Source organism: Caldicellulosiruptor sp. F32 (assembly GCF_000404025.1).
Taxonomy (GTDB): domain Bacteria; phylum Bacillota; class Thermoanaerobacteria; order Caldicellulosiruptorales; family Caldicellulosiruptoraceae; genus Caldicellulosiruptor; species Caldicellulosiruptor saccharolyticus.
In genome coordinates this window covers 1-44,636 of record NZ_APGP01000113.1, presented here as the reverse complement: position 1 = coordinate 44,636, position 44,636 = coordinate 1, and the positions used below count along the sequence as shown (strand labels likewise).

Below are 44,636 nucleotides of genomic sequence, written 5' to 3'. Positions count from 1 at the left end.
AGGTTTATAAACCAAAGAATTACTGTGAGATTTGGTGAAGATATCATTGAGGTTGACAAGCATGAGGTAGACCTTGTTGATATATCGCCAAAACAGATTGTTTCAGTTTCTACGTCATTGATACCATTTTTAGAGAACGACGATGCAAACCGTGCGCTTATGGGTTCTAATATGCAACGTCAGGCGGTACCACTTTTGACTACAGAAGCTCCAATTATTGGAACAGGTGTTGAGTACAGAGCTGCAGTAGACTCTGGTGTTTGTGTACTTGCCAAAAAAGATGGTATTGTTGAAAAAGTATCTGCTGATGAAATTGTCATCCAGAATCATGATGGTACAAAGGACGTATACCATCTTTTGAAATTTAAGAGGACAAACCAAGGCACATGTTTCAACCAGCGACCAATTGTAAGAAAAGGTCAAGAAGTAAAAACAGGAGAGGTTATAGCAGACGGTCCATCAACCGACCATGGCGAGCTTGCACTTGGTAAAAATGTCCTTGTTGCGTTCATGCCATGGGAAGGTTATAACTATGAAGATGCTATATTGATTTCTGAAAGACTTGTAAAAGAGGATGTATACACATCCATTCATATAGAGGAATACGAGTGTGAAGCAAGAGACACAAAGCTGGGACCAGAAGAGATTACAAGGGATATACCAAATATTGGTGAGGATGCAATAAAAGACTTAGATGAAAGAGGAATTATCAGAATTGGTGCAGAAGTGAAAAGTGGAGACATTCTTGTAGGTAAGGTCACACCAAAAGGTGAGACAGAACTCACTGCTGAGGAAAGACTTCTTCGTGCTATCTTTGGTGAAAAGGCAAGAGAGACAAGAGATACATCCTTGAGAGTACCTCACGGTGAGGGTGGAATAGTTGTTGATGTAAAAGTATTCTCACGTGACAAAGGCGACGAGCTGCCGCCTGGTGTAAACCAGCTTGTAAGAGTATATGTTGCACAGAAGAGAAAGATTTCAGTTGGCGACAAGATGGCAGGAAGACACGGAAACAAAGGGGTTATTTCAAGGATTTTACCTGTTGAAGATATGCCATTTTTACCAGATGGTACTCCGGTTGATATAGTGTTAAACCCATTAGGTGTGCCGTCACGTATGAACATTGGTCAGATTTTGGAGACACACTTGGGATATGCAGCAAAGGCGCTTGGCTGGAAAGTTGCAACACCTGTATTTGACGGTGCAAAAGAGGAAGACATTGAAGAAGCATTGAATCTTGCAGGACTTTCACCAAATGGAAAGACTATCCTATATGATGGCAGAACAGGCGAACCATTTGATAATGAAGTCACTGTAGGATACATGTATATGTTAAAGCTTGTTCATCTTGTTGATGATAAGATTCACGCACGCTCAACCGGACCATATTCGCTTGTTACACAACAGCCGCTTGGTGGTAAAGCTCAGTTTGGTGGCCAGAGATTTGGTGAGATGGAGGTTTGGGCACTTGAGGCATATGGTGCTGCGTATACGCTGCAAGAGCTTTTGACTGTTAAATCTGACGATGTGACAGGTAGAGTAAAGACTTATGAGGCAATTGTAAAAGGAGAGAATATTCCAGAACCGGGTATTCCTGAATCATTCAAGGTTTTGGTGAAAGAGCTTCAGAGCTTGTGCCTTGATGTAAAACTCCTGTCAGAAGATAATAAAGAGATTGAACTTAAAGAGTCTATAGATGAAGACGAACAGCCACAAGGTCTTGGTGCATTTGAGCGAGGACTTGAGGAAGTTGAGAATGGCGAAGAAGATGATGATAAAGAGAAATTCTATGAAGATTTAATGGATGCAAGCCAAGAACAAGATGAGAGTGCAGATGACGATATCGATGAGTAAAACCTCAAAAAGGTGGGTGTAAGGCAGATGGATTTGTTCAATTTTGATGCCATAAAGATTAGCCTTGCTTCTCCAGAAAAGATTAGAGAGTGGTCACGCGGAGAGGTCAAAAAACCTGAGACTATAAACTATAGAACATTAAAGCCAGAAAAGGATGGACTTTTTTGTGAAAAAATCTTTGGTCCGACAAAAGACTGGGAGTGTCATTGTGGAAAATACAAAAAGGTAAAATACAAAGGTGTTGTTTGTGACAAATGCGGTGTTGAGGTGACAAAATCAAAGGTAAGACGTGAGAGAATGGGGCACATTGAACTTGCTGCCCCTGTTTCTCACATCTGGTATTTCAAAGGTGTTCCAAGCCGCATGGGTCTTATACTTGATATGACCCCAAGAAACTTGGAAAAGGTTTTATACTTTGCGGCATATGTTGTCATTGACCCCGGCGATGTGCCAAACTTAGAGAAAAAACAAATACTATCTGAAAAGGAATACAGGGAGCTAAAAGAAAAGTATGGCGACAGATTCAGGGCTGGAATGGGAGCAGAGGCTATAAAAGAGCTTTTGAAAGAGATAGATTTAGACAAGCTTTCTCAAGAGCTACGACAAGAGCTTGAGACAGCAACAGGTCAAAAGAAGCTAAAAATAATAAAAAGGCTTGAAGTTGTCGAGGCATTCAGAAAATCAGGAAACAGACCTGAGTGGATGATATTAGATGTAATACCTGTTATCCCACCTGAACTTCGTCCAATGGTCCAGCTCGATGGAGGGAGATTTGCAACATCTGATTTGAATGATCTGTACAGAAGAGTTATAAATAGGAACAACCGTTTGAAAAAGTTAATGGAGTTAGGCGCACCTGACATAATTATCAGAAACGAAAAGAGAATGTTACAAGAAGCAGTTGATGCACTTATTGACAATGGTAGGCGTGGAAGACCTGTAACAGGTCCTGGAAACAGGCCTTTGAAGTCACTCTCTGATATGCTAAAAGGCAAACAGGGAAGGTTCAGACAGAATCTTTTAGGAAAACGTGTTGACTATTCAGGTCGTTCTGTTATAGTTGTTGGACCTGAGCTAAAGATTTATCAGTGTGGTCTTCCAAAAGAAATGGCACTTGAGCTTTTCAAGCCATTCGTAATGAAAAAACTTGTTGAAAAGGGAATATGTAACAATATAAAAAATGCTAAAAAAGCAGTCGAAAGACAAAGAAGTGAGGTATGGGACATATTAGAAGAGGTCATAAAAGACCATCCAGTTTTGTTAAACAGAGCTCCAACCTTGCACAGACTTGGAATTCAGGCATTTGAACCAGTTCTTGTTGAAGGAAGAGCTATAAGGCTTCATCCTCTTGTATGTACAGCATACAATGCAGACTTTGACGGTGACCAGATGGCAGTACATGTTCCACTTTCTGCAGAGGCACAAGCTGAGGCAAGGTTTTTGATGCTCTCTGCGAATAATTTACTTAAACCTGCTGATGGAAAGCCTATTGTAGTTCCAACGCAGGATATGGTTTTGGGAATCTATTATTTGACGCTTGAGAAAAAAGGAGATAAGGGCGAGGGGATGATGTTCTCCTCAGAGGATGAGGCACTACTTGCATATGAACACAAGGTTGTTGGACTTCATGCAAAGATTAAGGTGAAAAGGACTATTGAAAAGGATGGAGAAGTAATCTCAGGTATTGTTGAGACAACACCAGGTAAAATTATACTAAATCAGGTAATACCACAGGATTTAGGTTTTGTTGATAGGAGCAAAAAGGAAAACTTGGTGAAGTATGAAATAGACACTCTCGTTGACAAGAAGATGCTTGGAAAAATCATTGACAGGTGTATAAAAGTTCACGGAAACACTCGAACAGCAGAGATATTAGATGAGATAAAAGAACTTGGATTTAGATTTTCCACAAGAGGAGCAATTACAATCTCAGTTTCGGACATGGTAATTCCAGGAGTCAAGCAAAAACTCATAGCAGAGGCAGAACAAAAGGTTGAGAATGTTGAAAAACTATACAGACATGGTTTGATTTCAGACGAGGAAAGATATGAACAAGTTATCAGTATATGGAACGAGATAAAAGACAAACTTACCGAAGAACTTATCCGAAATCTCGATGAGTTTAACCCAATATTCATGATGGCAAACTCAGGTGCACGAGGTTCAAAAAATCAGATATCACAGCTTGCAGGTATGCGTGGACTTATGGCAAACCCGTCTGGAAAGACAATAGAGATGCCTATAAAGTCAAACTTTAGAGAGGGCTTAAACGTAATAGAGTTCTTTATCTCAACACACGGTGCAAGAAAAGGTTTGGCAGACACAGCATTGAGAACTGCAGACTCAGGTTATTTGACAAGAAGGCTTGTTGATGTTGCTCAGGATATAATTGTTCGAGAAGAGGATTGTGGTACAGATAAAGGTATTTGGGTAGAAGAGATTAGGGATGGCACAGAAATTATTGAAACGCTTGAAGAAAGGGTCATAGGAAGATATGCTGCAGCTGACATTCTGCATCCGCAAACTGGTGAGGTCATAGTAAAGAGAAATGAACTTATCACAGAAGAGATAGCACAGAAAATAGTAGATGCTGATATAAAGAGCGTGTATGTCAGGTCAGTACTTGAATGCAAAACAAGATATGGAGTATGTGCAAAATGTTATGGACTTGACCTTGGCACAGGTCAGCCAGTAAACGTAGGTGAAGCAGTTGGTATAATCGCAGCACAGGCAATAGGTGAGCCAGGAACCCAGCTTACAATGAGAACATTTCACACAGGCGGTATTGCAGGACAGGACATTACACAGGGACTTCCAAGGGTTGAAGAGCTATTTGAGGCAAGAAAACCTAAGGGCGTTGCAATAATTTCTGAGATAGAAGGGTATGTCTCTATCAAGGAGGACAAGAAGAGGACAATCACTGTTCGAAATGACAATGGTGAGGAGAGGACGTACGAAGTACCTTACGGAGCGCGATTAAAAGTAAATGATGGAGACTATGTCAAAGCAGGGGATGAGCTAACAGAAGGTTCGATCAATCCACATGATCTTTTGAGGATAAAAGGTCCAAGAGGTGTTCAAAGCTACCTTTTGGCTGAGGTTCAGAAGGTTTACAAAATGCAGGGTGTTGATATAAACGACAAGCATATAGAGATAATAATCAGGCAGATGATGAAGAAGGTCAAGATAGAAGACCCAGGAGATACAGAACTTTTGCCAGGCGACATTGTAGAGATATACAGGTTTGAAGAAGAAAACGACAGAGCGATAGCAGAAGGCAAACGTCCTGCGCTTGGAAGAAGGGTGCTTCTTGGTATAACAAAAGCAGCACTCTCTACAGAATCGTTCTTGTCGGCTGCGTCTTTCCAAGAGACTACAAGAGTTCTGACAGATGCAGCAATTAAAGGTAAGGTTGACCCACTGATTGGTCTTAAAGAGAATGTCATTATAGGTAAGCTTATTCCAGCTGGGACAGGTATGGCAAAGTATAGAAATATTATAGTGGAAGAGAAAGCATAAAGAGATTTTTAAAAGGGGTATGTCTTAAAAAGAAAGCTTAAGGCATGCCCCTTGTGAAACTTCAAAAAAACCTTGTTTTAAACTTTCTTGACATAAAATCATTTGAGTGTTATTATATTTGAGTGTAATTTTACACCTTCCATATGAAAAGGGGAGGAAGTGAATTTGTCATCAGACATAGAAGCTTTAAAAACTTCTCCTAAGACTGTAGGAGCGCGCCAAACTGCCCAAGCTATCCAGAAAGGGAAAGCCAAGGTAGTTTTTGTTGCAAAAGATAGCGACGAATGGGTAGTGAGGGATATTATAGATATGTGCAAACAAAAGGGTATAAAACTTGTCTTTGTTGATTCTAAAAAGGAACTTGGCAAGATTTGTGGTATAAGTGTGGCAGCATCATCTGCCGCAATAATTGAATAAGATTTTTTAACAAGGAGGTGTACAGATGCCGACAATAAACCAGCTTGTAAGATTCGGACGAGAGAAGAAGGTTGAAAAGTCAAAAGCACCAGCACTCCAAAAGGGTTTTAATTCACTAAAAAAGAAATACTACGACATAAGCTGCCCACAAAGAAGAGGAGTTTGCACAGTTGTTAAGACTGTTACACCTAAAAAGCCAAACTCTGCTTTGAGAAAGGTAGCGAGAGTCAGACTTACAAATGGTGTTGAAGTGACAGCTTACATTCCTGGTATTGGCCATAACTTGCAAGAGCACTCTGTTGTGTTGGTAAGAGGTGGAAGAATCAAAGACTTACCAGGTGTCAGGTACCATATTGTAAGAGGTACACTGGACTGTGCTGGTGTTGCTAACAGAAGACAGGGCCGCTCTAAATACGGGGCAAAAAGGCCAAAACAACAGGCAGCAGGCGCTGCAAAGAAATAAGGTGGCTTAAAGTGGCGTAAAATAATGTGAGGTGAAAGAAGTAATAGAGTTTTTAAAAAGGAGGGGTAGAGTTGCCAAGAAAGGGGCCAGTTAAGAAAAGAGAGATATTGCCAGATCCGGTCTACAATGATAAGGTTGTAGCAAAGCTTATAAACAAAGTGATGTATGATGGGAAAAAGTCCATTGCACAAAAAATAGTATATGGTGCATTTGATATAGTAAGAGAAAAGACTGGTAAAGATCCACTTGAAGTTTTAGAAGCAGCACTTAACAATGTGATGCCAGTGTTGGAAGTAAGACCAAGAAGAGTTGGTGGTGCAACATACCAGATTCCAATTGAAGTTTCACCTGATAGAAGACTTTCGCTTGGTATTAGATGGCTTGTTGAGTATGCAAGAGAAAGAAAAGATAAAAGAACGATGAAAGAAAAACTGGCAGCAGAGATTATGGATGCAGCAAACAACACAGGCGGTGCAGTTAAGAAGAAAGAAGATACACATAGAATGGCAGAAGCAAATAGAGCATTTGCACATTATAGATGGTAATACTACTTTCTTAACAAGGAGGACAGAAGAAATTGCCCAGGCAGTTTCCGCTTGAAAAAACAAGAAATATTGGTATTATGGCTCATATAGATGCGGGAAAAACAACAACAACAGAAAGAATCCTTTTCTACACTGGTAAGGCCCATAAGATGGGCGAAGTCCATGAAGGTACAGCCACAATGGACTGGATGGAACAAGAGCAAGAGAGAGGAATTACTATAACCTCAGCTGCTACAACTTGTGAGTGGCGAGGGCACAGGATAAACATCATTGACACACCAGGACATGTGGACTTCACTGTTGAGGTAGAAAGGTCTTTGCGCGTGCTTGACGGTGCTATTGCTGTATTTTGTGCCAAGGGCGGCGTTGAGCCTCAGTCAGAGACTGTGTGGAGACAGGCAGATAAGTACCGTGTTCCAAGGATAGCCTATGTCAACAAAATGGACATAATGGGTGCTAACTTTTTCAATGTTATTGAAATGATGAAAGAAAGACTTGGTGCAAACCCTGTTGCAATCCAGGTTCCAATTGGGAAAGAGGATACTTTCAGAGGTATTGTTGACCTTCTTACAATGAAGGCTATTATATATGTAGATGACTTGGGAAAGGTTGCACAGGAAACAGAGATACCAGATGAGGTAAAAGACATTGCTGAGGAATATAGAATCAAGCTTTTAGAAGCTGTTGCTGAGACAGACGAAGAGATTATGATGAAGTATTTAGAGGGTGAAGAAATTACAGTTGAAGAACTTAAAGCCGCAATAAGAAAGGCAACAATCAATATGCAAATGACACCTGTGCTTTGTGGTTCATCTTATAGAAATAAGGGTGTTCAACCACTTTTGGATGCAGTTGTTGACTATCTGCCATCACCGGTTGACATTGCGGCAGTAAAAGGATTTTCACCTGATACTGGTGAAGAGATTGAAAGAAAGACAAGTGAAGATGAGCCGTTTTGTGCATTGGCATTTAAGATTATGTCTGACCCATATGTTGGTAAACTGACATTCTTGAGAGTTTACTCAGGTGTTCTTCATGCAGGGTCGTATGTTTATAACTCAACAAAGAATAAGAAAGAAAGAGTTGGAAGACTTTTACACATGCATGCAAACCACAGAGAGGACGTTGATGCAGTATATGCCGGTGATATCTGTGCAGCGATAGGTCTTTCTAATACTACAACAGGTGACACGCTCTGTGATGAAAATCATCCAATTGTCTTAGAGTCTATGGAGTTTCCAGAACCTGTTATACAGGTTGCTATTGAACCAAAGACCAAAGCTGACCAGGAGAAGATGGGTATTGCGCTTCAGAGACTTGCAGAAGAAGACCCAACATTTAAGGTATCAACAAACCATGAAACAGGGCAAACACTCATTGCAGGTATGGGAGAGTTGCACTTAGAGATTATTGTTGACAGAATGAGAAGAGAGTTCAAGGTAGAGGTCAATGTAGGTAAACCTCAGGTTGCTTACAAAGAGACAATCAAGAAATCTGTCAAGGTTGAAGGCAAGTACATTAGGCAATCTGGTGGTAGGGGTCAATACGGTCACGTTTGGCTTGAGCTTGAACCGCTTGAAAGAGGAGCAGGGTATGAGTTTGTCAATAAGATTGTCGGCGGTGTGATACCAAAAGAGTTCATACCATCTGTTGACGCAGGTGTTCAAGAAGCTATGCAATCTGGTGTGTTGGCAGGATACCCAGTTGTGGATGTTAGAGTAACTCTGTTTGACGGTTCATACCACGAGGTCGACTCGAGTGACATGGCGTTCAGGATTGCAGCAGCTCAAGCCTTCAGAGAAGGTATGAAAAAGGCAGAGCCAGTACTGTTAGAGCCTATAATGAAGGTTGAGGTTGTTGTACCTGAAGAGTATATGGGTGATGTAATGGGTGATATAAACGCAAGAAGAGGTAGAATTGAAGGTATGGAACTGAGAGGAAATGCTCAGGTTATTCGTGCTTATGTGCCACTTGCTGAGATGTTTGGATATGCAACTGATCTGAGGTCCAAGACCCAAGGTCGCGGCACGTATACCATGCAGTTTGATCACTATGAAGAAGTTCCAAAGAATATTGCTGATAAGATTCTTGAAATGAAGAATAAATAAGTGTTAAAATAATCTTAAACTGCGGTTGCAATTTTAAAAATTCACATAAATAAAATATTATCGTGAAGGAGGATAAAATTAGGATGGCAAAGGCTAAATTTGAAAGAACAAAACAACACGTAAACATAGGTACAATTGGGCACGTTGACCATGGTAAGACAACATTGACAGCTGCAATCACAAAGGTTTTAGCTCTCAAGGATAAGGCTCAATTCATGGCTTATGACCAGATTGACAAGGCACCAGAAGAAAGAGAAAGAGGTATTACAATCAACACAGCTCACGTTGAGTATGAGACAGATGCAAGACACTATGCGCATGTTGACTGTCCAGGACATGCTGACTACGTTAAAAACATGATAACAGGTGCTGCACAGATGGACGGTGCTATCTTGGTTGTTTCTGCAGCGGACGGTCCAATGCCACAGACAAGAGAACATATTTTGCTTGCAAGACAGGTTAACGTTCCATACATCGTTGTATTCCTCAACAAGGTAGATATGGTAGATGACCCAGAATTGATTGAGCTTGTTGAGATGGAAGTAAGAGAGCTTCTTTCAAAGTATGGTTATCCAGGTGACGAGGTGCCAATTGTAAAGGGTTCAGCTTTGAAGGCTTTGGAGTCACCATCACAGGATCCAAATGCACCAGAGTATCAATGTATTTTAGAGCTCATGGATGTAGTAGATAAGTACATTCCAACTCCACAAAGAGACGTTGACAAACCATTCTTGATGCCAATTGAAGACGTGTTCTCAATTACAGGTAGAGGTACAGTTGTTACAGGTAGAGTTGAAAGAGGAACACTCAAAACAGGTGAAGAGGTTGAGATTGTTGGATTTGCTCCAGAGCCAAGAAAGACAGTTGTAACAGGTATTGAGATGTTCAGAAAGGTGCTTGACGAAGCAGTGGCAGGTGACAACGTTGGATGCCTTCTCAGAGGTATTCAGAAGAATGAGGTTGAAAGAGGTCAAGTTCTTGCAAAGCCAGGCACAATTAAACCTCACACTAAATTCAAAGCACAGGTTTACGTATTGACAAAAGAAGAGGGTGGAAGACATACACCATTCTTCAATGGTTACAGACCACAGTTCTATTTCAGGACAACAGACGTTACAGGAACCATTACCCTGCCTGAGGGTGTTGAAATGTGTATGCCTGGTGACAATGTTGAAATGACAGTTGAGCTTATCTCTCCAATTGCTATTGAGTCAGGACTCAGATTTGCTATCCGCGAAGGCGGAAGAACAGTTGGTGCAGGCTCTGTTACAACAATAATTGAATAATAAAAAAGCCCAAGCCTAAGGTGAAGAAAAAGTCTCTTAGGTTTGGGCTTTTTTTGACTAAAAGATTTTATCCAAGGTAAAGTTACTAATAAGGAGGTGTTTTAACAAACTGTATGGCACGAATAAAAGAGTATTATCACAATATGATTCAAAAACTTAAATTCCATCAGACAGAAGAATATATGATTGATGAGTTTGTATACAACACACTGAAAGAATTTTCACTGAACCTCAATAAGGAAATAGCAATTGCTCTAAACAGAAAAGGCAGAATTGAAGAGGTTCTAATAGAAAAGAAAGAATTTGCAGAGCTTGAAAACCAAGATTCTTTCCCTAAAAAGGCAGCATTGATCTTTACAAGGTTATCTTCTGCATCACATCCTTCAATACTTGACCTTTCCATACTCATAATGAAAAAGTATGACTATGTAATGACAATCTCGCTAAAAACTGAGGAAGCTAGCATAGCTTTTTGGGGTAGCCAACTGAAAGAGGTTGAAATTATTGGACCGCATAAAATAGAGTACTTTTACAATCTTGATATTTCGTCGAAGATTTCAGAAGTTGATGAAAAACAGAAGGAAAGAGAAAAAATTCACGAGATTTTGGTCGAAAAAGAAGAAAAGGCTCTGCTTGTTGATGTGTGGCCAAAAAGTTCATCTGAACTTGACAGGCACCTTTTAGAAGAACTTGAGAGCTTATGCAAGACAGCAGGGGTTAAAGTTGTTGACAAGGTAGTGCAAGTAAGAAGGAATATAGATCCTGCGTATTTTATAGGAAAGGGTAAGGCAGAAGAGATATTTTCAATATGTCAACAAAAAGATATAGATGTTGTGATATTTAACAGAGAACTTTCACCTGCTCAGATAAAAAACTTAGAAGAGCTGCTTTTAAGAAAAGTGATAGATAGAACTGATGTGATACTTGACATATTTGCAAGACGTGCAAGGACCAGAGAAGGGAAACTTCAGGTAGAACTTGCACAGCTTTTGACTCTGCTTCCGCGCCTGCGTGGGACTGGGGTGCTGCTTTCAAGACTTGGTGGTGGAATCGGAACAAGAGGGCCTGGTGAGACCAAGCTTGAAATTGACAGGAGGCATATCCAGCGCAGAATTGAAGAGATAAAAAAAGAGCTTGAAAAAGTAAAAAAAAGCAGGGAAGTACAGAGAAAAAGCAGAATAGAAAACCAGGTGCCGGTGGTGTCAATAATTGGTTACACAAACGCAGGGAAGTCTACTCTCATGAATAGAATCTCAAAGGCAGATGTTCTGGTAGAAGATAAACTATTTGCGACACTTGATACTACTACAAGAAGAGTGTACCACAAAGGCAAAGAATTTTTGCTCACTGATACTGTTGGGTTTATAAGAAACTTGCCACATCATCTTGTTGAAGCATTTTCCTCAACGTTGGAAGAAGTCAAGTATTCAAACCTTATACTGAACGTTGTAGATATATCTGACCCGTATTATTATGACCACATAAAGGTATCTGAGAATTTGCTAAAACACCTTGGAGCAGAAAATATCCCTCTAATAAGGGTTTACAACAAGATAGATAAGGTGGACCTTTCAACTGTGGATGTTTTTGACAATGTACCTCATGTTTTTATCTGTGCTCAGGATGGCAGGGGTATTGATAATCTGCTTGATATGATTGTTGAGAGAATTTAATCATATAATGAAATTTGTTGAATATGGTGAATAAAGAGGGTATTATTAAAGTAGGGGGGAAATTTTTATTAAAATAAAAGAAAGGGGTTGTCCGTAGTGCTGATTAGAAATTGTGCAGGTGGGGTTGTATTCTACCAAGGGAAGATTTTTATTATGAAGAACGAGAAAGGTGAGTGGGTCTTCCCAAAAGGTGTTATTAGAAATGGTGAGATTGCACCAGAGGTAGCAGTAAGACGAGTAAAAGAAGAGGTTGGAATTGATGCGACAATTCTCTCAACAGCAGGTCAGACAAGTTATGAGTTCTATTCAGTAACACGTCAGAAGCCAGTGTGCAACAAAATTGTGTGGTATATCATGGAGGCAAAGTCCCCAGAGTTCTTGAAAGAGAATAAAGATGAAAACGTGTTTGACGCTGGGTATTTTGATATTGAAGAGGCTATCCAGAAGATTACTTATAGCCAAGACAAGGCTTTGGCATCCTATGCGTATGAACAATATAAGCAGCTTGTGAATATTTAAATTGATGTTTATAATATAATTCGGAGAAATTCAGGGTAAGGGCTGTCCTTTTTATAAAAAGTGACAGCCCTTTTGCTTCAATGTTTTGGTTTTTACTAAGAAATTACAATTACCATAAATATATCATATTTATAACACTCTTACAAAAAGGAGAAATGATACAAAGATGGGCTACAAGACTATAAAACAAAATGCACGAACAGAAATTGTAGAAAAAAGGTCAAGGTTTATTGCCTCTGCATTTAGAGTAGAAAATCAGCATGAGGTGGATTATTTTTTGAATGAAGTCCGAAAGGAGTTTTATGATGCAACTCATAACGTTTATGCCTATACATATGGTATTGAGTATCCAATCCAGAAATGTTCAGACGATGGAGAACCACAGGGCACAGCAGGTCTACCTGTAATGGAGGTTATAAGAAAAAATGGACTTTCTAATGTACTTGTTGTTGTGACACGCTATTTTGGTGGTATACTTCTTGGTGCATCTGGTTTAGTAAGAGCATATACACAAGCTGCTGCGGCTTCTATTGAAAAAGCGGGGATTTTAGAGTATCATGAATGTGAGAAGATAATTGTCACTTTAGACTATCCGAATTTTGAGAAGATCAGGTGGTTGATAGAGAAGACTAATGCTAAGATATTGGGAATAGAGTATTCGCAGGTGGTAGACATCATTGTTTTAGTAAGAGTAGAGGATGTGGAGAGCCTCATCAAAAATATTTCTGATGTGACAGCAGGCAATTTTTTGGTTGAGAGAAAAGGGCTATTTCTTGAAGCAATTTAGAAGATTAGAAAAACTTCAAACAAAAGGATGTGATATTTCTGTGAGCAGAAAAGAAAATATATACAAAAATATTATCTTGAATCCTTTGCATTTTATCAAAGACATTTCTCTTATCAATAATTTTATTGTGGGAATAATAGTATTTTTAATTTATTTGATTTTATTTTCATTGTATGTATATATCCAGATTCGAAGTGGGAATGAAATGTTGCCACATGAATCTGGTCTGATTTTCTTCACAGATAGAATAAAATCTGATATAGAAGATTTGAGGTTGGCAAAACTTGTAATAAACCTTTTCTCTGTAGAAATCTTGAGACTTTTTATTATGAGTATAGTTTTGTTTGTTGTATCATCAATATTAACAAAGAAAAGAACAAATCTTTCGCAGATTGCAACAACACTTACCGTTTCGTATTTAATTCCATGTTATGTATTCTTAGCAGGAATTGTATTGTCATTTTTACCGCTGAATTTTGTAGTTTTCAAAGTAAGTGAAATGTCATTTTTGGTATCTCTTTATGAGGCTTTTTCAAAAGGGTTTGGTATATCAAAAGCAAAAGCATTTTTAATTCTGTTCGTGGTGGTTACAGCTCAGGCATTGTTTTATGTATACGTACCTTCAATTTTTCTTACGCCATTTTTGATATAGCATAGTAACAAAAACAAAAAATGCATACCCGCTTAAGAATAATGGTATGAATATCTTTATATTTGTAATACGAAAATAAAGAAGTACAATCATGATAAACAAACAGAAACACATCAGCAAAAGAAGAGTATTGATTGTACCTTTTTCAATAGTGAATTTAAATTTTAAGTTTGAAATCTTCTCTATCATTACAATACAGGAAATTAGAGCAAAGATATTTGTAATCCAGATATATGGCAACTCATTTTTGATAACTAATATGAGGAGTACATAAAGTACAAGACGAATAATTGTCAAAATGGTATTTTGGACAAAATTAAAAATTACTTCCCCAAGGGCATTTAATATACTTGAAAGTGTAACAGAAAGATAGTAAAACACTATTGCTGGGGAGATGTGTTTTAAGTAAACTCCAGCTAATTGATTTTTGTAAAGTAACTGGCAAATCTCCACTGGGTAGAGCAAAAATATGCAGGTGATTGGCAGAGAGACTATCAACGTTGCGAGGATAAAATAGTTTATTCGTGAGTTTAAGGTTTTGTTATACATCTTTATCTCAGAAATTGTAGGGATTATTATAGTCGAAAGTGAATTGATTATCACAAGAGGTAGTAACGCAGCAGGAAAGCTCATCCCATTTATAATTCCATACACTGAAATAGCTTGAGTACTTTTCATACCAATTAACTCAAAGAGTTTTGGTATAATCATATTTTCAAGCGATTGAAATATCATTCCAAGTACGCCTATTGTTGCTAAAGGAATAGAGATTTTGAATATCTTAGAAGGTATCTCAGCAAGTTCGTTTATATCAATCTTAAGTCTGTTTTTTGAACATTTAATCTTATATGCTGCTATGAGAAAACCACAGCTCGAAATCTCACCCAAAAGTATTCCAAGAAAGGTAAGTAAAAGTTTTGTTTCAAATGAAGCACTTTTGTCAAGACTTAAAAAAAGGGGACATATAATTGAAAGCCTCATGATATTTTCAAACACTTCAGCAAGAGCAGGTGGAGCAGGATTTTGGATTCCATAAAAAAAGCCTTTTAGGATTGCTGATTGTGAGACAACTACTGTACAAATGATAAGAGGATATATAGTTTTTTGGAGTATAGGTGTGTTAAATATGGTATTACAAAATATGGGGTTTAAAAGTGAAAAGAAAATTGCAATTACAATGCTCCACAAAAATATAATTCTGCTCATTACAAAAGCGGTTTTTATTTTTATTTCAGGCAAATCAGAGGTTTCAGCTATATACTTTGATATTGCTGTCAAAATTCCACCACTTGAGATGTTATAAAATAGATAATATAAGGTCATGCCAAATGTATAAAGACCCATACCAACAGACCCAATTTGTCTTGAAATAAAAACTCTATAAAAGAAAAATAAGCTGTATGTTAAGATGTTGCACAGCGTGAGTGTGAGAATTTGGTTTATAATCTTCTTATTCATTATCTCTTAATTTTTATGCTATATTAATGTTCAATATTAATATGTATGAATAAATTCCATTTGACATTAACCCTAAATTGAATTTATAATTCCATAATGAAAATACATGAGCATTTAAGGTAGGGGGAAAACGGATGTCTGGACACTCGAAATGGGCAAATATCAGGCACAAAAAGGAGAAAACAGATGCTCAGAAAGGAAAGATTTTCTCAAAGTTAGGAAGAGAATTAATGGTGGTTGCAAAGATGTATGGGCCCGACCCTGAGACAAATCCGAAACTGAGAGATGTAATTGCCAAGGCAAAGGCTAACAATATGCCTATGGATAAGATAATGGGGTTTATAAAAAGAGCAGCTGGTGAGATTGACACAACAGGCTACGAAGACATTACATATGAAGGCTATGGACCAGGCGGTGTTGCTGTAATTGTTGAAGCTATGACAAATAACAGGAATAGAACAGCAGGCGAAATCAGGCATATATTTGACAAAAATGGCGGTAATTTGGGTCAGACTGGATGCGTTTCTTGGATGTTCAACAGAAAAGGTGTAATAGTAATAGAGAAAGAAAACTTTCCAGATGAAGACTTTGTAATGGAAAAGGCTTTAGAGTACGGTGCTGAGGATTTTGCTTCAGAAGAGGATGTGTATGAAATAATAACCACTCCGGAGGACTTTTCAAAGGTCAGAGAAGGCTTAGAAAAGGAAGGATTTACATTTATAAGAGCTCAGATAGAGATGATCCCTCAAACAACTGTGAGACTTTCTGAAGAAGATGCACAAAAGATGAGAAGACTGATTGACATGCTTGAGGACAATGACGATGTGAAAGAAGTGTATCATAACTGGGAAGAGGAAGAATAAATTTTTTATGTATAGCAGTGAGATTGGCAGGGAATAATAGTAAAAAAGTCCATCTTAATGGAGGCTAAGTTATATGAAGCTCTATTTTAGGACTGCCGTTCTCACTGCTATTATAATTTTCTTATTTCTAATATCATTTGTGGTAGGATTTACTATAACCATAGAAAAAAGCAAGATAAAATCAAAGCAGCAGTTAAAAGGAAAGAACATTACTGAAATTGCATATATAAAAGACAGTTTTCCACAGAGAATAAATGAGGACACAATTTTAGTTGTGAGAAAATATTTTAAAGGCTGTGGGCACATTATTGAAGAGAAGTCCAATATCTCTAAGGAATTTGTCAACATGACCAAGGAGGACTTTAAAAGCCTTTTTAGTGGCTGGGAAATAGATGCGTTTAACTCTAAATATGTAGTAATCAGTAGAACGTTTGAAGGTTATTGCTCTAATCACTTTATAATTTCAATCAAAGATGACAGGGTAGCGATTTTTTATTCTCAGCCTATTGATGGTGACAATCTTAAATTGGTAACTCCAATAAGCATAGACGATTTACCAGAAAAAGAGGTTGAGGATTTGAAAAAGGGCATAGTTGTAAACTCATTTGAAGATGCAATAAAGATTGTTGAGGACTTTGGAAGCTAAAATATATTTTGTGTAACATAGTTTACCCATAATTCATATTATGTTAGTGAAAGGTGACATAATATGAATTATGGGGGGTAAGATGATATGTCAGAAGAAATGGATTTAAGGTATGAGGACCACGAGCACCACTGTCATGACATTTGTGAGCACATGAGAAGATACTTAGGAGAGACAGTTACCGTATTTACTGAAAGTGGCGGCGAGAGCGGTCAAGGATTTACAGGTGTGTTGGCTTTAGTTACACCAAGGTTTATAAGACTCATTGTCACAATTGGAACAGCACCAGATGACCCATTTATGTACAGAGATTTTATGTACAGAGACTACGACGAAGGAAGAGACAGAGACAGAGATTATGATGAACACCATAGAAGACAAAGATACTGTTGTTATCATCGACCAAGAAGATTTTGTGGTCTTGGTTCAATAGTTGACATTCCATGCCGAAAGATAGTTGCATTTGTTCACAATGCAGTCTAAAACTAAAAAAGGTTGCAAATTTTTTTAAGATTTCAGGGGCTGCAAAGTTAATTATGCAGCCCTTCATGCTTTTTATTCAACATAATTGGTAAGCCTTCCTATTCCTTCAATTTCAACTTCAATAATATCACCTCTTTTCATTGGTCCAATTCCTGAAGGAGTGCCAGTTATAATCACATCGAATGGTTTTAATGTCATTATTGAGCTTATATAGCTTACAAGAGTTTCTACATTGAATATAAAATTGTTGGTATTTGAGCTTTGTACCACTTTTCCATTAAGGTATGTTTTAATTCTACTATTATTTGGATCAATCTCATCTGTTATGATAGGGCCAAGTGGCAAGAATGTGTCAAATGATTTTGCAACTGACCATTGTCCATTTTTGGGTTGCAGGTCTCTTGCAGTGACATCATTTGCACAGGTATAGCCCAATATGTATTTTTTTGCTTCGTCAGGTGTGACATTTCGACACTCCTTTTTAATAACTATTGCAAGCTCACCTTCGTAATCTACCTGTTTGCTCATATGCTCTGGGTATATGATACTTTCCATGTGTCCGATTACGCATGTTGGGGGTTTTAGAAAAAGAACAGGAGTTTGAGGGATTTCAAGTTTTAGCTCATTTGCATGGTCTTTATAGTTGAGTCCCACACAAATGACTTTTGAGGGTTTTACAGGAGATAAAATTTTCAAGGCTTCTTTTGGATAAGTTTCATTGCTTACAGTCAGTGGGTCTATACTTTTTACAACTCTTACCATATCATCTTCCGCAAGTCCGAAAAATGTCTTATTTGCATAAAAAAATCTTCCAAGTTTCATTTATACTTGTCGCCTCCTACTATTGAATAACGACATTTTAGTTAAAATTATATAACATGGGTCTTCAGAATACAAATTTTAAATTGCAAGAAGACATATTGTAAACTTTCATATCAAGTGGTATAATAAGATTGTTAAAAAATAAACAAATACAAGCTGAACTGTTTAGTTTGGAGTCCATGTGGGTATAAATAGCTATATACTGCCTATTTGAGAATAAACAGTGTGATAATTAATCAATTCATTTTATTAATAGGTGGTGATTTAATTGCCAAAGGTTCTTCGGGCTGACAATATGAACAAATGCCTTGGATGTTTTACATGCATGCTTACATGTGCAGCTGTGAATCATAACAATCATAACTTGGCAAAAAGCTCTATAAAAGTAAAGACAAGGGGAGGACTTCAGAGCAAGTTTGCAGCAACAATATGTGTTGCTTGCAAAGAACCTGCCTGTGCAGAGGCTTGTCCAACAAATGCTTTAGTTAAGCGTCCGGGTGGAGGCGTAAGGCTAATAGAAGAAAAGTGCATTGCCTGTGAAAAATGTGTTTCGGCTTGTATTGTAGGTTCTATTCACATGGACTACGATAGGAAAATTCCTATAGTTTGCAAGCATTGTGGAGCATGTGTTAGAATGTGTCCTCATAATTGCTTGAGTATGGAAGAGGTGAGCGAGTAAAATGATAGGGACAGATTTTATAAGGGTTCTATATATAGACCTTACAAACAAAAAAGCAGATATCCAAGAAAGAAAGGACTTGTATAAATACTTAGGTGGAGTCGGAGTTGCTGCAAAGCTACTTGAAGAGAACATGAAAAAAGACCTTCCGCCACTTGATCAGCAGCAACCACTTATTATCTCAATTGGTCCGCTTTCAACAATATTTCCTGTTGTGACAAAAGCTGTTGCGACGTTTATCTCACCTCACACAGGTGAGTATGGTGAGAGCCATGCAGGTGGAAGACTTGCCATGGCAATCAGAAATGCAGGGTATGACGCAATTGTCATAACTGGAAAAGCCCAAAAGCCGACATATCTCGTTATAACAGACAAAACTATAGAATTTAAAGATGCGCGAGCTATGTGGGGGCTTGATGTTGAAGAGGTCGGAAGACTGATAAGAGAAAGAGAGCCAGGCCCTGGTAAAAGAAGTATCATAAGAATTGGAAAAGCAGGAGAAAATCTTGTGACATATTCGTGTGTAAATGTAGATACTTATAGACATTTCGGAAGGCTTGGAATTGGAGCAGTCTTTGGAAGTAAGAATTTAAAAGCAATGATGATAATGGGCGAAGAAGACCTGTCAATTTCCAATTTGAAAGAATATTTCAAGACATACCAAGAGATTTACAAAAAGGTCACACAAACAGACGCCATGGCAAAATACCATGAGCTTGGAACTCCGATGAACATCAAGGTTTTAAACGCTATAAATTCACTGCCAACAAAGAACCTTTTGCAGTCCAATTTTGAGCATGCAGATGACATATCTGGGGAGACTTTTGCAGAAAAGAATCTAATAAGAAAGGTTTCATGTGTCGGCTGTCCAATTGGATGTATTCATATAGGACAGTTCAGGCGCGAGTTTGACAAAGGATATGAATATGAGTCAATAGCAGTATCATACGACCATGAGCTGATTTATGCTTTGGGAAGCCTTCTTGGAATAAAGACAACAGATGAGGTTTTGCAGATTATAGAAGAGGTTGAACTTGCAGGGCTTGATGCAATTTCAACCGGTGTTGTTTTGGCATGGGCAACAGAGGCACTCAAAAAAGGTCTTATTACAAGAGAAGACACTCTTGCAGACCTTGAGTTTGGCAACACCATGGAGTATGTTAAAGCAATTGATAATATTGCAGATAGAAGCAACGAGTTTTACTACACAATTGGCAAAGGTTTGAAAGAAGCTGTGAAAAAATACGGTGGAGAAGAGTTTGCACTTATGTATGGTGGCAATGAGATGGCAGGATATCACACAGGCTATGCGTTTGCTCTTGGTCAGACTGTTGGTGCAAGGCATTCGCACTTAGATAATGCAGGGTATGCATATGACCAAAGTGCGAAAGAACTAAATGATGAGGATATAATAGATTATCTAATAAACGAGGAAAAAGAAAGGGCTGTTTTGACTTCACTTTGCATCTGCCTTTTTGCAAGGAAGGTATATGACAGAGCAACAATTTTGAAAGCTCTAAATTCAGTAGGTATTAATTGGACGAACGAAGACCTGACCCGCCTTGGCAATGACATCTTTTTTACGAAACTAAAGATTAAAAAGGAACTTGGCTATTCACTTGAAAATTACAAATTCCCAAAGAGAATTTTTGAAACACCAACTCTTTGGGGAAAGATGAACGAGGAGAGGTTAAACAGGCTTTTGAAGATGTATATTGAAAGGGTGGAAAGAGAATATGAAAATTGGAGTAGAGGTAAATGATTTTTTCAAAAGGTATGGCAGCAGAGTTGGCAAGTTTGAGCTTGAGATAGAAAAGAACACAGATGTTTTAACCCTTCTTCAGAAGCTTAATATTCCAGCTGACAAAGTTGGATTTGTTATTGTAAACCAAAAAAAAGTTGACAATACTTATATTTTTTCAGACAATGATAGTGTGTATATTACTCCATTTGCAACTGGAGGATAAAGTTTTATGCAAAAAAGATTCTTAAAAAATATTGGTGCCTTAACTGAAGAAGGACAAAAAAGGCTTTTTGCAACAGTGGTTGCTGTTGTTGGTGTCGGTGGCATAGGCGGGTTTTTGATTGAAGGTTTGGCAAGACTTGGGGTAAAGAAGATTATAGCAGTTGACATGGATACATTTGATGAAACAAACCTCAACAGACAGGTGTTATCAAATATTAACAACTTAGGCAAATACAAAGTCTTTGAAGCTGAAAAGAGGGTAAAAGAGATAAACCCTAATGTGTATTTTGAACCCATAAAAGAAAAGGCATATTTAGAAAACCTTGAAATCTTTTTACTTGAGGCAGATTATATATTTGATGCAACAGACAACATGGAGATAAGAAAAAGTTTATCTAAGTTTGTACAACAGACAGGCAAGATTTTAATCCACGGCGGGTGTGCTGGCTGGTATGCACAGATTGCCATCATCACAAAAGACACACCTGGAATAGAAAAACTTTTAGGAGAGAAAAATGTTGAGGGTGCTGAAAAAGATCTTGGCAATCCAATTTTTGCACCAATGTTAACAGCAGCACTTGAGCTTTCTGAGTTTTGTAAACTGGTCTCAAAGCAGGGAGAACCGCTTGTTGGTAAGTGTTTGATTGTAAACCTTTTGACAAATGAATATAGAAATTTTGAATTTTGAAAATCTTTCCGAGCCATTGCAACCTAAAAAGAGGGGTTTTTCCCTCTTCATGGTGCTTTGGCCGATAGGGTGCAGGTTTGGGAAACCACTGCGCCTCCCGCTTTGGAAAGGAAAGATTTAAAGGATACTCTTTCCGAGTTTGTTCAAAGCGGGGGAGTATCCTTTTTTGTTTCAAAAGAGTGACTATGTTAAAAAAAAGGAGTGTTAAAAGATGAAAAAAGTTATATTTAAAGTTGTTTTAGTATGCATTCTTTTAACTTTTGTCTCTACTTTCTCACTGTATTCTTTTTCAAAACCTGTTAAAACATATAAAATAGCAACAACTACAAGTATATATGACAGTGGATTTTTAAGTTTTGTTGTTCCTGAGTTTGAAAAAAAGAATAATATGAAACTTAATTTTATCTCTGTTGGCAGTGGTCAGGCTGTGAAGATATTCAAAAATGGAGATGCTGATGGAATAATCATCCATGAAAAATCTTTTTTGGATGATCTCAGAAAACAAAAGCTTATCCAGAAGTATACTCCTTTTGTTTCAAACTACTTTATACTTGTGGGTCCAAAAAGCAAAAAGAATTTATTCAAGAAGGTAAAATCTATTGAGGCGGCATTTTTGATAATAAAAAATAAAAATTTAAAATTTGTGTCCCGGGCTGACAATTCTGCAACGTATATTAGAGAGCTTGAGATATGGAAACTGGCAAAAACAAAGCCAAATTTTAAAGGCTATATAAAGTCAGGTCAGGGGATGGGGATGAGTTTAAATCTTGCAAATGAAAAGGAGGCTTTTATTTTAACTGATGAGGCAACATTTTATAAAATGAAAGACAAACTTGATAAACTGGATGTTATATATCAAAATCCCAAGGAAGAAATATTAGCAAACACATATTACTTTGCCTTTTCACCCAAAAAACCAGACTTGAGCCTATTTGACACTTTTTTAAAAAGCGATGAGTTCAAGAAGCTTGTTAATTCTTTTAATCAAAAATATTTCAAAAAAGAGGTTTACAGAGCAGTAAAATAAAAAGGCAGAGGTAAACTCAATGCTTGCAAATGTTGTTGTCTCAACCCTGATTGTCTGTATTCCATCAACGATTGTTTCGATTATAATAGGTGTTCCAATTGGATACTTCTTGAAGATAAAAAGGTTTAAAGGCCGAAAATTTGTGTTGAGGTTGGTATATACTCTCTCTGGTCTTCCACCAGTTTTAGCAGGACTTTTGGTATATATTATTCTCTCAAAAAAAGGTCCACTGGGGTTTTTAGATATACTTTTTACCAAGTGGGCAATGATTATTGCCCAGGTAATTTTGATTGTGCCAATAGTTGTACTCTATACATTGTCAGGCCTTAAAAATGTGCAATTAGTTTTGGACAACTTAGACTACTTAAATGTAGAAGGCAAAAAGAGATACATTGCACTTATAAAAGAGTATTCAAAAGAGCTGGTTTATGCAACCATCCTTGGGCTTTCGCGTTCAATTTCCGAGGTAGGAGCTGTTTTGATTGTTGGGGGAAATATAGAGGGAGAGACTCGTATTCTGACAACAGCTATTATCTATGAAGTTACAAAAGGGGAATTTTCAATGGCGCTTTTGCTGGGTATGGTTTTACTCATTATATCATTTGCATTTAATACCATTTTGCAGATATTGCAGGGTGATATAGTTGATTGAGGTAAAAGAGGTTGAGAAGTATTTTGGAGACAGGTTTTTGTTTAGGTGTAAAAACTTAAAGTTTGATAATAAAGGCTTATACATTATAAGAGGACCAAATGGATGTGGAAAAACAACATTTTTGAGAATGCTTTTTGGCAAAGACAGAGATTTTAAGGGAATGATTAAGAATACATTTAACAAAAAAGTTATGCTATCCCAGCAGCCATATTTTTTCAAAGGAAGTGTAGCGTATAACCTTTCTTTGAGTTTAAGGCAGCAAAGATTTAAAGATGCTGAAAAGGTATTAAAAATGTTTGCAATAGACCCATATGCGAATATAAACTCACTTTCACTTGGGCAAAAACAGCTTGTTGCTTTTTTAAGAGCATTTTATATTGAGTCAGACGTTCTCTTTTTAGATGAACCAGATTCGTACCTTGACAGTTCAGTAAGAAATTTTATTTTTGAAAAGGTAGAAAAAGATGCACAAAATAGATGTATAATTATGGTGACACACAACTCACAGATGGTGGCTTGCTCAAAGCTGGTATACTTTGAAGATAATCAAATAATAGAGAAAAGGTGATTAACTATGAAGGTTTTAATGACTTACTTTGAAGTGTTTAACATTTTGCGAAGGGAATTTTCAAACGTTAGCTTCAAAACTGAGACCATTCCCATCCAAGAGGCCTTGGATAGGATTTGTGCAAAGGACATTATATCAAGTATAGACGTTCCACACTTTGACAAGTCAACTGTTGATGGATATGCAATAAGGTGTGAGAAGACATTTTCGGCAAACGATGAAAACCCTGCCATCTTTGATTTGGTTGGTGAGGTAAAGACAGGGGAGATTCCAACATTTGAGATTGGTGAAGGTCAGGCGGCGAGGATTTTTACAGGTGGTCATGTGCCAGATGGCAGCAATGCCGTGGTCATGCTTGAAAATACCATTGAAGAAGATGGGAAGCTTTTTGTCTTTCGACCAGTAAAGCCAAATGAGAACATACTTAAAAAAGGTGAGGATATAAAGAAAGGCTGTGTTGTTATTAAAAAGTATCAAAAATTAAAAGCGCCTCAAATTGGTGTTTTGGCAGCAATAGGTCAAAAAGAGGTTGAGGTTTTCTCAAAGCTCAAAGTTGGAATCATTTCAACAGGTGATGAGATAGTCTCACAAGACCAGAATCTTGAAGGAGCTAAGATTTATGATGTAAACTCATATACACTTTATGCTTCTTGCATTGAAGAGTACACAGTACCTAAATTGTATGGAATTGTGAAAGATGATTATAATGCTTTGAAAGATGTGTTACTACAAGCCATTTTAGAAAACGACATTGTGCTGGTATCTGGCGGAAGTTCTGTTGGGACATATGATAACACACTGAAAGCTATTTCAAGCTTAGAGAATTCAAAAATTCTTGTTGATGGAGTTTCGATAAAGCCGGGGAAACCAACAATAATTGCAAAGGCTTTTGACAAAGCTATATTTGGGCTTCCAGGCCACCCTGTTTCTTGCCTTTTTATATTTAGGTTCTTTGTCAAAAAGCTGATTGACATTTTACTTCATCAGCAGGATACATCAAAAAAAGTCTTAGCAAAAATGAAGACAAACTTTGCAATCTCAAGTGGAAGAACAGAATTTGTATTTGTGAAGCTTATATACTCTGATGAAATTATTGCCGAACCGCTGTACGGAAAATCCGGTTCGATAAATCTATTGAATAACGCCTCAGGTTATATCAGAGTAGATAGTACAAAAACAGGGATTAAGGCAGGCGATATTGTTGAGGTGACATTGCTATGAAGGATTATCACTTTTCAGCTACGCTTCCACAAGATGCAAGAAATATAATTGAGAAAATATTAAAAGAATATTTGAGCCTCAAGACAGAGACCATTTCAGTATACAAAGCACATGGTAAATTTGCAGCGAAAGACTATCTTTCACTCAATACATCGCCTCCTACAGATGTTGCTGCAATGGATGGTTATGCAATAAATGCGGAGCAAACTTTTAATACTACAGATGCCAATCCTGCAATAATTGAAAACTTTAAAGTTGTTCAAACAGGAGAAAGCATTGAGGGTTTTGATGCTGTCGTGCCATTTGAAGAGGCACAAGTAGAAAATGGAAGGATAAAGATTTTCCAAAGTTATTATCCACGACAGAATGTACGTTCAAAAGGTGAGGATGTACAAAAGGAGCAGTTACTTATTAAAAAAGGAGATCTTTTAACCATTTTTGACAAGGTGTATTTAAAAGCTGGTGGCTATCTTGAAGTTGAGGTTTACAAAATGCCAAAGGTTGCTTTTTTGCCAACAGGTGAGGAGCTTGTTGACATAGTTGAAAAAGAAGGACAACTTGTTGAGTTCAATTCTGTCATATTCAATGATTTACTTCAAAGATATGGTTTCGAAGTTGGAATTTTTAAGCCTGTAGAAAACAATTTAAAAAAACTTACAGAAAAGATAAAAGAACTTTTACAAGAATTTGATATAGTCTTTGTAAATGCTGGATCGTCTAAGGGTGATAAAGACTTAACAGTCGAGGCTATATCAGCTTTAGGAGAGGTACTTGTCCACGGCATAGCCATAAAACCCGGCAAGCCAACAATTATAGGAAAGGTAGAAAATAAGCTTGTGATAGGACTTCCCGGCTTTCCTGTTTCAATGTTTTTTGTTTTAAGAGAGATATTCTTAAGGCCATTTTTCAAAACATACAATTTAAATCCAAAAGAAAAAAGTATATTTGCCACACTTGAGAGAAGACTCTCATCTGATATAGGCTCTGAAGAGTATGTGAGAGTTAGTATTAAAAATATAGATGGTAAGAATGTAGCCAAAGTTTTAAAAAGAGGAGCAAGTGTAATATCAAGTTTAAAGAGAGCAGATGGATATGTCACAGTTCCAATTAATGTAGATTTAATTGAAGAGGGAAGCTTGATAGAGGTTAAATTGATTTAGAAAAAGGTGATAGTAAATGTATGATGGATTTTTTAGAAAGATTGAATACCTAAGGCTTTCAGTAACAGACAGGTGTAATTTCTTCTGCAAGTATTGCAGGACAAAGGAAGCATGCGAAATTGAGAACAAAGATCTTTCAAAAGATGAGATTTTTAGAATTATTTCGGTGTTTAAAAAACTTGGTATAAAGAAACTGAGGTTTACAGGCGGTGAGCCATTTTTAAGAGATGACATATTTGATATTATAGAGTTTGCTGATAACATTGGTATAAAAAACATAAATGTTACAACAAACGGGTATTTAGATGAAGAAAAGATTGAGAAGATAGCAAAAAGCAGTCTTTTGTCAATTAACATTTCACTTGATACCTTAGATAAGCAAAAATACAAAGTGTTAACAGGCGTTAACGGACTTGGCAAAGTAATAAGCACAATAAAAAGCCTGTCAAAGTTTAAGAAAGTAAAGATTAACACAGTTTTGCTAAGGTCAGTAAACTTTGATGAGATTGATAACTTAATATCATTTGCTAAGGAGAACAAGGTTGTTATTAGATTCATTGAACTTATGCCAGTAGGAGTTGCAAACAGAATTTTTGAAAGTGAATTTGTGAGTATAGAAGAGATTTTAAAAAAATTTAAGAACTTTCATGAAATTGAAAGCAGTGAAAACTCTGTTGCAAAGTACTACTATATTGAAGACTTTGACCACATTGTTGGGTTTATAAACGCTGTTTCAGGACATTTTTGTGACAGGTGTGACAAGGTAAGGGTTTCATCAAAAGGAGTTCTATATAATTGTTTATTTGATAAATTAGGGCTTGATTTAAAAGAGTATTTAAATGATGAAGATGTTTTGGTGGAAAAAATCCAAGAATTTATTAAAAGTAAAAAGTTTATAAGAAATCCAACAACAGATTTAATGATGTTTAAGATAGGAGGCTAAGGAAGATGGAGTTTACTCATTTGAATAAAGAGGGAATACCGCAGATGGTTGATGTATCAAATAAGGAAATAACCGAAAGAATTGCGAAGGCAAGTGGCAGAATTTATGTGGGAAGCGAGGTCATAAAAGCGATAGAAGAAAGCAAGTTACCAAAGGGTGATATATTCTCAGTAGCAAAGATTGCCGGGATAATGGCAGCAAAAAAGACATCAGAACTGATTCCGCTTTGCCACAATATATTTCTATCACACGTCGATATCTCATATTCGGTAAACAAAGAACAAGGTTATATAGAGGCAGTAGGCGAGGTAAAGACACAAGCACAAACAGGTGCTGAGATGGAGGCAATAACAGCAGTTTTGATTTTTTTAGAGACAATCTATGACATGTGCAAGGCACTCAAAAAGGATATGGTTATTACAGATGTGAGATTAATTGAAAAGATGGGTGGAAAGTCAGGGTATTATATCTTTGATGAAAGAAAAAGCTCTGCGAAGGTCATTTCAATAAATATAAGCAGGCAAAAAGGTACACCAAAAGAGCCAGTTGAAGAGGCACATGTAATTGAGAGTTTTGGCATAGAAGGAGATGCTCATGCAGGTACATCACACAGACAAGTAAGCCTTCTTGATATGTCCAGCATAAAAAAGATGGAAGAGTATGGTATAAAAGGCCTTTGTTTTGGCAAGTTTGCAGAGAATATTACAACAGAAGGACTGGATATAAGCAAAATCCAGCTTGGTACAAAGCTAAAGATAGGAGATGATGTGATACTTGAGATAAGCCAGATAGGGAAAAAATGCCATGGGGATGGATGTGAGATAGCAAGGACGGTTGGCGTTTGTATAATGCCAAAAGAGGGGCTGTTTGCAAGGGTATTAAAAGGTGGTAAAATAAGGGTAGGAGATATCATAGAAATTTTAGGCTAAATCACTCTGTCTTACCACATTCCCTCTCATTTTCAAGCAAGATATTTAATCCATGCTCTAAAATTGGAAAAACTGCCTCAATGCACTCTTTTACTGCCTTTGGTGAGCCGGGAAGGTTGATTATGAGGCTATTTTCATATATTCCCGAAACTCCGCGCGAAAGATAGCTCCTTTTATTTATCTTGCCTGTCTCATACCTGATTAGTTCAGAAATACCAGGGGTTTGTTTTTGGATAACCTCAAGTGTTGCCTCAGGTGTAACATCTCTTTTATAAAAGCCAGTGCCTCCAGTTGTCAAAATGAGGTTTGCACCGGCATTTGCTGCTTCAATTAAAGCCTGTTTTATTTTTTCTTTTTCATCAGGTACAATCTTGTAATACACATTTGAAAATCCATGAGCTTGTAAGAGATTTATTATCTCTTTTCCACTCAGGTCTTCTCTTTCTCCTTTTGAACCCTTGTCTGAGCATGTTATCACTGCAAATGTAAATGCCATTTTAAACTTTCCTCCTTTTTTCAAAACTATTTTTCCTCATTTAGATTTTAAACTGCCTTACAATTTGTTATAATTATATAAGATATCATCTTAATTTTAAAGAGGGTAAAGTTTTATGGTTGAAATAAGGCAGATGAATCCTTCTGAAAGACATTGGGTTAAAAAGTTTATAGAACAATATGGTTTTCAATTCTATGATAGTGCGATAACCCATGTTGTGGATGATAAAGGTAATATTATTGCAGCTTCGCAGCTGGCGGTAGAAGAAACTCAAGCTCGAATTTTATCAATTGTGGTAGAAGAAAACTTTCGCAAGATGGGATTTGGCGATGGACTTTTAAAGATGCAGATAAATCATTGCTATAAAAATGGCATTCCAATTATAAAAGTTAAAAAAGGAATGGCAGATGAATTTTTCAAAAAAGTGGGATTTGTTGAAGATGGAGAGTGGCTCACCTTAGATGTGCAAGCATTTTATTTAAATTTGCGCTGCAAGTAAAAGTGGTATAGAAAGAGGGTAAGATATGAATCTTGATTACGAATGGTTTAAAAAGAAGATTTTGGAGTATGTAGGAATAAATCTTTCGTATTATAAGGAAAAACAAATGAAAAGGCGAATAGAGTCTTTAATGAAGAAAAACGGCTTCCAAAACTATGCTGACTACTACAGTGCTCTGACAAAAGACCAAAGGCTTTTTAATGAGTTTATTAACTATCTGACAATAAATGTCTCTGAGTTTTATAGAAATCCACAACAGTGGGAAATACTCGAAAGAGAAATTATGCCATATATTCTCAAAAGGGCAAAAAGACCAAGAATTTGGTCAGCTGCCTGTTCAACGGGTGAAGAGCCATATTCAATTGTCATGCTTCTGACAAGGTTTTTTCCATTAAATGAAATAAAGATTTTGGCAACAGACATTGATGATGATGCTATAAAGAAAGCAAAAGAGGGTGTATATTTGAGAAAAAGTCTTGAGGGACTGCCGCAGGAATTTGTAAGAAGGTTTTTTAGAGAAAATGGAGAATTATATTACATAAGTGATGAGATAAAAAGATGTGTTGAATTCAAACACCATGACCTCTTAAAAGACCCTTATCCAATTGGAATGGATTTAATTGTCTGTAGAAATGTTCTTATTTACTTTACAGAAGAGGCAAAGGATATGGTGTATAAGAATTTCAATAAATCCCTTGTAATGAATGGCATTTTGTTTGTGGGTTCAACCGAGCAGATAATTATGCCTCAAAAGTACGGACTAAAACCAATAAGAACATTCTTTTATGAAAAGGTGATGAGTATTTGAAAGCAAGAGAAATTTCATATGCTGGTTTGATGGGAGCGCTTAGTATAATTTTTTTGTTCTTTGCTTCAGTTTTACCAAAGGGAAATAGCTTGTTTTACATTCTCTCTTCGGTTTGCATAATGATAATTGTATGGCTGTATAGCATAAAGCTTGGTTTTGTTGCGTACATTGTAGTATCTTTACTGAGCCTAATGATTGTTCCAAACAAACTTGTAGCTGTGCTGTACATTCTTATTTTTGGGCTTTACCCACTGTTTAAGGCTATTTGCGAAAGAGGTTTCCCGGTTTATATTGAACTTGGGTTAAAACTTTTGTTTTTTAATATTGCGCTGATTATTTTATATTTTGTGTTTAAAATAATAATGAAAGAGCTTCCGCATTTTAAATTTGGAATAGCTTTGACGATTGCTTCTTCTGAGGTTATCTTTGTACTTTATGACTATCTTCTTACACTTATTCTACAAAAGCTAAAGAGTCTTAAAATTCCTTGGAGGGGAAACTAATGACAGACCTTATAATAAAAGATGCACTTTCGTTTTTGATTTCGTTTGTTTTGGTAACAGTTATAACACCGTATATCCAGAGAAAATCAATTGAGATAGGGTTTGTTGACAGACCAAATCCACGAAAGATACATTCATATCCAATTCCTGTGACAGGCGGAGTTGCACTATTTGTTGCATTTTTCATCTCACAGTTTTTGATAAGAGGATTTAGCAGAGAATTTTTAGGTTTCTTTATAGCATCAAGCTTGATTTTGGCAATTGGTCTTGTTGATGACTGGTATAAGTCTCAAGGTAAAGAGTTTAGCGCTCTTCCAAAGTTCTTGGTGCAAATTTTGGCATGTTCAATAGTTTTTTTTATGGGTATTCAGATTGAAGGAATAACAAACCCATTTACACACAAGTTCATAAGCTTTCCTGTGTGGTTTCAATATATAGCAACAGTAATTTGGCTTTTTGGTGTGACAACAGTGATAAACTTTATTGATGGCATAGATGGGCTTGCAGCAGGTATTACAACAATCTCAGGTACAACTTTGTATTTTGTAGCTCTCATGAACCTTAGCATAATCTCAACAGCAAGGGTTTCAACATATATGGCAGCAGCACTTGTAGGTGTTGCTTCAGCATTTTTGATTTTCAACCGCCACCCAGCCAGAATTTTTATGGGTGATTCAGGTGCCACATTCTTAGGATTTGTTCTTGGAACAATTGCTGTTGAAGGAACATTTAAAGTGGCAACAGTAGTGTCTTTGATTGTACCAATCTTGACATTAGGACTTCCTATATTTGATAATCTTTTTGTCATATTCAAAAGAATTAAGGAAGGGAAACCTATTTATAAAGCTGACAAAAGTCAGGTACACTTTAGACTTCTTGAAGCAGGCTTGAATCAGAAACAAACAGTGCTATTTTTGTACTTGGTTAGCATTTGTTTTTCGCTGACCTCTCTTATCATAATGCTTTTGGCAAGAAGATAACAAACAGTTCTTTTTCTTGTTCTAAACCACCCTCATTTTAAATATGCTAATAAAAAGATTAACATAAGTCTTTTAGAGAGGGTGGTTTTGGAATGAGAAAAAGAATTTTTTTTATGTTAATTTTATGTTTAATATTCTTAACAGCTTGCAGCGCAGATATTTTGCCTTCAACTATTCGAAGTGATGTGTATCGAACTGGTCAAAATGCAAAAACTGAAATAGATTTTGAGGTTGTGGATAGTGATGTTTACACTCCTCAGTATTCAAAGGAAGAAATAGATACTAACAATTCTTTCAAAGTTCTTAGCATATTTTGTGACAAAGACAAAAACCTTGTTTTAGCAAATATTTACACCACAAGGACTTTGTCTGCAATGAGAAAGGGGCTTGAACTTTCTATATTTTCTCCACAGAAACAAAAGAAACTTAGGGATTTTGGACTTTTTTGTATCTTTCCTGATGATATTCATATAAACTCTATTGAGATAGAAGGAAACTGTGCTAAAGTTGATTTAAATCAAAAGTTTTTTCAGAAAAAATACAGCAATTTTTATATAAAAGCTATCACATTTTTTATTACCTCAGTGAATGGTATAATAAAAGAAGTTTGTTTTTATAAAGACGGCACAATTTACAATAAGACTCCACTTTTGCGTCGACAAGATGACCAGCTAATCTTGTTTGTCCCCCAACGGGTTGAAGGCAATGTTTTTCTTGTTCCAAAATGGATAAATATATCACAAACTTACAGAAACGCACCTTTGACTTTTGCTTTGGGGCAGCTAATAAAAAGTCTTAGCTATAGATTTTCTAAACTAAATGGGTTAAAATTGAATAATGTAAACCTAAAAGAGAAAACCCTATATCTCGATTTGTCAAGCCAGATTTTGAATTTAAAAGGAAGTAGCGAAGTTGACACTATCTTAGCCTCAATTTGTTTTACAGCAAAAGAAATAGACAACTCCATACGATATATTAAATTATCTGTGAAAGGAAAAGAAGGATATCTTGATCAGTACGATTTAAAGGATAAAATAGATGTAAGCCAGTTTGAATTAAATCCTATAAATCTAAAACTGTGAAAGGAAGGTAAAGAGCCATGAGACCAGACCAGAGAGCATATAATGAACTTCGACCAATAAAGATAACACGAAACTTTATAAAATATGCTGAAGGTTCATGCCTGATTGAGATGGGCAACACAAAAGTGATTATCACAGCAACCATTGACGACAAAGTTCCTCCTTTTAAAAAAGGAAGTGGTGAGGGCTGGATTACTGCTGAGTATTCAATGCTTCCAAGGGCAACCCAGCAGAGAAATGTAAGGGATATAAACAAACTCAGACTCAGCGGCCGAAGCCATGAGATACAGAGACTAATAGGAAGAGCCCTAAGAGCTGGCATAAACTTTAAAGCCTTGGGTGAGCGCGTGATAATCCTTGACTGTGACGTCATTCAGGCAGACGGTGGGACAAGGACAGCGTCCATCACAGGTGGGTTTATTGCAATGTTTGATGCGTGCAAAAAACTTTATGATGAGAAAGTGATAGAAAATTTTCCAATTACAGATTTTGTTGCTGCAGTGTCTGTTGGTATTTGCGACGGAGTTGAGATGCTTGACCTTTGTTTTGAAGAGGATTCTAAAGCCTCTGTTGATATGAACCTTGTTATGAACGACAAGGGCGAGTTTATTGAAATTCAGGGCACAGCAGAAGGTGGTGCTTTTACTCAGGAGCAGTTTGAAAAGTTACTTGAGCTTGGGAAACAGGGTATTCAAAAGATTATTGAGATACAAAGAGAGGTTTTAGGGGAAGATAGCAAACTAATTGGGAGTGTTCCAAAAGATGAGAAAACTTCTGGTTGCGACCAAGAATAGAGGAAAGGCAAAAGAGATAAAAGAGCTAATTGGGGATTTTTTTGACATTATTTTGACACTGAGCGATTTTGATGAAAATATCAACATAATTGAGGATGGAAAAACTTTTGAAGAAAATGCTTTGAAAAAGTCAAAAACTATATACAGCCTTTACAAATTACCAACTTTAGCAGATGACTCTGGACTTGAGGTGGATGCACTTGATGGAAGGCCTGGTGTGTATTCTGCAAGGTATGCAGGTGATAATGCAACAGATGAAGAAAAGATTAAAAAGCTTTTAGAAGAGCTTAAAAACATACCAGAAGAAAAAAGAGGCGCACAATTTGTTTGTGTGCTTACATTTATTGATGAGAATGGCAGAGTGTATCAAACAAGAGGAGTCTGCAGAGGTAAAATTGGCTTTGCACCAAAAGGTCTAAATGGATTTGGATATGACCCAATATTTATTCCAGAAGGCTACAATGCAACATTTGCAGAGCTTGAAAGTGATGAGAAGAATAGAATATCACACAGAGCAAGAGCTTTTGAAAAACTAAGAAAGATTTTGGGTGAGATTTACAATGAAGATACTTGTGATAAGTGATACACATGGAATTACTTATGATGCAGAAAGAATTGTAAAAAATTACGAAAAAAATATTGTTTTGTGCGTTCATCTTGGAGACTTGGTGAAAGATGCTGTGTATCTCCAAAATAAATTTCCAAATCTCAAGTTTGAGATAGTGAGAGGGAACAACGACTTTACAAGAGACTTTCCATCAGAGAAGATTATAGAAGTTGGGAATAAAAAGATTTTAATAACACATGGTCATATGTATTCTGTAAAGTCTACATATGACCTTATTGTTAACCATGCAAAATCTTTCAAAGTTGATGCAGTGTTTTTTGGACATACGCATCAGCAAGAGGAGTTTTACTCTGACAACGTCCTATTTTTAAACCCAGGCAGCATAACTTTCTCAAGAGACGGCTCAAGGTCATATGCTATTGCAGAGGTAACTTCGTTTGGTGTTGTAGCATATTTAGAAAAGGTGTGAAAAGATGTTAATAGCAAAGGGTGAGCTTGTAAATATAAGAGAACTGAGATGGGGAGATTTAAAATATATTCAAAAATGGTCAAATGATCCAGAGGTTGCGTACTGGGCTCGTGGCGTGAAAAATGCTGCTGATACATCTATTGAAGAATTTAGGAGATGGTACCGTTCCCGATCATCCTCAACCATTAAAAGGTTTATAATTGAAACAAAAGACAGAAAACCAATTGGTTCTATCTCGTATCGCGACTATGACCCTATAAATAAAGTAGTTGTACTTGGAATTCATATAGGCGAAAAGGAATATTGGGGGAAAGGTTTTGGCACCGACGCAATAAAAGCATTTGTCAAATACCTTTTTGCGACACTTGATATAAACAGAATAGAACTTGACACATTTGATGATAATATAAGGGCTATTAAGGCGTATCAGAAGTGTGGGTTTAAAATTGAAGGGGTTTTGCGTGAAGCAAAGCTCATTGATGGAAAGTTTCATGATGTTATCATAATGGGTATGACAAGAAAAGATTTTGAGAAGATAGCAAACAAAAATTAAATATGATATAATAAAAACAAACATAAAAGAAGTAAAAACAAATGGGGAGGAAAAAATGAAAACAATCAATTGCGTTGGTGCTGATTTTGGTGCGTCAAGCGGGAGAGTGTTTGTTGGAAGTTTCAATGGTGAGAGTTTAGAGCTTTTTGAAGTGCACAGGTTTGAAAATACCCCCGTAAGAATTAACCAGAGTTTATTTTGGGATTTTTTGTACCTGTTTAACAACTTGAAAATTGGGATTTACAGAGCTAAAAAACAATTTGGAGAACTTCACAGTATTGGGATTGACACTTGGGGAGTTGACTATGGACTTGTTGACAAAAGAGGTGACTTGCTTTCAAATCCTTATCATTACAGGGATTTGAGGACGAAAAACGCAATTGAAGAGGTATCGAGAATAGTTTCGCTTGACAAAATTTATGAGATAACAGGCATTCAGTTTATGAATTTCAACACAATCTTTCAGCTTTACATAGACTACAAAACACGGCAGGATATAATGAAAAATGTGGATTCGCTTTTGTTTATGCCAGACCTTTTTGCATATTTTTTGACAGGTATTAAAGTAAATGAATACACCATTGCATCAACCTCACAGCTAATAGATGCACAAAAAAGAGGATGGTCAGATGAACTGATAGAAAAACTTGGGTTTGAAAAAAGAATATTTAATGATATAATTTATCCAGGAAATGTTTTAGGCAAATTAACACCTGATGTTCAAGAAGAGCTTGAAATTGGCGCTATTCCTGTTATTGCAGTTGGTAGCCATGATACAGCTTCTGCTGTTGCGGCTTCTCCCTTTTCTGATGGCAAAACCACAGTGTATCTCAGCTGTGGTACATGGTCGCTGATGGGAGTGGAGCTTGAAAGTCCTCTTATTAATCAAAATAGTTTTAACAAAAACTTCACAAACGAGGGCGGAGTGGAAAACAAAATAAGGTTTTTAAAGAACATCACTGGTCTTTGGCTCATCCAGCAGATAAGAAGCACATGGAGCAAGAAGTATAAAGAAGTGAGCTTTAATGAAATCAGTGAACTTGCTCAAAAATCGAACTATGAGTACGCAATTGACCCTGACAGTAGTGAATTTTTAGCCCCGATTGACATTCTGGCAGAGATAAGAAAGTGGTGCAAAAATCATTTTGGAAAAGAACCACAAGACTTAGGGGACATCGTAAAAGCAGCCTACAGTGGGATTGTACAAAAGTATAAAAAAACAATTGAAGAGATTGAAGAGTTAACAGGTTTTAGCATTTCTAAAATCAACATGGTTGGCGGTGGAATTAAGGATAAACATCTTTGTGAGCTTACAGCAAGAGAGACAAAAAGAGAAGTTATAGCAGGGCCTGTTGAGGCAACAGTATTGGGCAACATTATGCTTCAGCTAATAGCACTTGGATATGTTAAGGATTTGCGTGAGGCAAGAGAACTTCTTAAAAAGAGTATTCAGTTTGAAATCTATACGGGGAGGTAAGAAAAAAGGTGCTTGCGATTGAACGAAGACAAAAGATAATGGCAATGCTAAATGAAAACAAGAGTGTGCTTGTTCCAGAGCTTGCAAAGCTTTTTAATGTCACAGAAGAAACTATTAGGCGCGACCTTGAGAAGCTTGAAAAGGAAGGACTTTTGAAAAGAACATATGGTGGGGCAGTCCTTGTTGAAAACTATAATGTTGATATTCCGTTTGAGTTTAGAAATGTGACAAACATTGAAGGCAAAAAACAAATAGCTCTGACTCTAATAAAGTACATTGAAGATGGTGACACGCTTGTCATGGATTCAAGCACATCAGCTCTGCAGGTTGCAAAGCTTCTCAAGACCAAGAAGAAAATAACTGTTATCACAAACTCTGAACAGATAGTAAATGAGTTAAAGGTTTTTGAAGACATCAAGGTAATCTCAACAGGTGGGACGCTGAGAAATAGATCACTTTCACTTGTTGGACCCATTGCAGAGAATACATTAAAATCTCTTAATGCAAACAAGGCTATAATTTCGTGTAAAGGGTTTGACATTGAAAAAGGCTTTACAGAGTCAAACGAGCTTGAAGCACAGGTCAAGAAGATGATGATTGAAATAGCAGACCAAATTTACATGATTGTAGACCACACAAAGATGAACAAAATAGCACTTGTCAACATTGCAACACTTGATGATGTAGACTTTATCTTCACCGACAAGGTACTGCCACCAAGCCAAGAAAATGCAATAAGGGAAAAGAATGTTGAGATTGTATACTGTTAAAAGTAAAGGGGCTGCCCGGGAATTTTGAAGCAGCCCCTTATGTATTATTACTAAAACTTTGCCCTTTATTTTCCGTTGCTATTCAAAAGATGTAGTTTGAACTTATCATGTATAGCTCTTACCGCCTTTTCAGCATCCTTTTCATCAATTAAAACAGAAATCTTGATTTCCGATGTTGAAATCATCTCAATATTGATTCCTGCATCGTAAAGTGCTTCAAACATAGTTGCTGCAACGCCTGGGTTGTTGACCATTCCAGCACCTACAATTGACACCTTTGCAACATTGTCTGCGTATGTTATATCCTTTGCTCCAATTACATGCAGGTTCTTTGTCAATACATCTAATGTCTGCTTGAGATTGCTTTTTGACACAGTAAATGATATATCTTTTGTCTTTTCTCTTCCAATTGATTGCAAGATTATATCAACATTTATATTCTCTTTCGCAAGTAAAGAGAATATCTGGAATGCCTTTCCTGGCACATTTTCAACTCCAATCACAGCAACCCTTGCGATGTCCTTGTCACACGCAACACCCGACACAAGCAGCTTTTCCACAGAACTTACCTCCTTCACAATTGTTCCTTCATTGTCATTGAAAGATGACCTAACAACTAAAGGAATGTTATATTTTTTTGCAAGCTCAACAGACCTGTTATGAAGAACCTTTGCACCAAGCGTTGCAAGCTCTAACATCTCATCATATGAAATCTCTTTTAGCTTTGAAGCATTTGGAACAATTCTTGGGTCTGCTGTGTAAACACCATCAACATCTGTGTAAATCTCGCACTTATCAGCTTTCAAAGCTGCAGCTAAAGCCACTGCTGTTGTATCAGACCCACCACGGCCCAAAGTTGTGATGTCGTCATATTTATTTATTCCCTGAAAGCCTGCAACAACAACTATGTTTCTCTTGTCAAGCTCTCTTTGAAGCCTTTCTGTGTCAATTTCTTTAATCCTTGCGTTTGAATAGTTGCTATCTGTCTTTATTCCTGCCTGCCATCCAGTAAGTGATATTACAGGATACCCGAGCTTTTCAATTGCCATTGCCATCAGAGCAATTGATATCTGCTCGCCTGTTGAAAGTAGCATATCCATCTCTCTTTTAGACGGATTTTCGTTTATCTCTTTTGCTTTTTCAATAAGCTCATCAGTCGTGTCACCTTGAGCAGAGACAACAACAACTACCTTGTTTCCCTTTTCATACTCGGCTACAGCTCGTCTTGCTGCACGAAATATTCGCTCTTTGTCTGCGACAGACGTTCCACCATATTTTTGAACAACTATTCCCAATTTTTGTCCCCTCCCTTTTTTAAAACTCAAACGTGTAAAGTTTTTTATTGTAGCTTGATAATATTATATTACACTTTTTAAATAATTGCTTTATCTTTTAAAACTACTACTACTTTGCACAGAAAAAACTGTAGCACCGCTATTATCTGCCTCTAAAATTATCAAATCCCACTTAGCCTTCAAGTCCAATGAGCTAAGTGCACTTTTGACATTTTGTTCAAAACTGTCATAATTTTCATCAATCAATGCTATTATAGAGGGTCCAGCACCCGACAAGAATGCTCCTTTTGCACCAAACTCCAAAGATAAATTAACGATCTTATCAAAATCAGGAATAAGATTCTTCCTGTACGGCTGATGAAGTCTATCTTGTGTTGCAGCAGGCAAAAGATCATAGTTTCCGGTTGTGATTGCGCTTGCAAAAAGAGCTGCCCTTCCAACATTGAAAACTGCGTCTTTGAACTCAATATACTTTGGCAGAATATTTCTTGCATACTCAGTAGACAGCTGAAAGTCAGGAATGAAAACTGCAAACTTGAGCCTGTTTGGTACAACAAACTTGATGTAGTTCACTTTATTTTCTTCCAGTACTGCAAAAACAAGTCCGCCAATCATTGCAGGTGTTGAGTTATCAGGGTGTCCTTCCATTTTTGCTGCCAAGAAAATCATCTCTTCTTCAGAGAGTTTTCCGCCACATAATAGGTTTGCAGCATATATACCGCCTGAAATACATGCAGCAGACGATCCCAAACCGCGTGTCAGTGGAATTTCATTTATAAGATTTATTCTCAAACCCTTTGGGTACCATCCAACCTCGTCAAATACAACCTTCATGGCTTTGAAAACAAGATTATTCTCATCCTTTGCAATCGAAGGGTCGTCTGGGCTTGAAGTTATCTCTAAACCTTTTTCGATTTCTTCCACCTCAATGATGTTATAAAGTTTTAATGCAACTCCCATACAGTCAAATCCGGCACCAAGGTTTGCCGATGATGCCGGAACCTTTACAGAAATCATTTTGCAACTTACCTCCAAGCGTATGAATTTGTCAATGCTTCATATATTTTCATCATATCTTATGATTGACAGAACCTTTTCTATAGCAGGAAGTTTTTCAAGCTGGGATATCTTTTCTTTGAATTCTCTTTCTTTTATCTCATGTGTAACAAATGCAAACTCATTTTCACCAATTGGTTTGTGTGTATTTACAATCATACAGTCATTAAAAATTATTGAAACTGCATCTTTTGCTTTTGAGAGGTCTTTATACTTTACTCTTACGAAAAATCTGCAGCTTGTTTCATCTATGTCCAAAACCTTTATATCGCCAGAGATTCCCCAAGTGTAGACATATGACTTGTCAATATGCTTGACAATATCAATTATATCTCCAACAACCGCACTTGCAGTTGGAAGCTTCCCAGCGCCTTGGCCATAGAACATCACATCGCCTATTGCATCACCTTTTACTAAGATTGCATTGAATACATCATCTACATTTGCAAAAGGATTTTTCTGGAGTATCATAAGTGGACTTACTCTTGCAAAAACAGTTGTACTATCTAACTTTTTACTCATAGCAATGAGTTTTATTGTACACCCGAGCTCCTCTGCATATTCCATGTCTTCTTTTGTAACTTTTGATATACCCTCTGTATAAATATTCTCATAATTTACATAGTGAGAATATGCAATTGAAGATAAGATTGCAATCTTTCTGCATGCGTCATGTCCATCAACATCATTGCTTGGGTTTCTCTCCGCGTATCCTTTTTCCTGAGCCTGCTTTAGCGCTTCCTCAAATGACAGGGAGTATTTACTCATCTGTGTCAGGATATAGTTTGTTGTGCCATTTAAAATTCCTGCAATTTCTGTTATTTGATTTCCTGCCAAGCAGTTCTGAAGAGGTCTTATAATAGGTATTCCACCGCCAACACTTGCTTCAAAGAAATAATTGATATTCTTCTCCTTTGCAATTCTCAAAAGTTCTGGTCCATGTTTTGCAACAAGCTCTTTATTTGATGTAACAACATGTTTTCCTTTTTCTAAAAGCTTTTTTGTATAAGTATACGCAGGCTCAAGCCCGCCAATTGTCTCCACAACAATAGAAACCTCATCGTCATTTAAAATTTTGTCGAAGTCTTTTATAATCAAATTCTTTGCCGGGTGGTCTGGAAAATCGCGGATATCCAAGATGTATTTAATCCCTATCTCATCTCCAGCTCTTTTGGCAATTGATGCTGCGTTTTTTGTCAAAACTTCCCATACTCCTGAACCAACAACTCCAAATCCCATTATTGCAATCTTTACCACTTCAAGTTTCCCTCCTTTTTGAAAACTTTAATATTCTTCTCTTCCTAAAATTTCAATTTTCTTAACTCCGTCAACTCTTTCTATTTCTTGAATCAACTCTTTTACAGACTTTGTCATATCGGATGTCCTTATAGATATTGTGACAGTTGCAATTCCACCCAAGGGAATGTTTTGGTTGATTGTAAGTATATTTGCGTTTGTGTCAGAGATAATATTTAGTATTTTAGAAAGAATTCCAGGTATGTCTTGCAAAACAAATGCAAGTGTAATTATCTTCCCTCTTGAGCTTTCAAAAAAAGGAAATATACAATCTTTGTATTTATAAAATGCACTTCTTGAGATTCCAACAATTTTCACAGCTTCGTTTACGGCCTTAACCTCACCCTTTTCTAAAAGCTCTTTTGCCTTGATGACTTTTAAAAAAACTTCAGGTAGCACGCTTTCCTCAACTATATAGTACGTGGCATCTTTCTTTAGCATTTTTGTTGTTCACCTAATATAAACAAATGTCTTTATGGAATGGATTTTAGCATACTCGGAGGCGAAATTCAAGTATAAAAAAAGATATTTTATTTCATATTAAATGGTTAGAGAGGGGATTTTATATGATGATAAGCCTTTCGGATATTATTACAAAGTATAGTATTTTAATGTTTTTCTTAAGTGGTATTTTAATATTCTTGCTTGACATAAGAGAGCTTAAATCAAAGAATTTAAAGAGAGAAACTAATTTGGCAAAAATTACAGGAAGTGTTTTAATCGTACTTGGTATCATCTTTTATATAGTAAAAATTTTCCTTTAAGAGTGGTGATTTTGGATATGGGATTTTTTTGAGATTATAAAGGAAAAGAGACAAAGAGAAAAAGAAAAGCAACACACGCAAGAAGTTGAATTTGTTAAGGCAAAGGATGAGATTTCAAGAACAGTTGATGACAATCTCAAATATATAAAAGAGCTTCTTGTTGACAACGACGATATTGTGTACAGGGAGTTTTATTGTATGAATGTAAAATGCGCAACAGTGTTTGTGGACGGTCTTGTTTCAAGAGAGATTATAGACAGGGATGTTATAAAGCATCTTATGATTGAGACAAGCCTGATGGATGAAGATATAAGTCAAATCAATGCCTATGAAAAGATTTTAAACTATATCCTTGCAACCGCTGACATAAAAGAAGTTACAAGTTTTAAAAACGCTATCTTGGACCTTCTTTGTGGTGAGACGCTTCTTTTTGTGGACGGTAGCAATAAGATTATTAGAGTTTCAACTCGAAACTTTCCAAACAGAGGCATCCAACAGCCAATTACTGAAAATGCTGTAAGAGGCCCAAGAGATAGCTTTAATGAAGTCGTAAGGTTTTCAACAGCTGTTATTAGGCGAAGAGTAAGAGATACCCGCCTTAGAATGAAAAATATGAAGCTTGGGAGGCGTTCTCAAACTGATATATACCTTGTGTATATAGACGATATTGTAGACAAAGATGTTTTAAATGAGTTAAAGCAGAGATTATCTAAGATAGACATTGATGCAATAATTGACGGTGGAATGATAGAACAGCTAATTGAAGATGATGTATTTTGCTTTTTTCCAACAATACAGCACACAGAAAGGGTCGACACAGCGGTTGCTGCAATCTATGAAGGCCGAATTGTAATTTTGTGCGACAATACAAACACTGCTCTCATTGTTCCTGCAACTATTATGACTTCTATTCAGCATGCAGAGGATTATTACGAAAGATGGCATATAGCAACAGTTATACGCATACTGAGAGTTATTGCTGCCATTACTGCTATGACGCTCCAAGGCTTTTATATATCCATCTCATCCTTTACACCGAGCATGATTCCACCTGATTTAGGGCTCTTTATTGCTGCAACAAGAGAAGGTGTGCCAATTCCTGTTTTCATTGAAGCACTTTTTTTGGAGTTCATGTTAGAACTTCTAAGAGAGGCGGGCTTACGACTTCCTGGACCAATTGGGCAAACAATTGGGATTGTAGGAGGATTGATTATAGGACAGGCTGCTGTACAAGCGGGAATTATCTCGCCTATTATGGTTATCCTTGTTGCAACAACCGCAATTGCGTCGTTTGCTGTACCTGCTTATAATCTTTCAATTTCTTTGAGACTTTTGAAATTTGTATATATACTTGTTTGTGCAGCATTGGGACTTTATGGATTTATACTTCTCAGCCTCATTATATTGGGTAATCTCGTAAAACTCAAAAGCTTTGGAGTGCCAATACTATCGCCATTTGTCTCATTTGAAATTATGGACTACAAGGATGCAATTGTAAGACTTCCAACAAGATATCTTTGGGCAAGACCTATTTTTGCAAGTACACAACAAAAGATAAGAATGATGTATGAAAAAAGTCAACCACCAAGTGCGGCAGGTGAAAATAGATGATAATAAACGACAATGACAAAATATCCAGTTTTCAGTGTTTTGTCCTTTTTGTATCTGCTATGATTGGAATAGGTATTATGTTTATGCCATCAGGAGTTGCAAGATATGCCGACCAAAACGGCTGGATTGTAGTGCTTCTCGGTGGTATAATCTCCTTTTTGGCCTTTGTGCTTTTATCTAAGGTTGCAATGTCAAATCCAGATGTTACTTTTATAGAACTTTTAGACTCTGCATTTGGAAAAGTACTTGGCATAGTTTTTTCTTTTATTTACGTTATTTATTTTGTAGTTTTTTCTTCATTTGAAACAAGGCTAATTGCAGAGACAGCAAAAGAGTTCTTGTTTAATCTCACACCTACCGAAGTCTTAATAATCACATTTCTTTTGACATGTGGATATCTTTCAAGATATGGTGTTGAGGTCATAGCAAGAATGTGCGAGATTCTCATGCCAGGAATTATTGTAATCATAATTGTACTCTCCTTTTTTGTATATCAAAGACTTGATTTTTCAAATATCTTGCCAATTTTAAATATCCCTATCAAAAAGTTAATTCAAGGTATAGGGAGTACAATATTCAGTTTTTTAGGGTTTGAAGTTTTTTTATTTTTCTTACCATATATAAGAAGAAAAGATAAGTTAATCAAAAGTGCTTTTTTTGGGTTTTTAGTAACAATTTTAGTTTATGAGGTTATAATAATATTTTGCACTGCTGATTTTGGTTCGAAAGAGATGCAAACTATGGTTTGGCCCACTTTAAATCTTTTTAGAGATGTGACAGTTTTAGAGATTGTAATAGAAAGACCTGAAAGTATAGTTGTTGCTCTGTGGATGATAACAACATATACAACCGAGATTATATTTTTAATGGTAGCAAGTTTGATATTAGCAAGGATATTCAATACAAAAGAACATAACTTTTTCGTGTTTGCCCAGCTTCCGTTTATATATATCCTTTCTTTGATTCCACAAAATGTTTTAGAAACTCAAAAGTATATGGACTTTTTCAGCTACTTTTTTGCAACCTTTGCTGTTTTGATATTACCACTTATCACATATATTGTGCTTGTCTTTAAAAAGAAGGTGAAAAAAACATGAGAAGGTTGAAAATATCAGGTTTAGCATTGATGCTTTTTATAATAACCTTAACTTTTACAGGGTGCTGGGACAGGATTGAGATAGAAGACAGGGGATACATTTTAGCTCTTGGTGTTGATAAGTATGACCCGAGTGATTTGAACAAATATGAGAGTAAAGAATACATTGACCTTGAAAGAAAGACCGAAAAAATTCCACCAGACCAGAAAAAACCAGAGATTAGAACAGACAAGAAAGGCATTGACCCCAAGACAAAACGAAAGGTAAAACCACCTCTTCCTACTAAAGAAAATCAATATAAGTTCTCTGTTACTGTGCTTTTTCCAAATCTCAGAATGATGAGTAAGACCTCAAAAGCTGATGAACAGATGAGATTTTTGTTTGTAAGGCCGACAAATAATGTGCTTGGTATAAGAAACTACCTTGAAAGGGATATAAACAAAAGACTTTATTATGGGTATCTTAAGGTTGTTGTGTTAGGAAGGGATTTGGTGGCTGACCCGGGCCTTGTAAAAGAAGTTTTGGACTCATTAAATAGAGACAAAGACATTCCACAAAATACCTTTTTATATGTTTCAGAGACAACTGCG

The 44,636-nt window shown here is 36.7% G+C and carries 47 protein-coding genes and 1 riboswitch; of the genes, 40 read left to right on the top strand and 7 right to left on the bottom strand.

Annotated elements, in window-relative coordinates:
- The 11 genes from rpoB to H964_RS10190 form a co-directional block, all read left to right on the top strand.
- The coding region (gene rpoB / locus H964_RS10240) for a DNA-directed RNA polymerase subunit beta (RefSeq protein ID WP_039767342.1) at positions 1 to 1,854 on the top strand (1,854 nt) is incomplete at its 5' end.
- Positions 1,855 to 1,881: 27 nt separating this feature from the next.
- Positions 1,882 to 5,373, top strand: a complete 3,492-nt coding sequence (rpoC, locus tag H964_RS10235; protein ID WP_039767334.1) for a DNA-directed RNA polymerase subunit beta' — start codon at positions 1,882 to 1,884, stop codon at positions 5,371 to 5,373.
- 165 nt (positions 5,374 to 5,538) lie between these two features.
- Positions 5,539 to 5,790, top strand: a complete 252-nt coding sequence (locus H964_RS10230; RefSeq protein WP_011916514.1) for a L7Ae/L30e/S12e/Gadd45 family ribosomal protein — start codon at positions 5,539 to 5,541, stop codon at positions 5,788 to 5,790.
- Between the two features lie 25 nt (positions 5,791 to 5,815).
- Positions 5,816 to 6,253: a 30S ribosomal protein S12 gene (gene rpsL, locus H964_RS10225; RefSeq protein WP_039767332.1), complete on the top strand. Its 438-nt coding sequence runs from the start codon at positions 5,816 to 5,818 to the stop codon at positions 6,251 to 6,253.
- 71 nt (positions 6,254 to 6,324) lie between these two features.
- On the top strand, positions 6,325 to 6,798 hold the full coding sequence (gene rpsG / locus H964_RS10220) for a 30S ribosomal protein S7 (RefSeq protein WP_011916516.1): 474 nt from the start codon (positions 6,325 to 6,327) through the stop codon (positions 6,796 to 6,798).
- A 32-nt stretch (positions 6,799 to 6,830) separates the two neighbouring features.
- Positions 6,831 to 8,906, top strand: a complete 2,076-nt coding sequence (fusA, locus tag H964_RS10215; protein WP_039767328.1) for an elongation factor G — start codon at positions 6,831 to 6,833, stop codon at positions 8,904 to 8,906.
- Between the two features lie 83 nt (positions 8,907 to 8,989).
- Positions 8,990 to 10,192 carry an elongation factor Tu gene (gene tuf, locus H964_RS10210; RefSeq protein WP_039767326.1) on the top strand — a complete coding sequence of 401 codons (1,203 nt, stop codon included), beginning with the start codon at positions 8,990 to 8,992 and terminating at the stop codon, positions 10,190 to 10,192.
- Between the two features lie 143 nt (positions 10,193 to 10,335).
- A complete protein-coding gene (gene hflX, locus H964_RS10205; RefSeq protein ID WP_039767340.1) occupies positions 10,336 to 11,865 on the top strand; it encodes a GTPase HflX in 1,530 nt (509 codons plus the stop codon).
- A 96-nt stretch (positions 11,866 to 11,961) separates the two neighbouring features.
- Positions 11,962 to 12,384, top strand: coding sequence for an NUDIX hydrolase (locus tag H964_RS10200; RefSeq protein ID WP_011916520.1), 423 nt, complete (start codon positions 11,962 to 11,964; stop codon positions 12,382 to 12,384).
- 166 nt (positions 12,385 to 12,550) lie between these two features.
- Entirely contained in the window at positions 12,551 to 13,171 is a 621-nt protein-coding gene (locus H964_RS10195) for a YigZ family protein (protein ID WP_011916521.1), read from the top strand.
- A complete protein-coding gene (locus H964_RS10190; RefSeq protein ID WP_011916522.1) occupies positions 13,137 to 13,823 on the top strand; it encodes a hypothetical protein in 687 nt (228 codons plus the stop codon). The genes H964_RS10195 and H964_RS10190 overlap by 35 nt, the downstream gene beginning before the upstream one ends.
- Here H964_RS10190 and H964_RS10185 read toward each other — a convergent pair.
- Positions 13,794 to 15,281, bottom strand: coding sequence for an oligosaccharide flippase family protein (locus tag H964_RS10185; RefSeq protein ID WP_039767323.1), 1,488 nt, complete (start codon positions 15,279 to 15,281; stop codon positions 13,794 to 13,796). The genes H964_RS10190 and H964_RS10185 overlap by 30 nt on opposite strands.
- Before the next feature lie 134 nt (positions 15,282 to 15,415).
- Between H964_RS10185 and H964_RS10180 the strand changes: the two genes are divergently transcribed.
- The 3 genes from H964_RS10180 to H964_RS10170 all read left to right on the top strand — a co-directional run bounded on the left by H964_RS10180 (position 15,416) and on the right by H964_RS10170 (position 17,273).
- On the top strand, positions 15,416 to 16,144 hold the full coding sequence (locus tag H964_RS10180; protein WP_011916524.1) for a YebC/PmpR family DNA-binding transcriptional regulator: 729 nt from the start codon (positions 15,416 to 15,418) through the stop codon (positions 16,142 to 16,144).
- A gap of 73 nt (positions 16,145 to 16,217) precedes the next feature.
- Positions 16,218 to 16,790 carry a BofC C-terminal domain-containing protein gene (locus H964_RS10175; protein ID WP_039767320.1) on the top strand — a complete coding sequence of 191 codons (573 nt, stop codon included), beginning with the start codon at positions 16,218 to 16,220 and terminating at the stop codon, positions 16,788 to 16,790.
- Positions 16,791 to 16,877: 87 nt separating this feature from the next.
- Positions 16,878 to 17,273: a hypothetical protein gene (locus H964_RS10170; protein ID WP_011916526.1), complete on the top strand. Its 396-nt coding sequence runs from the start codon at positions 16,878 to 16,880 to the stop codon at positions 17,271 to 17,273.
- A 72-nt stretch (positions 17,274 to 17,345) separates the two neighbouring features.
- On the opposite strand, the gene H964_RS10165 is transcribed toward H964_RS10170, so the two are convergent.
- On the bottom strand, positions 17,346 to 18,095 hold the full coding sequence (locus H964_RS10165) for a fumarylacetoacetate hydrolase family protein (protein ID WP_039767317.1): 750 nt from the start codon (positions 18,093 to 18,095) through the stop codon (positions 17,346 to 17,348).
- A gap of 268 nt (positions 18,096 to 18,363) precedes the next feature.
- On the opposite strand from H964_RS10165, the gene H964_RS10160 reads away from it, so the two are divergent.
- From H964_RS10160 to H964_RS10110, 11 genes are all read left to right on the top strand, one after another.
- Entirely contained in the window at positions 18,364 to 18,774 is a 411-nt protein-coding gene (locus H964_RS10160; protein WP_011916528.1) for a 4Fe-4S binding protein, read from the top strand.
- A 1-nt stretch (position 18,775) separates the two neighbouring features.
- Positions 18,776 to 20,536, top strand: a complete 1,761-nt coding sequence (locus tag H964_RS10155; RefSeq protein WP_039767314.1) for an aldehyde ferredoxin oxidoreductase N-terminal domain-containing protein — start codon at positions 18,776 to 18,778, stop codon at positions 20,534 to 20,536.
- Positions 20,511 to 20,741: a MoaD/ThiS family protein gene (locus tag H964_RS10150; protein ID WP_011916530.1), complete on the top strand. Its 231-nt coding sequence runs from the start codon at positions 20,511 to 20,513 to the stop codon at positions 20,739 to 20,741. Before H964_RS10155 ends, H964_RS10150 begins: the two co-directional genes overlap by 26 nt.
- A gap of 6 nt (positions 20,742 to 20,747) precedes the next feature.
- Positions 20,748 to 21,428 carry a HesA/MoeB/ThiF family protein gene (locus H964_RS10145; RefSeq protein WP_011916531.1) on the top strand — a complete coding sequence of 227 codons (681 nt, stop codon included), beginning with the start codon at positions 20,748 to 20,750 and terminating at the stop codon, positions 21,426 to 21,428.
- Positions 21,423 to 21,557: riboswitch (molybdenum cofactor riboswitch) on the top strand. (Overlaps the previous gene by 6 nt.)
- A gap of 82 nt (positions 21,558 to 21,639) precedes the next feature.
- Complete coding sequence (locus H964_RS10140; RefSeq protein WP_011916532.1) at positions 21,640 to 22,455, top strand: extracellular solute-binding protein; 816 nt, start codon at positions 21,640 to 21,642, stop codon at positions 22,453 to 22,455.
- Between the two features lie 19 nt (positions 22,456 to 22,474).
- A complete protein-coding gene (locus H964_RS10135) occupies positions 22,475 to 23,107 on the top strand; it encodes an ABC transporter permease (protein ID WP_011916533.1) in 633 nt (210 codons plus the stop codon).
- Positions 23,100 to 23,675: an ATP-binding cassette domain-containing protein gene (locus H964_RS10130; protein WP_011916534.1), complete on the top strand. Its 576-nt coding sequence runs from the start codon at positions 23,100 to 23,102 to the stop codon at positions 23,673 to 23,675. Before H964_RS10135 ends, H964_RS10130 begins: the two co-directional genes overlap by 8 nt.
- A gap of 6 nt (positions 23,676 to 23,681) precedes the next feature.
- On the top strand, positions 23,682 to 24,896 hold the full coding sequence (locus tag H964_RS10125) for a molybdopterin molybdotransferase MoeA (RefSeq protein WP_011916535.1): 1,215 nt from the start codon (positions 23,682 to 23,684) through the stop codon (positions 24,894 to 24,896).
- Positions 24,893 to 26,056 carry a molybdopterin molybdotransferase MoeA gene (locus H964_RS10120; protein WP_011916536.1) on the top strand — a complete coding sequence of 388 codons (1,164 nt, stop codon included), beginning with the start codon at positions 24,893 to 24,895 and terminating at the stop codon, positions 26,054 to 26,056. The genes H964_RS10125 and H964_RS10120 overlap by 4 nt, the downstream gene beginning before the upstream one ends.
- Before the next feature lie 16 nt (positions 26,057 to 26,072).
- The gene (moaA, locus tag H964_RS10115) at positions 26,073 to 26,999 is read left to right on the top strand and encodes a GTP 3',8-cyclase MoaA (RefSeq protein ID WP_011916537.1); all 927 of its coding nucleotides are present in this window, start codon (positions 26,073 to 26,075) and stop codon (positions 26,997 to 26,999) included.
- 5 nt (positions 27,000 to 27,004) lie between these two features.
- Positions 27,005 to 27,928 carry a cyclic pyranopterin monophosphate synthase MoaC/MOSC-domain-containing protein gene (locus tag H964_RS10110; RefSeq protein WP_039767307.1) on the top strand — a complete coding sequence of 308 codons (924 nt, stop codon included), beginning with the start codon at positions 27,005 to 27,007 and terminating at the stop codon, positions 27,926 to 27,928.
- A gap of 1 nt (position 27,929) precedes the next feature.
- Here H964_RS10110 and H964_RS10105 read toward each other — a convergent pair whose 3' ends face one another.
- Entirely contained in the window at positions 27,930 to 28,424 is a 495-nt protein-coding gene (locus H964_RS10105; RefSeq protein ID WP_039767304.1) for a MogA/MoaB family molybdenum cofactor biosynthesis protein, read from the bottom strand.
- A gap of 115 nt (positions 28,425 to 28,539) precedes the next feature.
- On the opposite strand from H964_RS10105, the gene H964_RS10100 reads away from it, so the two are divergent.
- The 11 genes from H964_RS10100 to H964_RS10050 all read left to right on the top strand — a co-directional run bounded on the left by H964_RS10100 (position 28,540) and on the right by H964_RS10050 (position 36,927).
- Positions 28,540 to 28,923: a GNAT family N-acetyltransferase gene (locus H964_RS10100; protein WP_039767302.1), complete on the top strand. Its 384-nt coding sequence runs from the start codon at positions 28,540 to 28,542 to the stop codon at positions 28,921 to 28,923.
- A 25-nt stretch (positions 28,924 to 28,948) separates the two neighbouring features.
- A complete protein-coding gene (locus tag H964_RS10095) occupies positions 28,949 to 29,731 on the top strand; it encodes a CheR family methyltransferase (protein WP_039767300.1) in 783 nt (260 codons plus the stop codon).
- Between the two features lie 29 nt (positions 29,732 to 29,760).
- Entirely contained in the window at positions 29,761 to 30,234 is a 474-nt protein-coding gene (locus tag H964_RS10090; protein WP_039767336.1) for a hypothetical protein, read from the top strand.
- The gene (locus tag H964_RS10085) at positions 30,234 to 31,214 is read left to right on the top strand and encodes an MraY family glycosyltransferase (RefSeq protein ID WP_039767298.1); all 981 of its coding nucleotides are present in this window, start codon (positions 30,234 to 30,236) and stop codon (positions 31,212 to 31,214) included. The genes H964_RS10090 and H964_RS10085 overlap by 1 nt, the downstream gene beginning before the upstream one ends.
- Before the next feature lie 92 nt (positions 31,215 to 31,306).
- Complete coding sequence (locus H964_RS10080; protein WP_039767296.1) at positions 31,307 to 32,296, top strand: GerMN domain-containing protein; 990 nt, start codon at positions 31,307 to 31,309, stop codon at positions 32,294 to 32,296.
- Positions 32,297 to 32,313: 17 nt separating this feature from the next.
- A complete protein-coding gene (gene rph / locus H964_RS10075) occupies positions 32,314 to 33,090 on the top strand; it encodes a ribonuclease PH (RefSeq protein WP_039767293.1) in 777 nt (258 codons plus the stop codon).
- Positions 33,059 to 33,673 (top strand): XTP/dITP diphosphatase, encoded by a 615-nt coding sequence (locus H964_RS10070; protein WP_039767292.1) that lies wholly within the window; start codon positions 33,059 to 33,061, stop codon positions 33,671 to 33,673. Before rph ends, H964_RS10070 begins: the two co-directional genes overlap by 32 nt.
- Positions 33,651 to 34,127, top strand: a complete 477-nt coding sequence (locus H964_RS10065) for a metallophosphoesterase (RefSeq protein WP_039767290.1) — start codon at positions 33,651 to 33,653, stop codon at positions 34,125 to 34,127. The genes H964_RS10070 and H964_RS10065 overlap by 23 nt, the downstream gene beginning before the upstream one ends.
- A 4-nt stretch (positions 34,128 to 34,131) precedes the next feature.
- On the top strand, positions 34,132 to 34,680 hold the full coding sequence (locus tag H964_RS10060) for a GNAT family N-acetyltransferase (protein WP_039767288.1): 549 nt from the start codon (positions 34,132 to 34,134) through the stop codon (positions 34,678 to 34,680).
- 55 nt (positions 34,681 to 34,735) lie between these two features.
- Positions 34,736 to 36,157 carry a rhamnulokinase gene (locus H964_RS10055; protein ID WP_039767286.1) on the top strand — a complete coding sequence of 474 codons (1,422 nt, stop codon included), beginning with the start codon at positions 34,736 to 34,738 and terminating at the stop codon, positions 36,155 to 36,157.
- A gap of 8 nt (positions 36,158 to 36,165) precedes the next feature.
- On the top strand, positions 36,166 to 36,927 hold the full coding sequence (locus H964_RS10050) for a DeoR/GlpR family DNA-binding transcription regulator (protein ID WP_011916550.1): 762 nt from the start codon (positions 36,166 to 36,168) through the stop codon (positions 36,925 to 36,927).
- A 65-nt stretch (positions 36,928 to 36,992) separates the two neighbouring features.
- Here the strand turns inward: H964_RS10050 and H964_RS10045 are convergent, their stop codons facing one another.
- The 4 genes from H964_RS10045 to H964_RS10030 all read right to left on the bottom strand — a co-directional run bounded on the left by H964_RS10045 (position 36,993) and on the right by H964_RS10030 (position 41,015).
- The gene (locus H964_RS10045; RefSeq protein WP_039767283.1) at positions 36,993 to 38,222 is read right to left on the bottom strand and encodes an aspartate kinase; all 1,230 of its coding nucleotides are present in this window, start codon (positions 38,220 to 38,222) and stop codon (positions 36,993 to 36,995) included.
- 90 nt (positions 38,223 to 38,312) lie between these two features.
- Positions 38,313 to 39,239, bottom strand: a complete 927-nt coding sequence (gene thrB, locus H964_RS10040; RefSeq protein ID WP_039767280.1) for a homoserine kinase — start codon at positions 39,237 to 39,239, stop codon at positions 38,313 to 38,315.
- 39 nt (positions 39,240 to 39,278) lie between these two features.
- Positions 39,279 to 40,535, bottom strand: coding sequence for a homoserine dehydrogenase (locus tag H964_RS10035; RefSeq protein WP_039767277.1), 1,257 nt, complete (start codon positions 40,533 to 40,535; stop codon positions 39,279 to 39,281).
- 27 nt (positions 40,536 to 40,562) lie between these two features.
- Complete coding sequence (locus tag H964_RS10030) at positions 40,563 to 41,015, bottom strand: ACT domain-containing protein (protein ID WP_039767276.1); 453 nt, start codon at positions 41,013 to 41,015, stop codon at positions 40,563 to 40,565.
- A 128-nt stretch (positions 41,016 to 41,143) separates the two neighbouring features.
- On the opposite strand from H964_RS10030, the gene H964_RS10025 reads away from it, so the two are divergent.
- The 4 genes from H964_RS10025 to H964_RS10010 form a co-directional block, all read left to right on the top strand.
- Positions 41,144 to 41,338: a CLC_0170 family protein gene (locus H964_RS10025; RefSeq protein ID WP_039767274.1), complete on the top strand. Its 195-nt coding sequence runs from the start codon at positions 41,144 to 41,146 to the stop codon at positions 41,336 to 41,338.
- Positions 41,339 to 41,353: 15 nt separating this feature from the next.
- Positions 41,354 to 42,949 (top strand): spore germination protein, encoded by a 1,596-nt coding sequence (locus tag H964_RS10020; protein WP_039767272.1) that lies wholly within the window; start codon positions 41,354 to 41,356, stop codon positions 42,947 to 42,949.
- Positions 42,946 to 44,046: a GerAB/ArcD/ProY family transporter gene (locus H964_RS10015; RefSeq protein ID WP_039767270.1), complete on the top strand. Its 1,101-nt coding sequence runs from the start codon at positions 42,946 to 42,948 to the stop codon at positions 44,044 to 44,046. The genes H964_RS10020 and H964_RS10015 overlap by 4 nt, the downstream gene beginning before the upstream one ends.
- Positions 44,043 to 44,636 (top strand): Ger(x)C family spore germination protein (locus H964_RS10010; protein WP_039767267.1); only part of this gene is annotated, 594 nt, incomplete at its 3' end. The genes H964_RS10015 and H964_RS10010, both read left to right, overlap by 4 nt.

Bases quoted from the DNA above. Each gene is read 5' to 3' on its own strand.
- rph (WP_039767293.1), top strand. From the start codon at position 32,314: ATGAGACCAGACCAGAGAGCATATAATGAACTTCGACCAATAAAGATA.
- H964_RS10120 (WP_011916536.1), top strand. From the start codon at position 24,893: ATGAAGGATTATCACTTTTCAGCTACGCTTCCACAAGATGCAAGAAAT.
- hflX (WP_039767340.1), top strand. From the start codon at position 10,336: ATGATTCAAAAACTTAAATTCCATCAGACAGAAGAATATATGATTGAT.
- H964_RS10080 (WP_039767296.1), top strand. From the start codon at position 31,307: ATGAGAAAAAGAATTTTTTTTATGTTAATTTTATGTTTAATATTCTTA.
- H964_RS10025 (WP_039767274.1), top strand. From the start codon at position 41,144: ATGATAAGCCTTTCGGATATTATTACAAAGTATAGTATTTTAATGTTT.
- H964_RS10060 (WP_039767288.1), top strand. From the start codon at position 34,132: ATGTTAATAGCAAAGGGTGAGCTTGTAAATATAAGAGAACTGAGATGG.
- H964_RS10015 (WP_039767270.1), top strand. From the start codon at position 42,946: ATGATAATAAACGACAATGACAAAATATCCAGTTTTCAGTGTTTTGTC.
- H964_RS10095 (WP_039767300.1), top strand. From the start codon at position 28,949: ATGAATCTTGATTACGAATGGTTTAAAAAGAAGATTTTGGAGTATGTA.
- H964_RS10055 (WP_039767286.1), top strand. From the start codon at position 34,736: ATGAAAACAATCAATTGCGTTGGTGCTGATTTTGGTGCGTCAAGCGGG.
- H964_RS10145 (WP_011916531.1), top strand. From the start codon at position 20,748: ATGCAAAAAAGATTCTTAAAAAATATTGGTGCCTTAACTGAAGAAGGA.
- H964_RS10155 (WP_039767314.1), top strand. From the start codon at position 18,776: ATGATAGGGACAGATTTTATAAGGGTTCTATATATAGACCTTACAAAC.
- H964_RS10140 (WP_011916532.1), top strand. From the start codon at position 21,640: ATGAAAAAAGTTATATTTAAAGTTGTTTTAGTATGCATTCTTTTAACT.
- tuf (WP_039767326.1), top strand. From the start codon at position 8,990: ATGGCAAAGGCTAAATTTGAAAGAACAAAACAACACGTAAACATAGGT.
- H964_RS10180 (WP_011916524.1), top strand. From the start codon at position 15,416: ATGTCTGGACACTCGAAATGGGCAAATATCAGGCACAAAAAGGAGAAA.
- thrB (WP_039767280.1), bottom strand. From the start codon at position 39,239: ATGATTTCTGTAAAGGTTCCGGCATCATCGGCAAACCTTGGTGCCGGA.
- H964_RS10100 (WP_039767302.1), top strand. From the start codon at position 28,540: ATGGTTGAAATAAGGCAGATGAATCCTTCTGAAAGACATTGGGTTAAA.
- H964_RS10065 (WP_039767290.1), top strand. From the start codon at position 33,651: ATGAAGATACTTGTGATAAGTGATACACATGGAATTACTTATGATGCA.
- H964_RS10135 (WP_011916533.1), top strand. From the start codon at position 22,475: ATGCTTGCAAATGTTGTTGTCTCAACCCTGATTGTCTGTATTCCATCA.
- H964_RS10185 (WP_039767323.1), bottom strand. From the start codon at position 15,281: ATGAATAAGAAGATTATAAACCAAATTCTCACACTCACGCTGTGCAAC.
- H964_RS10070 (WP_039767292.1), top strand. From the start codon at position 33,059: ATGAGAAAACTTCTGGTTGCGACCAAGAATAGAGGAAAGGCAAAAGAG.
- H964_RS10150 (WP_011916530.1), top strand. From the start codon at position 20,511: ATGAAAATTGGAGTAGAGGTAAATGATTTTTTCAAAAGGTATGGCAGC.
- H964_RS10085 (WP_039767298.1), top strand. From the start codon at position 30,234: ATGACAGACCTTATAATAAAAGATGCACTTTCGTTTTTGATTTCGTTT.
- H964_RS10110 (WP_039767307.1), top strand. From the start codon at position 27,005: ATGGAGTTTACTCATTTGAATAAAGAGGGAATACCGCAGATGGTTGAT.
- H964_RS10105 (WP_039767304.1), bottom strand. From the start codon at position 28,424: ATGGCATTTACATTTGCAGTGATAACATGCTCAGACAAGGGTTCAAAA.
- H964_RS10030 (WP_039767276.1), bottom strand. From the start codon at position 41,015: ATGCTAAAGAAAGATGCCACGTACTATATAGTTGAGGAAAGCGTGCTA.
- H964_RS10195 (WP_011916521.1), top strand. From the start codon at position 12,551: ATGGGCTACAAGACTATAAAACAAAATGCACGAACAGAAATTGTAGAA.
- moaA (WP_011916537.1), top strand. From the start codon at position 26,073: ATGTATGATGGATTTTTTAGAAAGATTGAATACCTAAGGCTTTCAGTA.
- rpsL (WP_039767332.1), top strand. From the start codon at position 5,816: ATGCCGACAATAAACCAGCTTGTAAGATTCGGACGAGAGAAGAAGGTT.
- rpoC (WP_039767334.1), top strand. From the start codon at position 1,882: ATGGATTTGTTCAATTTTGATGCCATAAAGATTAGCCTTGCTTCTCCA.
- H964_RS10090 (WP_039767336.1), top strand. From the start codon at position 29,761: ATGGGAGCGCTTAGTATAATTTTTTTGTTCTTTGCTTCAGTTTTACCA.
- H964_RS10125 (WP_011916535.1), top strand. From the start codon at position 23,682: ATGAAGGTTTTAATGACTTACTTTGAAGTGTTTAACATTTTGCGAAGG.
- H964_RS10165 (WP_039767317.1), bottom strand. From the start codon at position 18,095: ATGAAACTTGGAAGATTTTTTTATGCAAATAAGACATTTTTCGGACTT.
- H964_RS10175 (WP_039767320.1), top strand. From the start codon at position 16,218: ATGAAGCTCTATTTTAGGACTGCCGTTCTCACTGCTATTATAATTTTC.
- H964_RS10170 (WP_011916526.1), top strand. From the start codon at position 16,878: ATGTCAGAAGAAATGGATTTAAGGTATGAGGACCACGAGCACCACTGT.